At 67.1% G+C, this 53,059-nt stretch carries 40 protein-coding genes and 1 pseudogene; 32 read left to right on the top strand and 9 right to left on the bottom strand.

Annotation, left to right across the window (positions count from 1 at the left end; genetic code table 11):
• Positions 1 to 1,073: 1,073 nt before the first annotated feature.
• The 4 genes from I4J89_RS46170 to I4J89_RS46155 all read right to left on the bottom strand — a co-directional run bounded on the left by I4J89_RS46170 (position 1,074) and on the right by I4J89_RS46155 (position 4,992).
• On the bottom strand, positions 1,074 to 2,804 hold the full coding sequence (locus I4J89_RS46170; RefSeq protein ID WP_196420593.1) for an enoyl-CoA hydratase-related protein: 1,731 nt from the start codon (positions 2,802 to 2,804) through the stop codon (positions 1,074 to 1,076).
• A 146-nt stretch (positions 2,805 to 2,950) separates the two neighbouring features.
• Positions 2,951 to 3,511 (bottom strand): hypothetical protein, encoded by a 561-nt coding sequence (locus I4J89_RS46165; protein ID WP_196420592.1) that lies wholly within the window; start codon positions 3,509 to 3,511, stop codon positions 2,951 to 2,953.
• A 117-nt stretch (positions 3,512 to 3,628) separates the two neighbouring features.
• Positions 3,629 to 4,261 (bottom strand): hypothetical protein, encoded by a 633-nt coding sequence (locus I4J89_RS46160; protein ID WP_196420591.1) that lies wholly within the window; start codon positions 4,259 to 4,261, stop codon positions 3,629 to 3,631.
• 155 nt (positions 4,262 to 4,416) lie between these two features.
• Entirely contained in the window at positions 4,417 to 4,992 is a 576-nt protein-coding gene (locus tag I4J89_RS46155; RefSeq protein WP_196420590.1) for a hypothetical protein, read from the bottom strand.
• 669 nt (positions 4,993 to 5,661) lie between these two features.
• Between I4J89_RS46155 and I4J89_RS46150 the strand changes: the two genes are divergently transcribed.
• The 5 genes from I4J89_RS46150 to I4J89_RS46130 all read left to right on the top strand — a co-directional run bounded on the left by I4J89_RS46150 (position 5,662) and on the right by I4J89_RS46130 (position 10,654).
• Positions 5,662 to 6,816, top strand: a complete 1,155-nt coding sequence (locus I4J89_RS46150) for a DUF932 domain-containing protein (RefSeq protein WP_196420589.1) — start codon at positions 5,662 to 5,664, stop codon at positions 6,814 to 6,816.
• Positions 6,817 to 6,924: 108 nt separating this feature from the next.
• Positions 6,925 to 7,575, top strand: a complete 651-nt coding sequence (locus tag I4J89_RS46145; RefSeq protein ID WP_196420588.1) for a GGDEF domain-containing protein — start codon at positions 6,925 to 6,927, stop codon at positions 7,573 to 7,575.
• Between the two features lie 204 nt (positions 7,576 to 7,779).
• Entirely contained in the window at positions 7,780 to 8,265 is a 486-nt protein-coding gene (locus I4J89_RS46140) for a hypothetical protein (RefSeq protein WP_196420587.1), read from the top strand.
• Between the two features lie 212 nt (positions 8,266 to 8,477).
• Positions 8,478 to 8,744 carry a hypothetical protein gene (locus I4J89_RS46135; RefSeq protein WP_196420586.1) on the top strand — a complete coding sequence of 89 codons (267 nt, stop codon included), beginning with the start codon at positions 8,478 to 8,480 and terminating at the stop codon, positions 8,742 to 8,744.
• A 1,178-nt stretch (positions 8,745 to 9,922) separates the two neighbouring features.
• Positions 9,923 to 10,654 (top strand): hypothetical protein, encoded by a 732-nt coding sequence (locus I4J89_RS46130; RefSeq protein ID WP_196420585.1) that lies wholly within the window; start codon positions 9,923 to 9,925, stop codon positions 10,652 to 10,654.
• Positions 10,655 to 10,750: 96 nt separating this feature from the next.
• Here I4J89_RS46130 and I4J89_RS51885 read toward each other — a convergent pair whose 3' ends face one another.
• A complete protein-coding gene (locus tag I4J89_RS51885) occupies positions 10,751 to 13,192 on the bottom strand; it encodes a tyrosine-type recombinase/integrase (protein WP_309238779.1) in 2,442 nt (813 codons plus the stop codon).
• Positions 13,185 to 14,384, bottom strand: a complete 1,200-nt coding sequence (locus I4J89_RS46120) for a tyrosine-type recombinase/integrase (RefSeq protein ID WP_196420584.1) — start codon at positions 14,382 to 14,384, stop codon at positions 13,185 to 13,187. Before I4J89_RS46120 ends, I4J89_RS51885 begins: the two co-directional genes overlap by 8 nt.
• 45 nt (positions 14,385 to 14,429) lie before the next feature.
• On the opposite strand from I4J89_RS46120, the gene I4J89_RS46115 reads away from it, so the two are divergent.
• The 6 genes and pseudogenes from I4J89_RS46115 to I4J89_RS46090 all read left to right on the top strand — a co-directional run bounded on the left by I4J89_RS46115 (position 14,430) and on the right by I4J89_RS46090 (position 22,472).
• The gene (locus tag I4J89_RS46115) at positions 14,430 to 15,239 is read left to right on the top strand and encodes a hypothetical protein (RefSeq protein WP_196420583.1); all 810 of its coding nucleotides are present in this window, start codon (positions 14,430 to 14,432) and stop codon (positions 15,237 to 15,239) included.
• A gap of 127 nt (positions 15,240 to 15,366) precedes the next feature.
• Positions 15,367 to 16,323: pseudogene (locus tag I4J89_RS46110) on the top strand (DNA-processing protein DprA); the annotation flags it as partial.
• A gap of 601 nt (positions 16,324 to 16,924) precedes the next feature.
• Complete coding sequence (locus tag I4J89_RS46105; RefSeq protein ID WP_196420581.1) at positions 16,925 to 17,938, top strand: DUF4192 domain-containing protein; 1,014 nt, start codon at positions 16,925 to 16,927, stop codon at positions 17,936 to 17,938.
• Between the two features lie 365 nt (positions 17,939 to 18,303).
• The gene (locus tag I4J89_RS46100) at positions 18,304 to 19,188 is read left to right on the top strand and encodes a DUF5983 family protein (protein WP_196420580.1); all 885 of its coding nucleotides are present in this window, start codon (positions 18,304 to 18,306) and stop codon (positions 19,186 to 19,188) included.
• A complete protein-coding gene (locus I4J89_RS46095) occupies positions 19,188 to 19,826 on the top strand; it encodes a Mom family adenine methylcarbamoylation protein (RefSeq protein ID WP_196420579.1) in 639 nt (212 codons plus the stop codon). Before I4J89_RS46100 ends, I4J89_RS46095 begins: the two co-directional genes overlap by 1 nt.
• 1,002 nt (positions 19,827 to 20,828) lie before the next feature.
• Positions 20,829 to 22,472, top strand: coding sequence for an endonuclease/exonuclease/phosphatase family protein (locus I4J89_RS46090; protein ID WP_196420578.1), 1,644 nt, complete (start codon positions 20,829 to 20,831; stop codon positions 22,470 to 22,472).
• A gap of 106 nt (positions 22,473 to 22,578) precedes the next feature.
• On the opposite strand, the gene I4J89_RS46085 is transcribed toward I4J89_RS46090, so the two are convergent.
• Genes I4J89_RS46085 through I4J89_RS46075 form a run of 3 tightly spaced genes read right to left on the bottom strand, consistent with a single transcriptional unit; the run spans position 22,579 to position 27,027 of the window.
• Entirely contained in the window at positions 22,579 to 23,175 is a 597-nt protein-coding gene (locus tag I4J89_RS46085; RefSeq protein WP_196420577.1) for a hypothetical protein, read from the bottom strand.
• Positions 23,172 to 25,838, bottom strand: a complete 2,667-nt coding sequence (locus I4J89_RS46080) for a tyrosine-type recombinase/integrase (protein WP_196420576.1) — start codon at positions 25,836 to 25,838, stop codon at positions 23,172 to 23,174. Before I4J89_RS46080 ends, I4J89_RS46085 begins: the two co-directional genes overlap by 4 nt.
• Entirely contained in the window at positions 25,825 to 27,027 is a 1,203-nt protein-coding gene (locus tag I4J89_RS46075) for a tyrosine-type recombinase/integrase (protein WP_196420575.1), read from the bottom strand. The genes I4J89_RS46080 and I4J89_RS46075 overlap by 14 nt, the downstream gene beginning before the upstream one ends.
• A gap of 157 nt (positions 27,028 to 27,184) precedes the next feature.
• Here I4J89_RS46075 and I4J89_RS46070 point away from each other — a divergent pair, with 157 nt between their 5' ends.
• The 21 genes from I4J89_RS46070 to I4J89_RS45970 all read left to right on the top strand — a co-directional run bounded on the left by I4J89_RS46070 (position 27,185) and on the right by I4J89_RS45970 (position 53,032).
• On the top strand, positions 27,185 to 27,451 hold the full coding sequence (locus tag I4J89_RS46070; protein WP_196420574.1) for a hypothetical protein: 267 nt from the start codon (positions 27,185 to 27,187) through the stop codon (positions 27,449 to 27,451).
• A 272-nt stretch (positions 27,452 to 27,723) separates the two neighbouring features.
• Positions 27,724 to 28,188, top strand: a complete 465-nt coding sequence (locus tag I4J89_RS46065) for a hypothetical protein (protein WP_196420573.1) — start codon at positions 27,724 to 27,726, stop codon at positions 28,186 to 28,188.
• Positions 28,189 to 28,960: 772 nt separating this feature from the next.
• Positions 28,961 to 30,925, top strand: coding sequence for a ParB/RepB/Spo0J family partition protein (locus I4J89_RS46060; protein ID WP_196420572.1), 1,965 nt, complete (start codon positions 28,961 to 28,963; stop codon positions 30,923 to 30,925).
• A gap of 83 nt (positions 30,926 to 31,008) precedes the next feature.
• On the top strand, positions 31,009 to 32,571 hold the full coding sequence (locus tag I4J89_RS46055) for a DNA cytosine methyltransferase (RefSeq protein WP_196420571.1): 1,563 nt from the start codon (positions 31,009 to 31,011) through the stop codon (positions 32,569 to 32,571).
• Entirely contained in the window at positions 32,568 to 32,996 is a 429-nt protein-coding gene (locus I4J89_RS46050) for a hypothetical protein (RefSeq protein ID WP_196420570.1), read from the top strand. The genes I4J89_RS46055 and I4J89_RS46050 overlap by 4 nt, the downstream gene beginning before the upstream one ends.
• Positions 32,997 to 33,779: 783 nt before the next feature.
• Positions 33,780 to 34,037, top strand: a complete 258-nt coding sequence (locus tag I4J89_RS46045) for a hypothetical protein (protein WP_196420569.1) — start codon at positions 33,780 to 33,782, stop codon at positions 34,035 to 34,037.
• 17 nt (positions 34,038 to 34,054) lie between these two features.
• Positions 34,055 to 34,270 carry a hypothetical protein gene (locus I4J89_RS46040; RefSeq protein WP_196420568.1) on the top strand — a complete coding sequence of 72 codons (216 nt, stop codon included), beginning with the start codon at positions 34,055 to 34,057 and terminating at the stop codon, positions 34,268 to 34,270.
• A gap of 128 nt (positions 34,271 to 34,398) precedes the next feature.
• The gene (locus tag I4J89_RS46035) at positions 34,399 to 34,851 is read left to right on the top strand and encodes a hypothetical protein (protein ID WP_196420567.1); all 453 of its coding nucleotides are present in this window, start codon (positions 34,399 to 34,401) and stop codon (positions 34,849 to 34,851) included.
• 6 nt (positions 34,852 to 34,857) lie between these two features.
• Positions 34,858 to 35,790: a bifunctional DNA primase/polymerase gene (locus I4J89_RS46030; protein ID WP_196420566.1), complete on the top strand. Its 933-nt coding sequence runs from the start codon at positions 34,858 to 34,860 to the stop codon at positions 35,788 to 35,790.
• A 583-nt stretch (positions 35,791 to 36,373) separates the two neighbouring features.
• The gene (locus I4J89_RS46025) at positions 36,374 to 36,790 is read left to right on the top strand and encodes a single-stranded DNA-binding protein (protein WP_196420565.1); all 417 of its coding nucleotides are present in this window, start codon (positions 36,374 to 36,376) and stop codon (positions 36,788 to 36,790) included.
• 91 nt (positions 36,791 to 36,881) lie between these two features.
• Positions 36,882 to 37,328: a single-stranded DNA-binding protein gene (locus I4J89_RS46020; RefSeq protein ID WP_196420564.1), complete on the top strand. Its 447-nt coding sequence runs from the start codon at positions 36,882 to 36,884 to the stop codon at positions 37,326 to 37,328.
• Positions 37,329 to 37,706: 378 nt separating this feature from the next.
• Positions 37,707 to 37,874, top strand: coding sequence for a hypothetical protein (locus tag I4J89_RS46015; protein WP_196420563.1), 168 nt, complete (start codon positions 37,707 to 37,709; stop codon positions 37,872 to 37,874).
• Positions 37,875 to 38,077: 203 nt separating this feature from the next.
• Positions 38,078 to 38,386: a hypothetical protein gene (locus I4J89_RS46010; RefSeq protein ID WP_196420562.1), complete on the top strand. Its 309-nt coding sequence runs from the start codon at positions 38,078 to 38,080 to the stop codon at positions 38,384 to 38,386.
• A 181-nt stretch (positions 38,387 to 38,567) separates the two neighbouring features.
• Positions 38,568 to 38,987 carry a hypothetical protein gene (locus I4J89_RS46005; RefSeq protein ID WP_196420561.1) on the top strand — a complete coding sequence of 140 codons (420 nt, stop codon included), beginning with the start codon at positions 38,568 to 38,570 and terminating at the stop codon, positions 38,985 to 38,987.
• A 257-nt stretch (positions 38,988 to 39,244) separates the two neighbouring features.
• On the top strand, positions 39,245 to 40,069 hold the full coding sequence (locus I4J89_RS46000) for a hypothetical protein (protein WP_196420560.1): 825 nt from the start codon (positions 39,245 to 39,247) through the stop codon (positions 40,067 to 40,069).
• 32 nt (positions 40,070 to 40,101) lie between these two features.
• Entirely contained in the window at positions 40,102 to 47,010 is a 6,909-nt protein-coding gene (locus I4J89_RS45995) for a SpvB/TcaC N-terminal domain-containing protein (protein WP_196420559.1), read from the top strand.
• Positions 47,011 to 48,470: 1,460 nt separating this feature from the next.
• Positions 48,471 to 49,124 (top strand): hypothetical protein, encoded by a 654-nt coding sequence (locus I4J89_RS45990; protein ID WP_196420558.1) that lies wholly within the window; start codon positions 48,471 to 48,473, stop codon positions 49,122 to 49,124.
• A gap of 330 nt (positions 49,125 to 49,454) precedes the next feature.
• Positions 49,455 to 49,913 (top strand): hypothetical protein, encoded by a 459-nt coding sequence (locus tag I4J89_RS45985; RefSeq protein ID WP_196420557.1) that lies wholly within the window; start codon positions 49,455 to 49,457, stop codon positions 49,911 to 49,913.
• 246 nt (positions 49,914 to 50,159) lie between these two features.
• Entirely contained in the window at positions 50,160 to 50,639 is a 480-nt protein-coding gene (locus tag I4J89_RS45980; protein WP_196420556.1) for a hypothetical protein, read from the top strand.
• A 272-nt stretch (positions 50,640 to 50,911) separates the two neighbouring features.
• The gene (locus I4J89_RS45975; RefSeq protein ID WP_196420555.1) at positions 50,912 to 51,457 is read left to right on the top strand and encodes a P-loop nucleotide/nucleoside kinase family protein; all 546 of its coding nucleotides are present in this window, start codon (positions 50,912 to 50,914) and stop codon (positions 51,455 to 51,457) included.
• Between the two features lie 432 nt (positions 51,458 to 51,889).
• Positions 51,890 to 53,032 carry an FAD-dependent monooxygenase gene (locus I4J89_RS45970; protein WP_196420554.1) on the top strand — a complete coding sequence of 381 codons (1,143 nt, stop codon included), beginning with the start codon at positions 51,890 to 51,892 and terminating at the stop codon, positions 53,030 to 53,032.
• The last annotated feature ends 27 nt before the right edge of the window (positions 53,033 to 53,059 follow it).

Raw genomic sequence — 53,059 nt, 5'->3', positions numbered from 1 at the left:
CCGTAGACGACTCAGCGAGGCGTCACGATCGCGTTGACAACCATGACTATCCGGATGGCACCTATCGCCGTCCGTCACGGGATCCTGTAGCCGCTCCAATGCCCACACAAACCTGAGTAGTCGCACATATGTTCTAGTCTGCGAGAGCGACCGCGCATGTCGAGCACTGGTTCAACCGCCGCTTCGGCATGGCCCGACGCGATGTCTACCTGACCCGTACATCGACCGGCTGGCAGGTGATCGGACGGATCGGCGGCTCTGACGGGAAGGAAGTCACTCACGACTTCACCCGAGAGAGCGACGCCCGTCAGATGCTGGCACGCATGTTGGAGGCGGTGCCCCCGCAGATCGCCAACTGGACACAGATAAGCGATTCCCGTGACGCCCCGAGTTAACACGTCACGGCAGTCCGGCACCTCTAGGCACCCGTCGTCGCCGACGCGCAGTGCATCACTCAGCGCGAAGTTCCGCTGGCGTTGCCCGGACCCGGGAACCGTCACACAGCACGACCTCCACGCCGCCGTCGGCGCCTCTCGGCCCGGCGCCATGAACAGGCACCCCGGCCAGCGCCTGAATCTCGCTGGGCCGCCCCTGGTTCGGCCGGAACACCCAAGCCAGCTGCCTGGTCCGCTCACCCACTGAACCCCTCCATACCAACCTGCGATTCCCTGCACCCCACCCCGGAGATCTTCGTACACTAGTACGAGTGAGCGAGGCGGGCCATCGCATCCGGGCGTGTCGCCGATTAACCCGCTCGCCGATACCTCGACCAGCCCGGCAGGTACTCGTATGAGGGTGCGGCTTGCCACGCCGGGACGCAGCATCGGAAAAATGCGGCTCGGTGTTACGGGCTGTATCGGGGCACCCGCGAAGGGTTGGACCGCACGGCGGCGGCGGTCCCGGATGGCAGGACACGTGCTCGGCGGTTAGTTCGCCTCGATGCGGACCGCTGCGTTGTGATCGACCACGTCCGACGTTCAGGAAGCCTCACCCTGAACATCCCTCAGTCGTCGGTCGCGGCTCACCGAGGACGTAAAACCGCGGCCGCCAGCCCAGAACGGCAAGCAGCGTCGTCATCGGCCGCCCACCGACGGCGAACTCGTCCAGCGTGACGACCGCCGCGGGAGCCGGAGCCGATCCGGCGTCGCATGGCGGGTCTTGGACACGAAGGCACGACGGGCGGCGGCGAACCCGGACCGGTCGTCGAACAGATCACGGCTCATCTGCGCCAACTCTCGGGCCTCATACACCCCGAGTGGCAAGCTCGCGGCGAGCCGGTTCTGTTTCTCTTCGCAACGGGCCCGTACCCGGGCCGGGTCCGCCTCGGCGGCCGCCAGGTCGGTCAGCCAGTCCACATAGCCGCTGACGTTGCGGGGCCCCACCGTGTCGACCAGGCCGATCCGCAGGGCCTGCTCGGCATCCACCGGGAGACGGTCGGCCAGCAGGCGCTGCGCCCGGTCCGCGCCGACTCGGGCGGGCAGCGTGTAGGTGTGCAACTCCGAGCCGTACATACCCATGTCGTAGAAGGGGTTGAGCACGATCCCGGACCGGGCCGCCACGACGTCGGCGCCGAGCCCCAGCATCGCTCCACCCGCGCCGGCCGGCCCGGTATAGGCGGCGATCACGGTCTGTCTGGTGCAGGTGATGATCTCCCGGCACACTTCGTTGATCGCGCGGATGTTCGCCCACCCTTCTGCGGCCGGGTCCGGCGCCCCGTCGATCACGTTCAGGTGGATGCCGTTGCTGAACGCCTGCGTGCCGCTGCACAGCACGATCACGCGGGTGTCCTGCTCGATCGCGTGCCGCAGCCCGGACAGCAGGCGCCGGCAGTGCCCCGCCGCCATCGCCCCGTTGTAGAAGTCGACGTGCAGCCAGCCCACCGCGCCAGTGCGCCGGTACCGGATCTGCCCGTACCCGCAGGTCGCGTCTGGGCCGCGGCCTGACCGGGTGGCCGCGTGCGCGACACCGTGCACCCGGGAGCCGAGCGCGGTGACCGCCGGCAGTTTGATCCCCGGATGCCCGTCGACGTCGACCGGCCGCAGGTGGCCGAGCCACACGCTGCCGTCACCGGCGGCTAGCAGCACGGCACCTTCGCGGCGCAGCAGTATCTCGCCGGGCCGGCCTTGACGAATCAGGCCGGGATGAGCGTCGTAGGCGTACACCGGCACGCCGGCGACCTCGGTCAGCACCCCCGGGGCGCCGTCGGCGGCGCGGATGCGGCGCACGATCGGCTCCGTCGGCCCGGCCCAGTCGATGGCCCGGTCCGTCTGCCGCATCGCCGGCCGAGCCCGGGCCCCGGGCACCTCGACCGGCATCCGCTCCGCGGGGGTCGGCACAAACGAGGGATCTGCCGCCTTCGCCACGACCTCGAGGACGCACTCCAGGACGGCGTCCGCAACCGGCCCGGCGTACAGCGCCGACTTACGCGGCGTGGTGCCCGGCATGGTGAACGTGCGGGTCGCCCAGACCGGGCCGGCGTCCATCTCCTCGACCGCCTGCAGCGCGGTCACACCCCACCGGACGGCACCGTCGGTGATCGCCCAGTCCAGCGACGACGGACCACGGTCACCGACCGGCCCCGGATGGATGATCACCGTGCGCCAGTGCTGCCACACCTCGGCCGGGACACGCCGCGTCAGGTACGGACACAGGATCAGATCCGGGTCGACGGCCCAGACACCCGCGATCATGCCGGCTGCGTCGTCGGCGATCTGCACACCGACGTGGTGGCCGCCGGCCCGCAGGGCACACCAGACGCGCTGGCTGAGGCCGTTGAATGCGGTGACGAGCAGCAGAATGCGCATAGTTCCTCCGTGGGAGGCACAGGATTCGAGGCGGGCGCCCGGTGTTGTCCTCGGTTGCCGCCCGCGCGGCGGACACGATCTTCGATTCGCCGACGGCCATAAGGCGCCTGAACGTGCTGGACGAACTTCACGCCGAAAGGCGGGCGTCAGGCGCAATACGTGAGGTTCGAGTAAGACCCCTGGCCGCGAATCTTCAGGAACCTGTTCGGGTGCGGCGAGTAATAGGTTACGAACAACGCGCACACCTTGGCGCTGGGGGCATAGAAGATCCGGGAGCTATAGGTTCCCTTCCTGAGGTACCGATACCCGCCGGCTATCTTGTTGTATCGGTAAGCTGTCTTGATCCCGCCCCACGGGTCACGTTTGTAGGTGAGGTACCACCATTTGGTGTCCGGCTCCTTCGCGATGAATCCGACATCGCGGGCGAGGTGGAGGCGTATCCACTGATATCCCGCGCATTTGCCGGTGCGGCTGGCCCGCCACTCCACCCAGCCGTAGTCGGCACTGGTCGTGGTGGTCAAGCGCGCGGTTTTGCCAATTCGGTAGTTGGTCTCGCATCCGGCGACACGGCTCATCCATTTGCCGTGATACCGGGAGGTGCTCGCCGATGCCGGGCCGCTCAAAAGCAGGTTCCCGACGATGACGATCAGCGCGATCAGCAGTACACCGACCGCGCGGCCGCTGGGGCGCGGTTCGATCCGGCCCATGCTCATAGTGCTTCTCCTATCTGAATGTTCCGGGCGTGACGGTTTGTGAATGTGGTGGCCGAACACGTTCGCTTGACGAGGTCGGGATTGCCGGCTTACGGCATTAGCGGCCGTGGATTACGGTTTGCTGTCCGGCGGATGGGGTGGCAGTTGCTCCACCTGCGCGCGGAACAGCCGCAGTCGCCAGTCGAGGACCGTCGTCGCCGCCGCTAGCCCACCGACGATGACGGCGGTGAGCATCACCGGTCGACCGTGAAGCGTGATGACGACACCGACGGTGACCAGGCAGCCGACCGTCATGCCGACGCGACCTGCCAGCAGCGCGGAGTCGATCGCCCACCCGAATCCCCCGCTGAGCAGAACCCCGCAGCGCAGATAGGCAAACCCGAGGACGCCCGGAACGACAGCGACGACAGCGCCGATGACCAGCGCGGTGACGCGCTGTCCAGCGGTGGTCACGTCACCGGCAGGGGCGAACCAGAACGCCGCCACGATCGCTGCCGCAGCGAGCAGCTGCACCAGGCTCCACCCGATCAGGATCATGCTGTGCCGGCGGAAGCCGCGCCGGACCGCAAACTCGTCCGGCCGCAAGTGACGTGCCGTCGGGTGACGGTCTCTACTGCGCCACTGGGCCCGCAAGCGCCCAATCAGCAGCACGACTGGAGTTACGCCGAAGAACAGACCCAGCGCCAGGATCGCCGCACCGACAAGGATCGCGTCCTCTGCCATACGTTTGGCGCCGAAGACCACAGCCGCGATCCCGGAAGCGATGACCGGACGCGGATCATGCAGCTTCACAGCGTCTCCCCCAGATCACCGATTCGCGGCACCGCACGGGATAGCTCCATCACTTGGGCGTCTCACGCCGCTCGCCGACACCGCGTTACGCAGGTGCATACCTGCCCTCACGCGCAGTACGTGAGCCTGAGGAGATCCCCTTGGCCCTGGATGTTCAGGCCGAGATCCCACCGGTTGGCGTAGGTGAAAAGTTGCGCACAAGCCTTCTCGTTGGGCGCGTAAAAAATCCGCGAATTGTAGGCGCCCTTTTTGAAATACCGCAGACCACCCACCTTCAAGTTGTACTGGTGACGAGTGTCGACGCCAGGCCGTCCCCACGGATCACGTTTGTAGTAGATCTGCCAGGACTTGTAATTCGGCTCATGCGTGGTGAAGCCGAGGTTGCGGCTGAAATGCATCCTGACCCACTGGTATCCAGCGCACGCCCCGGTGCGGCTGGCGCGCCATTCCACCCAGCCGTAGTCCGCACCGTTCTCGGCGACCAGCCGCGCCGTCCTCCCGATGCGATAGTTGTGTTTGCAGCCCGATACCTTGCTCATCCACTTGCCGTGATGCTTCGACACACTCGCGGACGCCGGCCCGCCAGTGCCGAGCGCAGCCAGCCCGGCAAGAAGCACGCCGAACAGTGCCGTGAACGACACCACCCTCACGGCCGGTATGCGCCATCCTGCGGTTCGCCTCATCAATCGCTCCCTGGACGCGAAAGAGGGAACGTCGCGGGCACGCCTTTCGCGCGTCTCAGATTCCGGCTCAGTTGGTGATCGGCGCTTCCGAGCGCCGATTCACGTCACTTCGTCCCCTACACTCGACACTGCCCGACGCAAAGAAATGCAGATAGTTGACTGCGGTAGTCCCCGGTTGTCCGCAGTTGTCCCGCCGAACGGATCGGGATTGAGCAGAGAATTCCGGACGCCTGTCATACCGGCCATTCGGATACAGCCTGATGGCGTTGGTGCCGGGGTCGCTTCGGTGGCACACCTGGGCTCACAGGTCGCCGAACAGCTTCACGGGGCAGGTCGTCGGCGCTCGGCGTGGGCAGCTGCGAACGCTCGGGCTGTATGGGATCTCGCACGGCGCGCCCAGGCGTCCGGGCGTCCGGGCAGGGCGGCGGTGCTGGCCGGGCACGATGGCTCGGCCCGGGGCCGCACGCAAGGCGGGCCGAGAACATCTTGGCCTTCGGCCAGAGATCTTCTCGTCCTGCTCGCCTTGCGTCCGGCTGGCCCGGGCCGGCCACATGCGCCGGGGCCAGCACACGCTCGCCCGCCGGTCGCCACGAGGTCTCGGCGGTGGCGGGTGCGTCCCGTTAACCGCCACTTGTGGTGGCGGCTTCCCTGTCTCGGAGGACATGCATCATGGCTCAGCCGACTCTGACCGTCGCGCCGAACCGTCACATCAGCCTCGACAACTTGGTAGAGATCTTGCGGGATCAGAAGACCCGGGCGATGGACGTCATCGCCGGCGCCGGCAAGCTGCGGTGCCTCGACGGAAAGTTGGTCATCGCCGAGACCGAGCCGAGGATCAGCGCCGACGGTGTCACCCTGACGGCCGGAACGTACGAGTTGAACGACATCGCGCTCGGCGGTGTCGGCGAGAAGTTGAAGATCCCCGTGCCCTACCTGCGGCGGATGGCCGACGAGAACGTGCCGCTGCTCGACTACAACGTCAACAGCTGGTTCGAACGCGACCACCGCCGATTCCTGGTGCGCTGCCTGCGTTACGACACCGCGGGGAGTAACGGGATCGCGCGCGCGTTCCTGTCCGACCGGTTCCTGCGCATCGACAACCTCGACGTGCTGCTGGCCGCCCTGGACGGCATCCGCCAGGCCGGGGTAGCCGTCGACGTCGCCTCCTGCGACCTCACCGACCGGCGCATGTATGTCCGGTTCGTCTCCCCCGAGGTCCAGGTGCTGGCACCGCAGCTGCTGCGCAACTATCGATCGCCGTTCGACGGCCGCCGCGGCAGCGACCTACCGGTCATCTCCGGCGGGTTCATCATCACCAACTCCGAGACCGGCTTCGGCCGCTACAGCCTCGCCCCGTATCTACGAGTGGAGGTCTGCGGCAACGGCCAAACCGTCGACAAGAGAGTGCTGAGCCGCACCCACCTCGGAGCCAAGATCACCGATGATGACGGGGTCATCGACCCGTCGCCGGAGACGATGAGGCAGTTGCTCGGCCTGATCACCGAGCAGACCAAGGACGCTGTTCGCGCGTACCTGGACGTCGACTTCGTCACCCGCGGCGTACGGGAACTTGAGATCACTGCCGGCGTCGCGGTGGCCAAGCCCGACGAGACCCTCAAGGTCGTCGGGCAGAAGCTGAAGTACACCGAGGAACAGCAACAGGACATCCTCGCCCACTTCATCAGCGGCGGCGATCTGAGCGCCGGCGGGATCATGCAGGCCGTCACGTCCTACGGGCGCAGCGTCGCGGACGCGGACGTCGGCTACCGGATGGAGACCACCGCCTCCGAGGCGCTGCGCCTGGCCGCAGCGGCAGCTGTCTGACGCGACGAATCGCCGGAAGCCGCATCCGACAGTGCGGTGTCTCGCTCCCGCCCGAGGCCTGTTGTGGCTGCTACAAGCCCCGGGCGGTGTCACCAGGAGGACAGCGCCATGAACTGCTTCTCTGTTGCCGCACTCTGCGCCGCCGCAGCCGGGCTCGGCGCCGTCGCCGGCCGGCTCAGCACCGTTTCGCTAATCCGGCGGCTGCGAACGCAGATCGGTACGCTGACTCGACTGGCCCACCAAGATCGGGTCTCCGGAGTCCTGAACCGCGCCGGGATCCAGGACGCCTACACCGGCGCACAGGGACGGGACCGACACCTGATCCTGGTAGATCTCGACGCGTTCAAGTCAGCGAACGACCGACACGGCCACCCCGCCGGCGATCGGATTCTCGCTGCTCTCGGCAGCCGGCTCGCCGACCTGGCATCACAGTTCGACGGGTGGGCCGGCCGACTCGGCGGCGACGAATTCGCGCTCCTCGTTCCCGCCGCCACCCAGCGCACGGCCGAGACGGTAGCCGCGGCAGCGACTGCCCCACTGGTGATTTCCGACCTTCCGACCGGACCGCTGACCGTGTCGGGCAGCGCCGGGCTGGCGTTCGCCCCGGCCGGCTATCCCTGGACGCGAGCTCTCACCGACGCCGACATTGCCCTCTATCAGGCCAAACGGTGCGGCGTTCCGGTCAGCTACGAGCACGGAATGACCTATCCCCGCGTCCCGTGGCCGCGCCGGAACGCTCGTGACGCCGATGGCCAGTAGGTCACCACAGCCGTCCGTATGCAGCCAAGCGCAATCCGAGTTTGCTCACCTCCGCGGGCCCCCCACCGGGGGCGCGGGCGCGGGGGGGGGGGGGGGGGGGGCGAATGTACCCCCCCCCGGCCTGTTGGCCCCCACCCCCACCCGGTGTTGGCACCCCCCGGCGCCCCCCGACCGGGGGCCGCGTTCTCGTTCCTGGAGGCTCTGGTGCAATCTGTCGTGCTCAGCCTAGGGATGGGCGTCGATTCGACCGGCATCCTGGTTCGCTGGCTGACCGACCCGACGAGCCGGGACTTCTCACTGGCGGCGCTGACGGTCCTGATCAGTCAGGTCGGTGACGAGTACCCGGACACCTACGACAACATCGAGCAGACCCTGCTGCCCATGCTGGCCGCGCATCGTGTGCGCGTCGTTCAGCTCTCCCGGCCATCACTGACGATCGGCCATGGCCAGCGCCGATACGTCGTATTAGACGACCGCCCCGGTCCCACTCGGCTGGTCCGAGCGGGACCCGTGCGGTTGTCCGACGAACTGTTCGGCAACGGCACCATCGCACAGGTCGCCAACCGGCGATGCATAGTTGACTGCACCAGGGATGGGCAAGCGAACGAGTTGACTTCCGATGCCTTCGGCGAATCGCAGCGCCCGGCCATGAGTAGGCTCAGCTCTTGGACGAGTTTCTCCAATAAATGACCGGTCTGCGTTCGCACTGGTGTGCTATTTTGTGATCAGTCACAACTGCGGGCCTGATCTTTCACTACCTATCGTCCAGCAGCGATCGCCCGCTGGACGTCGACGTCTTCAATGAATCTCATGAGACGAGCGTTCCGGGCTCGGTTACGGTCGAGAGCAGCGTAAGGACGGCCACAGCCATCGGGGCTTCCAGTCAAGTCGAGACACCACAGGTGTCCTCGCTGCGCTACTCACGCCTGGTGCTCCCAGAGGAACATTCCAAGACTCCACGCGAAAAGCAGAACGAAGAGCCCAAGGAGGATCAGGCCACCCGCATCCTCGGTAAATCCGTACCACAGCAGGCAAATGCCGAGGGCAACGAGCCCACCGAGGAATCCCACGACTACCAGAAATACTCCGCAGGTCAAGACACGCTCGAAACCGCGTTCGACGTCGCCGTTACCAATCAGGCGAGTCAGGCCAATCGCGACGATCACTAGCACAACGACGCCGAAAAGGACGCTGACGGCATCTGCCGCCCCGAAATCGTCGGCCTGTGGGTCCATTCAGGCAATTCCGCTTCTGAAACCGTACATAGGGATGGCGCGACCATTCGTAAGCGCGATGTGGCCCCGATCAGGCAACCCATCGATTCGCCTGAGTTTCACGCCATTGATGCAGATAGCGATCGTCATCGTGCTATGCGGGCCCTAATCGAGCATCAACGGGGACCACGTAAACGGTACGACTGTGTGCGACCGCAATCCGGCGGCCGTCCGCAGCCCAGGCAATCGGGCCCGGATAGGGATCGCGTTTGGCGGTGAACAGCCGGCGCACTCGGGTCTCCGATAGGTCAACCAAACATAGGGCAAAATCATCCAATGTGTGGACGGTAAAGGCCAGCCATTCATCTCGCGGCGACCACGCAATCGCACCAACGGGTTTTTCGCCATAGTGGAAGACTAGTTCTTCTTGTTTCATATCTACGATCGCCAGCCGAGGGAGATCATCATCAGCCTCGTATACCTCAGCAACTAGCCGATGGCCGGCAGATAGCGCGACGCGCACTGGTCGACGTATTGGGGCCGAGATTCGCCAGAGGGGATCGCGCTCGCCAACACTAAACTCTGCCACCTCTCGGTTACTGGTTACAAGAAGATTCGACCCCGTCCAGCGAAGCTGGATTCCATCGTACAGACGGATCCGTTGCTGACTGACAAGGACGCACTCACGAAGGTCCCAGATAGCCAGGTGCGGGCTGTTCACGCCAATAACGCCGATTGCGGCTAGGTATCGGTCATCATGCGGATTCCAGGCCAGGCAGCGAACCCGAAAGTCATCCGCTCCATCGAGATGGATGCGATGCCGAAACCAGCGTCTACGCCACCGAACATCCAGACCAGTCAGTCCGCCTGTGGCAATCCGGGAGCTGTCGGGCGACAAAGCGAGCGAGAGATTTGAGTGCGGTTCGCGAGGGTAGCGCGTGACTTGTCGGCCCGTCGCGGGATTCCAGAGATGGACCGCTTCACGTGACTCCGCAGTTACCGGGTCGGCACCCAGACGGGCATAACTGGGTACAGCCGTGACGGAGGCGATCACATCCCCACCAGGCGACCACGCGACCCCGAAGACCTCGAGCGCATGCTCAAGCTTCACCAACTAAGCATATCCTGGTCCAATGGACTGGCTGGAGGCACGCTTCGCCAAACACGAGGCTGCAGACACTGAACGTCAGCGACAAACGGAGTCCGAAGATCAAGAGCGCGTCGAGGCGACCGCCCGACTGAATCAGGAGAGCACACACAAAGCCCCGGACAACCTCCTCGCGATCCTCCAACAGGAGGCGCTCCGCTGCAAGATATTCGATCTCCTGCGCGACGTTCGCGACCGCTACTGGACCGTCGGAAAAATTGAGTGCCATGAGGAAACCCGACGTGAATGGCGGGGAACCTACACCAGCATGACGCGGGTCGCGTACCTGCACTACTCACTCACATACGACCACGCCGGACACTGCCTTGTGCTCGCACCCACAGGGCGAAAGGCGGGCGATCCGCACGGCCTACCGGACGACTTAATCCCGGAGCTCTACGCCCACAAGGTGAAGAAGACCCGCCAGCAAGAAGCAGTAGTCGTAACGCTTGAGGCCACTGACACCAGAGTGTCGCCCAAGCTATATCTGTACAGCGGCACCTCCGACAGCATGGATCAATGGCGCGAGGAGGTAGAGGGGGGAACACGTCTTAGTCATGCGCCCGCGACCGACGCAGTCGCAGATTTCTTAGCGCAGGATACCTACAATAGACGAAAAAGCGGACGTCTACCCTTGGACGCCGCCCTGACCAATGAGCAGACGTTGCGTCAACTCGTCGCCGAAAAAGCTGTGATCGGCGACTACGTGTACTACTAATTAATCGGTACGTGATCCTCTCGCCGCGTCGGCTCGCAGTGCGTCCACCGACTTTGTAGGCGAGCGCGGCGTCAAAGCGATGGAGAGGCGTTCGGCTCAGCTGTCTGATGCGCGGATGCTTGGCATGCCAAGGTCTACCGCGCCGGTGATCTTTCGCAGGCGTGTCGCTTGCTGTTGTTTGTCGCCGAGGAACCGCAGCGTGAGGTCAATACCCTCAATCTCACCGAGCCAGCCTTCGGCTTGCGCTCGTTCTCGGCGCAGGACCAGGTCCTTCTCCAGTTCGGCGAGTCGGGGCAGCATCTTCGGGTTGACATTGAGCATCGGGCAGCGGATGCAGGCGTGCTCGTGCTGGCAGGGGGTGCCGTAGGGGCGGGCACAGGAGCCGAGTTCGACTTTGCGTTTGTCGAAATGCTCTTCGAACTCGGCCATCTCGTCGTCGGTCGCCGGTCGGTATTCCTCCGCTGGCCGCTGCTGGCGTCGGCGGGCAAGGAAGGCCTGGTAGTGGCGGGTGACGTCGTCGTCGAAGACGGCGACGTAACCGCGGGTGACTTGCAGGTTGAGGTGGCCGAGCAGCGCCGCGCCGATGTGGATCGGCAGGCCGTTGTTGACCAGGTCGGTGGCAAACAGCCGGCGGAAGTCGTGCGGGGTGAAGTGCAACCCGCGGAAGGCGGGGTCGGTCTCGCCGATGATCTCGCAGCGGCGGCGGATCGTGTTCAGAACCGTGCCGGTGCTGACCACCATGCGCAGCATGCCGATCCGGCGCTGGAACAGGTGCGGCAGCGGGGCTGTCCACTGCCGTTCGTGACCGTCGTAGCGCGGCAGCGCCAGGACCGGCCCGTGCACGGTCAGGCGCCGGACGAGCACGGCGATGATGTGGAACAGCTCGGCCGACATGGGGATGACTCGTTCCCGGTTGGTCTTCGACGGCGCAATGACCAGCAGCGCGATCACCTCGCCGTTGGCGCGCTGGTACTGCCGCACGCTCAGGTGGGTCAGTTCGACCAGTTCCTCGACGCGGACACCGGTGTGCCGCAGCACCTCGACGTAGGCCCATTCCCAGAAGGCGGCATCTTCCTCCTTGGTCAGGTGTCGCACCGTGCTGGTCGTGTGGTCGCGTACGCGCACAGACGGCCAGTGCGCGTCGTCGTGATGGCGTTGGTCGATCCTGTTGTTCAGACGGGTGTAGGCGGCACCCTGATGGGTGAAGTCGTCGCCCAGCGCGACATTGCGGGCTGCGTCGAACAGCGCCTTGACTCGGGTGTAGTTGTCCTCCACAGCGGCCACGAGGGTGGGCAGCAGCGGCTGGCGTTGCCGGATGCGGTCGGCGATACGTTCCGTGATACCGCGGCGCCGTTTCGCGAAGCCGCGCAGGTCTCCGGGCGGGATCGGGCACGGCGCGGCCCAGCGTGCCCAGCGTTCGGGTTCGTCCAGCGCCCAGCTACCGAGATCCATGTAGAAGGCGCGGACCGGCAGCAGGATGTTACTGATGTCGACGCGTGGCTTGCCGTCCTTGCGCAGCCGGATGGCCTCCAGCCACTGCTCGTAAAGCGGCTGCGCGATCGTCAGATCACGCTGGGCGGGGTTGAGTTTCTGGATCGTGGCCCAGAACAGGCCGCCGATCGCGCGGGCGAGGCCTTCCTGCGTCGTGTAGTCGGTGTCGGCCTTGCGCCGGTTGATGTAGTCGATGATCAGCTGACGCACGGCGGGATCGCGGACGCCATAGAAGTCGACCATCTCCTCGGTGCTGCGCTGACCCTTGTAGATGTAGGTCCGCAGGGTCGGTGCTGTATCCGGCGGGAAGCAGCCGGTCTGCACCAGGACTTCCCAGGCCAGCAGCCCGGCGAAGCGTCTGCGGGCCTTGTCGTCGGTGACCGTGACACCGAGCCGGCGGCTCTCGGTGGCGTAGAACAGCAACGCCTCCGGAGTCAGGTCGGCCAGGGCGAGGTCCTGCGTGGTGAGGGCGCAGGTCACGTCGAACAGCGCCCGGTATTGGTGCTGCTCGGAGGTGCGCAGCGCCGCGACCGCCGTGAAGTAGGCGTCCAGGGCCGGGTCCTGTTGTGCCTCACGGAACGCGTGGGCGTACTGGTTGAATTTGTTTGACCGGAACGCCGCCAGGTGCGGCCGGAGGATCCGCAGGCAGCACAGGGCTTTCAGGCCGTGCGTGAGGTGGTAGCCGTGGAACTTGTCGGCGACCAGGGCGCTGACCGGGCGGCCGGGCTCGTCCAGGCCGCTGGCTTGCCATCGGTCCTGCCAGGTGCGGCCGGGGAACTGTGCGAGGTGCTCCAGCAGCATCCGGGTTCCCGAGCGCCGCTTCTGCCTCGGCGAGACCAGTTGGGAGCCCAAGCCCGTGCCGGCGATGTCGACGATCCTGGCGATCGAGGCGCGCGACAGCTCACCAAATGGCCGTGGGGCGACCTTGGCCACGCCCGGCTTCGGATCGATCCGGTTAACGGCGAAGCGGGATCCCCGGGTGGGCCGCTCGGCTGCGGCGCGTGCGTCCGGGGGCCGCCGGTTGCGCAAGGTGTAGCGCTCAGCCACCGAACACCGCCCGGATGTCGGCGGCGTCGTAGCCAGGTGTGTAGGTGCGCTGCGGGCGAGGCCGCTGGTAATGCTCCTGCAACTTGTCGAACATCTCCTCGATCCGCACCGTCACGTAGCGGGCCGTGACGTTGATGTCGGCGTGCCGCAAGATCTGCTGCACCTCAGCCAGCGTCATCGCCGGGTCATTGGCCATCCGCGTCGCGGCGGTATGCCGCAGGTCGTGCAACGTCCAGTTCGTGCCCAAGACCGCGTTCGCCCGCTGCAGAACGCGCCGCATCGCCCAGTACGTCAACGCACGCTTCTCACCGCGGCGGGTCCGCCACAGCGGTTCGTCGGCCGCCGGCACCCCGTCAGCGTCGAGATACCGCGCGAGGTAGAGGAACGCCTCTGGGCTCGCCGGGACCGCCTGGCGCAGCCGGGTGCCCTTCGACACGACGTAGATCTTCAGCCCGCCCCAGTCCACGTCGCCAAGTTGGGCGCCGAGCAGCTCGTTAGCGCGGGCCCCGCTCGAGACGTAACACAGCAGCACCGCCCGGTCCCGATCGCAGGTCATCGCCGCGAACAGCTCATCCCACTGCGCGTCCGTCAGCGCTCGCGGAGCAACATCGGCGACCCGCTGACGCAGCCGAGCGCGGCGGAAGACAGCCCGCGCCTCGACCGGGCTGCGATGCCCCAGCGCGCGGCGCCGCTGCCGGGAACTCGGCACCGGGTTCACGACCGGGCCACGACCGAAATGCCCATGGAAGGAGTAGAAGCCGTGCACCGCGCTGAGCGCGTGATTGATCGTCCGAGGCGCGTACCCGGCGGCCAACGCCGGCTTGCCCGTCCGCAGATTCACCATTCCTGCCGGCGTGCCCCCGGCCCTTCGTCGCTCCCGCTGCGGATTCGCAGCCGTCCGCATCCAGCCGACCATGACATCGGCCTCGGACTGCGTCGCCTTCTCCCACGACACATCGAGCGCCCACAACACCCGGAACCAGCGCAGCAGGTCGAAGCCGTAGCTGCGACACGTCAACGGGCTCATGTCACTCAACGCGAGATCTCGCAGGTACCGGGTCACCGGCTCCAGCTCGGTGCCCGACTCGTCGACCACCACGTACGGCGGCAAGGTGCCTCGACCCGGCTCGACCGATCCGATCCGCGGCAGGTCGGCTCGGCCATTCATCAGCCGCTCTCGCAGCTTCTCCATGCGAAACGTTCCCCTCTCCTACCAGGGAAACGAGGCGAACTCACCTTGAGCTACCAGTTCCTGGTGCAGAGAAGCTCGCGGAAGTGGAAGGGCGATGTGCTCGACGCATGGATCGCCGACAACATCGAACCCGGCCACCTTCATGTGCTCGGATACGGCGCAGACGAGCAACGGCGCATCACCCGCGACCGCAAGATCACCCGGCACGGCCGCGTTCCCGACTATCCCCTCCTGCGCTGGGGCTGGACCCGATCCACCACTGGCCTGTTCATACATGACACCACAGGTCAACAGCTCAACCGGAGCTGTTGCTATCACTGCCCGTTCCAGTCGGCGACGATCAGCCGCCCGGCGTGGGTTCAGCGTTGGCGCGAGCACCCTCTTCTCGCCGCACGGGGATTGGAGTTGGAGTATCGGGCGCTGGCGCTCAACCCGCGGATGCCGATGTTCGGCAAACTCAGCGCCTGGTCGCTGGCGCGAGCCCACCGTCTCGATGAGGTGGTCGGCATCGCCGAGCGACAGCTGGCAGCCGGGCAGTGGGCGCTGTACGAGGTGCGGCGCGCCTACAACGGTCCAGCCCCCGCGTGGCGTTCCGTCCGCGCCCTGGCGCGCGGCACCCGCCAACAGATGACCGCGAGGCTCGCCCCGCGTGGCCGCCTAGCCGTCGACGAGCACGGCATCTCCCGAGTGTGGCTGCGGCCGAGGCCCCCTGGCCAGGTGGGCGCCGAGCACCTGCTCGTCGCCGCGCCTGCTGGGATCGCGGACAAGAAGCGAAAGACATTCGAGTCCGTCTGGTCTCTGCACAGCCCTTCACCAGCGCCGTCGGCCGACGACCCGCTTCCGTGCGGGCTCTAGCCACCTGACCGTAGCCCGCCTCTCGGGTTCGTCTCCATCCCGCCAGAGCCGACCCGGTCTTCACCGCGCGCCCTCGTCGCCCTCGCGGCGTACGAGCAGTTCCGCTACTCAAGGATGGGAGTGCCATATGAATCCCCTCAGCAGCACGCCAGAGAGTGCGCAGCCCCCAGACGAGACGGACCGCCTCGCCCGGATCGCGCTGACCTGGCTGGTCGAGCCCGGCAACCGGACAGTCTGGTCGATGGTTGAGCGCGCCGACGCTCCTGCCGCGCTCGAACGGCTGCTCGCCGGTGACATCGCCGATGCCCCACTGCGGGCCCAGGTGATCGCCCGTGCCGCCACCGGTGATGCCCGCCGTATCGCGGAGATCGCCCTACGCCGGGCGCAGCGTATCGAGGCACGGCTGGTCGTGCCGTCCGATGGTGAGTGGCCGGCATCGGTGAACACACTGGCGGCATTGGAGCTCGACGGTCCTGGGGCCATCAACCGCGACATCCGGCCACCCCTGTGCTTCTGGGTACGCGGCTCCTGGCCGCTTGCCGAGGCTGTTGATCGGTCGGCGGCCATCGTCGGCGCGCGGGCCGCGACGAGCTACGGCACGCAGGTCAGCTCAGACCTGGCATATGGCCTCGCCGACCGGGGCTGGACCGTGGTCGCAGGAGGCGGATTCGGCATCGAGGCCGCCGCTCACCGCGGGGCGCTTGCCGCCGGTGGCCGCACCGTCGCATTCCTCAGCTGTGGCGTAGATCGGCCCTACCCTGCCGGTAACAGTGCGCTTTTCGACCAGATCGCCGATCGTGGTCTGCTGATCAGTGAGTGGCCGATCGGTGCAGAGCCGCTGCGGCACCGCTTTCTTGTTCGGAATCGGATCATCGCCGCTGCCACTCGCGGCACGGTCATCATTGAGGCCGCCAAGCGCAGCGGAGCCGCCCAGACGATAGGGCGAGCGCTCGTGTTGAACCGGCCGGCGATGGTCGTTCCCGGTCCCGTGACCTCAGTGATGTCCGCCGGCTGTCACGAGATCCTCCGCTCCGAACCGGCCGCCCGCCTGGTCACGTCGGTTGACGACGTACTGAGCGAGATGGCCGGGGCAGCACACACGACATCGAACGACTAACGGCTCGGGTCGGGCGGGAACCGTTCGGTGCCGCACCTAAACGCGGTGCTGTCTACGCGGCGTGCAGCGAGATGCTGTCAGCGCGCAAGCCTTCATCTTCATCCGCGCTCAACTGGCGACGCGCCCGGCGAACGCGCGGATTCGCACCCGCCATCATCGCTGGCCGCGGCCCGCAGGGAAGCGCCAGGGGCCGCCGCTGCCCAAAGGCGTTGTACCGGCCGCGTCCCGGGCCGGCAAGGGCGCTGCGCCCGGCACCGCCACGTCATACACCTGCCGCGGCTCCACTACCCCCGATGGCGGCGCCGGCTTGGTCCCTGGCCTGCCCGAGCCGGCACGGCCGGTGCACGCCCGGGGCCAGCGCGGCCCGGCTCTCTCCCCCGAGCCGGGGGGGGGGGGGGGGGGGGGGGGGCCCCAGGCCGGAAGCCCCCCCCCGGGCGCCGCCGCCCCGCGCCCCCCGCCAACCCCCCCCGACCCGGCTACCCCCTTGGGGTGGCTTCCCCCGATCGCAGTACGCCCCTCGGTGCACGAGCCACGGCCGCACCCTTTGCAATGTCGAGGAAGTGATCACATGCTCGAACCGGACAACAGCAGCGTGCGCGGCCCGGTCGACCTGCTCGCCACCATCCCGTACCTGCTGGGCTACCACCCCGACAACAGCATCGTCGTCGTCTTCGCCGATGAAGAAGAGAAAGTCGTCTGCTGCTTCCGCACTGACCTGGATGCACCTGCTTCCTTCGTCGTCGACAAGGGCATCGCCGTTGCCGCCCGCGAAGAGATCCGTTACGCCTTTCTCCTCGGCTACGGGCCGCTCACCAGCCGCGACACGGTCGCGGAGGCCGCCCGCAAGCTCAACACGGCGATGCCGGTGCGCGATGCGCTGTTCGTCGCCGGCGGCCGTTACTACTGCACCGTGGACGGCTGTACCTGCGCCGCTGTCGACGGTGTCCCCTTCGATGTGTCCAGCAGCGTGATCCCCGCCGAGATGGCGCTTCGCGGCGCCGTAGCGTTGCCATCTCGGCACGACGTGAGCAAGATCGTCAATCCGGATGCTGCCACGCAGGCGCGCACCGCAGCTCAGCTCGCTGACAACCCGCACTTGCGCGCAGATCCGCGGGCCGTCGTGCGCTCGAGCATGGACATCGCTCAAGCGGGAGCCCGCCTCAGTGCCGAACAGACGGCGCAGCTCGCACTCGCCCTCCGGGAGACTGACGGTCGCAGGGCGGCGTGGTCGGCCACCTCCGCCGAGATGTGGCAGCACGACCTGTGGCTAGACATGACGCGCCGCGTCCCCGACGAATACGTCACCACGCCGGCGAATCTGCTGGCCTGGAACTCCTGGCGGCGCGGTAACACCGCCCTGGCGTGGGCGGCACTATCGCGGGCCTACACCGCAACACCGGACAATCCGCTGTCCATCCTCATCGCCACCGTGCTGACATCACCGGTCAACCCGGCCACGCTGCCGTGGCCGCTGCCGGCAAATGTCGACCCCAGCGTCCTTCTCACCCTGCTGACCCCCGCGGCCCCGGACCCCGGTACCCCGGGTCCGCAGCTGCCGACGCCACAGCCCGGCCAGTCCTAGCTAGGACACGGGCGCACCCGTCGCCTACACAGCGGACCCCGCCGACGAGGCGACCGCTGATGTCCGGGCCCTGGCAGGCCCGGACGTGGGGGCGAGTCCAGCAGGCGGGCGGCGGGTGCGCCGAGCCGCTGACTGGACGGGCGCCAGTACCTCCGGGCTGCTGCCGGACACCAAATTGCCCATCACCGACCATGCCCCCGACGCCGCAACCCGTTGCGGGCCAGCAACTGCCTGCTGGCTCAACCGTCGCGATGCCCGCGCACACCACACCGGCGATCGGCACCGCCGAACAACAGCCGCAGGCGGCGGCGCGAGCTCTCGTGAACGACCGAACACCCGACTACTCACATCGGTAGGGAGAAGCAATGTCCATCAGGTTGGAGAAAGTCCGCATGGAGCAGCCCACCGGAGCCGCTCGCACCACCGGGCCCTTCGAGGTCACCAGGGATGTCGGCGGACCCGAACAGACCGTGACCTACTCGATCAGCGTGCACGACGGTGGGCACAGCATCCGGCTAGTCGGAACAGAGCCGCACCTCTACGCCTGGCTCACCCGGGCACGCACAGCGCTCAGCAACAGCACCGACGGTCCGCACATCATGAACGTCGTCGCGTTGTCCACCCATCACCTGCCCGAGTGGATCAGCGACGACCTCAGCGGATTCAAGGGTGTCACCGCCTACGACACCGTGTATGGCTGGCTGCTTCGCGTTCCGAACGACCTCGTCGAGCACCGGCTCCACTACCCGGACACCGTGCCAGACGAGGTGTGGCGACTGTGGGAGTACGCCCACAAGTTCAGCGCCGAGTACATCCTGCTCGACGTTGACGCTGACCCCGCGGACGTGCTGCCTCCTGGGATTGGTGACGCGAATGGGTACTCAGACAGGACCGCTGACGCCACGCCGAGACGACTTCTACGAGCTCGATTGCGTAGCAGCAGTCCCGGCTGGGATGGCTGCACGGCGCACCCTCCCTGTGTCGCCGCGGTGGCGGGCAGCCGTGGCGGTGCGAAGGCGACGGCTCGGTGCCTGGCGGCGGACCGGGCGGAGGGCGAGCAGCGTCCGCTCCTGGATCAGGCTCAGCAGGCGATGACCGATACGCCGTTCGCTGAGGTTCGGTTCATCGCGGTGTTCGCCGGTTGCGCTATCCGAAACGAATGCTCACGGCCTGCCCGTGGGCTACGCCTCATGTCGGTCTCGTTCCTCCGGGTTGATCCGTTTCCCGACGGTGCCGCGACCGCGGCCTGATGGCCGTCTTCGAGCAGCCGTCACTGTTCGACGACCAAGCGTGTCAACGGTGGAGGCGCCGCCAGCAGTCGTGGCGGCACCCCGACGAGGGCGGCTTCGACGCGCTGCGGTACGAGACGGTGGAGCTTGACTACAAGTCGGCGCAGGCTTTCGTGACCGAGCATCACTACAGCGGCCGGTTCTCCTCGGCGGTGCTGCGTTACGGCGTGGTCGAGAAGGACGCCTGCCGTCTGGTCGGTGTGTTGGTGCTCGGGAACGGCATGACTCCGGCCGTGCTTCGCAATCCGTTTCCGCACCTCATCCCGCACCGGCAGTCGTTGGAGTTGTCGCGTCTGGTGCTGTTGGACGAGGTGCCGGCCAACGCCGAGAGCTGGTTCGTCGCGCGGTCGTTGTCGCATGCCGCCCGCGAGTACGGGCTGCGCGGTGTGGTCATGTATTCCGATCCCAACTCGCGCTGCACACCGTCCGGGCTGATTCTTCCGGGGCATCTGGGCATCGTCTACCAGGCTATGGGGTGTTGGTATGTCGGTACCAGCAAGCCCCGGTTCGAGGATCACCTGCCCGACGGCACCGTGCTGCCGGAACGGGCCGCGTCGATTAGTTGCGGTACAGGCGCTGTGGTGACGGTCCGGCAATAGGACAGACGTTCACCGGTGCGAGCGGCATGGTTGTCCAGGTCACTGGACAGCGTCGTTGAGCCGATCCGGCTGGACGAGCCCGCTCTCCGGGGCCGCGAGTAGGGAGTTCGCTGCCGCAGCGTGCCCACTCGTCGATGTCGTCGGGCCAGGAAGCGGGCCGGCCTTGGTCGTCCCAGAAACCGGTCTCAATGTTGTCGGTGAGGAGGGCGGCGTTCCGTGCAGCGCGCTCTTCAGGATGATTCGGCACCTTGATCGAGCATCGGAGGGCAGGGTCTCCCTGCGCCACGGTCCGAGCATAGGCATAGCCAGTCACCGTCCGGCATCTTCTTCCGGCGGACTCCAAGACCGGCATCTTCTTCCGGCGCCACCAGCTCCAGGAGTAACCGCTGGCGTGGTGTAGCGCCACCATGTCGCCGCCGTCAGGCGCACCGAAGCCCCTGCCGTCGGTTTGCGACATTCGGTGCCCGAGCTAGTATGCCCGTGCGCACCCCGGGGTCGAGAGTCTAGCGCTCCAGCTCGCTGACTACCGCGTCGGTGACCTCACTTACCCCCAGTTGTCGCCCTAGCGGGTCGGCAAGCGGTTCGCGCAAGAGTTCACCTGATCTTGCTTGTCACGCCCCGCGGTCGGGGGGATGACGTCCGGCTGGGCTCTGCCGCTTGCAAGGTGATCCACGTTCCGGCGACGGGTGGCTATTTCCCGCGACTTGTAGTTTTTGCGACGAGCAGCGTCTGGACAACATTTTGGAGCTGCGATGTCAGGTCGATCATGGATGCGTCCGGTCATACTGCGTACGTGGACGTACAACGAACCAGACGCCATGCGAGGGCGACTGGGCGACAGTTGTCGGCCGCCGCTGGGCCATCCTCTCTCCATCCCGGCGCAAGCCCTCATCGGCCGTACCAGCGTTCATTCCTTCCTGCCGCCGTCACGCATAGTGACGGCACATCCGTGCGGTCACCAATCCAGCCGGCACCGTGTCCGACCTCTGCTGAAGACCGACCATGACCCGCCGAATCGCCCTGCGCATGCCACTCCGAAGGATTCTCGCAGCCTCTGTACTCGCGCTTATTGCCGGCGCGCTCGCCATTCAGGTTCAGGCCCCACCGGTCACCAGCCCAAGTAATGCCGTATCGTCTTCGCCGACGGCGCCCTCCATACCTCCCCAGGCTCGCATTCCCGCATCCGATGCGCCCGGCGGCGAACTTGGAGTCCTCACCCTCAACGTCGGCGGGATTGAGGCCAAGCGGGGTGTTCCTTGGGAAACCCGCGCGCAACGCATCGCGGCATGGTCCAACCGGAACGGCATTGCCCCTGACATCATCGCCCTTCAGGAAGTCCACGGGTGGCTTTGGCCGTTTGGGTTTGCGAACTGTGGCCGAGGGTTTGGGGTCCAGGCGGGCGATTATGACCAAATCGACATCCTGCTCAAGGCACTCCGTGACGGCACCGGCGTTACCTACCGCGTCGCTTACCTCACCGGCAACGAGGCATCGTTTAGCTTCGCCGGCACTTGTATTACATATCGCTCTCAAGCAGTCCTGTACCACCCGGGGCGGCTCGCCAATCTTACCGCCCGGGCCGGCGACGGGCGGCCGCACAACGACATCGATGGCTTAGACGGCGTACCGCATTTGCGTCGTAGTCTGCCGCTTTGCAGCCGACGCACGAACCTAATGCCGCTTGAAACGCTCCTTGATGGGGCCAGCCAGACCGACAAATGCGGCCGTCCCACACCTTCCGGGCCTGCCTGGGCGGTACTTCGCGCCGGCACCGTCAAAGCCACCTTCGTTCGCCTCGCGCTCACCACCGACCCATCTAGATCGATCGATGTCTTCAATGCACATCCCGGCTTGGAACACGAGGATCTCGATGGACTTGCTATCAAGCGCCTAATCGATAAGGTTGAGCGTCCATACTCCAGCTCGTCGCTCTATTATCCCCCATTGCTAGTTGGCGACCTCAATGATCTCAACATAGGGAGGGATTTCCCCGCTTTCGTCACGGCCCACGCGCCACCACAGAACGATGTTGAGGTCATAGGAATCGGAAACGAAGAAAGCTTCCCAGCGCAGTACCGAGCACGCGTGGCAAAGCGTGCTGTCCTTCCGGATCTACCGCCGGGTGTCCTTTGTCGCCGCGAGTCAGTCGACTTGCTTGTAAGTGATCACTGCGGCGTATTTGCACGATTCGAGTGGGACGGCCCCGATGCCGGAGTCCTTCGCGGCGTCTTCGTCGATGGACCAACCAGGGTCCCGGCAAATAGCAAATACCGACTCGTCGCCGTGCCCTCCGGCGGCAATCCGCTCATGTCGGTCCGATGGCAGCCAGGTGACGCCACGTCGCCACAATTGAACGCTCGAGCAGGAGATTCAAACACCATCCAGACTTGGACCGTGAGCGTTACCGATCCGTTCATCGCCCGAACTGTGTCCAAGTCCATATCCGTCATCGCCGAAAGTACCTGCCAGCCGAGCTGCAAAGCCTCGCAAGCTTCCTGCCTTTCCTGCAGGGGATCCAGCTGCCCCCTCCCTCGCGAATGTGCAGCCGAGTACCTCCGTTGTGTAGCGGGATGCCGGTCGTCCGCTCGTAATATAAGATCCGCGAACGCCACCTGTTCAATCGGTGGACGTCTTTATCCTGCGTAGCTGTCGGCTTCGACGTGGTGCTTGAGGTCACTGATCTTGCGCTCCGCAGCTGGGAAAGGCAGCTCGGCGGGTCGGGGCGGTGCGCAGTTCGTTTGAAGCAACCATCTCAGCTTGTCGGCACGCTTCGTCGCTCGGCGGACGCCAGCGCGGCTTCTGTAGCCGAAAGATCACGCTTCAGCCGCCGGGCCTCGATGACTGCCGTGTTGCGCTCCAGGGTCAGCTTCCGGTTGGCGGACTCGAGGTCCGAGATGCGATCTTGCATCGCGCCGACGCGGTCAAGCTCGGCGGAGGTGACCGTTGCGTCCATCTGGTCCAGCCGAGCCTGCGCGAGCGCCTGCTGGACGACGCGCAGCTGATTGACCAGGTTCTTGTTCCGCGCCAGCAATTGTGCGTTCTCGGTCTTCAGCTGCTCGGCCACCTCAGTCTGGCCGGTTGCTGCGGCTGTGATCCTGTCCCGCCGGATCTGGGCGCGGACTCTGTCGGCGTAGGCCTTCACGTCTTTGTGCTCGTAGAGCCAGTTTTCGTGCACGTCCGCCAAGGCGTGAATTGCCGTGTTCGTTAGCGGCCGGCCAGAGCGTTCCATCTCGACGATCGCGGCTTCGACCCGTCGCTGTGCCTGGCCGCTGCGGACGCGGTTGCGGTCGATGGCCTTCATCCGGCCGCCGACCAAGATTTCCGTGCGGGTCGGCTTCGTCGCGGTCACAACAGGACCTCTTCGCGTCCAGCCGTGGCCGACATCTCGGCTGCGGCGAGGGGATGGAAGGTCCGCTCGTCGACGAGGGCTCGGACGAGGCCTCGTTTCGATCCGAGCGGTTCGAGCAGTTCCCGATCGATGCGGTCCATGCGGTCGAGCGTGTCCCAGATCAGCTGCCGGTCGTCGTCGGTGACCATGTCGCTGGAGCGGATCTCTTCCTCCAGGGTGGCGATGAGGTCGTCGAGGCGTTCCACCTCGAGTTGCACCTTGGTTGCCAGCGCGTTCGCCAACTGGCCTTGCGGCATCAGCCGCGCCCTTTGCTGGGCGAGCAACCGGGCTTTGCGGTGCCGGGTCCGATGCAGATCCGGCAAGTCGCTCACGGTGGCGCGGAAGAAGAAGCAGTTCAGGCATTCGCTTCCGAACTGGCAGGCCGCTCCGTGCCGGGCCACGTTGCCCTTCTCGGCGCAGCTGCCGCATTCCATCGTGGCGCGGGTGATGTCCTCATGATCGGCCAGCGTCGTGGGGATGGGCAGGAGCACCACGTTTCCGTCACCAGTGATCCGCGCCGACCGGGCCTGTTCAAGCTGCTTGAGGCCGGTCCATTGATCGGCCATGGTCGGCCGTGCGTAGACCTGCGTGCTCAGCAGCTTGTCGTGACCCATCAACCTCTGGATCGTGTCCAGGGGCACGCCGGCGTCGTGCAGGTCCTGGCCGAACGTATGCCTCAGCGAGTATGCGGTGAGGCGGAAGAGCGGAAACCCAATTCCGTCGGGTCCCACGATCTTCGGCGTTTGCTGGATACCGGCGTGGCCCTTGCTGCCCTTGCCGACCCATTGCCGGATCCAGGAGTTGATCACCGAACCGCTCAGCGGCACCGTGCCGTCCCGGTTGTTGATCGTCTTCGGGAACAGCCGCAGGTTCGGGTTGAGCGGCTCTCCAGAGTCGTTGAACCACCTCGGGTAGGTACGGCGCAGCCAGTCCTGCTGCCGGCGGATCACGGCGGCGGCCCGCTCAAACACTGGGATGTCCACAACGTGGCCACCCTTGCCGTCCTTGAGCCGATCGGTGTAGCGCAGACGCGGGTAGGTGCGTTCCTCCCCATCGATGACATCGGTGACCACCGACATGCAGTCAAACGGGAAGTTCATCTGGTCCTCTGGCCGGCGTCCCAGGTGCATCAGCAACTCGACGCCGTTGCGGGCCAGCCCGTCAGCGCCGAGAAGGGCCAGGTGAGCGCGCAGCTGATCGAACACTACCGCTGGGAGCGCCTTGTCCTCCTCGGCCAACCCCTTGGCCTGCCGGTTCAGTCTCCCTTCCTCGTCCTGACTGCTGATCTGCGCCCTACTCACGCGCCAGCCAGGTGCGTGACCGCCGAGCTTCCGCAGATAGTCGATGTGCGTCAACAGGATCACGTTCAGCAGCCGCAGAAGGTTGCCACGGTTACTCGTGGTCATGAGCAGCACCGGCCGGTTTCTGTCGCGGCTGTTCGGGTTCGGCGTCAGGAGCCGGGCTGCGATTCTGTCTCGCTCGGCTTGCGGCGGCGCGCCTGCTCCGTCGTCGAAGCTCTGCAGCATCAGGTACTGCGTGCTGTCCACCACGCGCCGTTGGAGCCAGCGGGCGAATCCGTCGCACGCGTCCTCGCTGAGGATCTGCGCTGGCGTTCTGTCGCCGAGGGTCAGCAGGTAGGCGCTCCACCAACGGAACAGCCGACCGCTTTCGGTAATCTTCGTGGCGCCACTGCCGAGCGCTGCGACATGCCGGATGTGGAGCGTCGCGAGCTGCACCAGCCAGGGCTGGGTCACATCGCTGATGTCGACGGTCCGGTTGCGGTACTTCGGGTTCAGGACCCCGAGCCGGATCACTGGGCGCTGCAGCTCATCGTCACCCGTCGCCAACGCCCAACGGGCACGACCGATCCAGCGGACCAGACGGCTCCAGTAGACCTCTTCGAGCTCGCTGGGATCGATCTCGCTGACGGCGCGCCCGCCGCCGTGGTCGCGCAGCCAGTTGACTGCGTGTTTGGTGTTGCCGATCGAGAGGACGACGTGCTCGCGGTAGTCCGTCTGGATCGCCCAGCACACCTGATGGAATTGCACTTGGTTGAGCGCGCTGAGGTCGATCAGGTTACCGGGTGTCGTCTCTTTGATCGGCTGTGGCACCCGAACCCAATCGTCAACGTCCGGCTTCCCGAGCTTGCGCCAGCGCTTGCCATGGACAGAGCACAGTCGGTGCGTCGATGCACTCGCCCAGCGCGGGCATGGTTCGGTCTCGTTTTGCCGCGCCCGGCACCGCCCGAAGGTCGGGAGCGGAGCCGGGTCGCGCGCCAGGTACTGCTCCAGCGTCAGATTCAGTCGATTCAGCTCGGAGCCGTGCTGGTTGCACAGTCCGAGGCCGCGGTCACCGGTTCGCTCGAAGCCCGGCATCCGACAGATCCGGCAGAGTTCGCGTTCGAGCCGCCCCAGGTCGCCGCGCGGAGGACGGTAGGACGCCGGCACCGTGTGCCACGCCTGCCCGGGCCGAAAGATCCACACGCGAGTCCGCATGTTCAGCCCCAGCGTCTGGCACAGCTCCCAGTCGGGTTGCAGGTCGACGGCCTTGAGCTCGTACTTGTCGGCGGGCGGCCCGGCGAACGCCAATCCAGCGTTCGAAGCTGCGATCTCAGCGGTTCTCAATGCGCACCTGCCGGGCGTTCTCCAGGCGCAGCACTGCCGCTGCTACGGCTTCGTCCGAGGTCTGTCGGTACACGGTCTGCGACTCGATGCTGGCGTGCCCAAGCAGCCGTTGCAGCAGGTCCGGTGGCATGTCCACGTCGGCGGCCTCCTGCCCAAACCCGTGGCGCAATAGATGAGGAGTGATATGCCGAAGTCCAGCCCGTTTAGCCACCACCTTCACCATCTCCCGGACCGCCGAGCTGCCCAGAGCTTGTCCCTCGCGACCCAACGGGCCGGCGAACGCGAGCAACAGCCACGGCTGTTCAGTGGCACCGCGGATCCCAGCGCGTTCCTCGAGCCAGGCCCACCACAGCTGCACGACGGCGGCGCCCATCGGAACCGCAAACGGATCCCGACGCTTCACCCCGTCGTGGTGCGGATGATCGACCGCTGGCTCCACATGCAGATGCGGGCCCATCCGACGCGACGGGCACGGCACGGCGTCCGGCATCGCGTGGATGCGATCTCTCTTGAGCGTCACGACCTGGCCGACGCGCAGGGCGCAGTAGCGCATCAAGGCCAGGCAGAACGCGTCTCTGGCAGAGGTCACCTGACCGATCAACAGGGCGAACTCCTCGGCCGTCACCGGCCGCCGCTGCTCGCGATGCTGCCGCACCTGCCGGTCAGCGGTCGTTGTACCCGATCTGATGACGTAGCGCGACCGAAGACGCAGCTCTGGGCCGCCGCTCCAACCGGCTCGCAGGTGCACGGGCGACCCCAGCTCGTCCGTGACCTCGAACAGCAGGGACATCACGTCCCTGCTGACCAACTCGTGCAGGACGCCGAAGCGGTAGAGCCCGCTGATCGCCGTCATCATGCTCTGCAAGGTCTGCCGAGACGGCCCCGCCATGCCCCGACCGGAGTTCGCGCGTCGCAGGGCTCTGCGCCAAAGCAGGAACTCGTCCATGTCCGCCGCGAACGACTCCCAGCTCTGCTCTTTGATGCGCCGGTACTGGATCGCCGGAACCAGCCAGCCGGCGTAACTCTTCGTCGTCCGCTCGCTCCGACCCCGGCCTACCACGAGGTTGCGCAGATACTGCTCAACTACTGGTTCGCGTTCCAGGGTCGAACCGACCAGCGGTGCCCAGAACGCGAGGTCGCCGGCAATGCCCCTCCGAACAAGTTGGACCGCCGGCAGACCTTCGTACATGGTCGGAAAGTAGCACTTTCCACCGAAATGTTCCCCGCCCCGGTCTCCTGTGTCCTGGAAACCGAACGAAACTCCCTGTGCTTGGCGCTGTTCGACCGCCTTTCCCCGGAAGACGGGGAGGCTCGCCCCACCTCAACTAACGTCGAAGCTGCGCCGGATGGAACAGGGCGCGTACGGAGCAGTACGCCGGCTCGTCGCCTTGGGCGCCGACGATCCCGGCGATCTGCGCCGACTCGGCGAACAGCAACGGGCGGCGTGGCTGAAGACCTCACTGGTCAAGATCGGTGCCCGCCGCGAGAAGCGTCGAGGCAAACATCGCTATCTGCTGTGCGTCGGAGGACGAGCCGCGCGGCGCGCAACGGCTCGCGGGATAGCGCTGCCGCGCATGCCGTACCCGAAACACGACCTGTTTACGGCGGATTGACCGCGGCGCTCGGCCGGGCGCTCACGCTACCTGCGCGTTTGCGCGGGTCCGCCCTGATCAGCCCGCGCTGCGCCTCGGCACGCCTGCGCCCTCGCGCTGCCGAACCGCGAATCACAACGGCCACGACTGCGGCGGCGCTCCGATCGTGCCGCTGACCGCCACTGCCCAGGCCGTCGAACCGCTAGCCCGGCTCGCCGACTGCCAGCAACAGGCCCGCTGCTGACCCGATTGAACCGTCTCGTCGCCAGATATCAGCGCCTGAGAGGAGACTCGTGGATCTCGAACAGTTGGTCCCCGACATTAACGTCTTCCAGCGCCACTTCCAGGCCATGGAGCTGGCCGAGGAAGAAATCACCAAGGCCGTCCGCACGTACCCACACGCCGAAGCCCACATCCAGAAAAGCTTCACGCTGCTGCGCCCTGCAGACCTCGACCTGCTACGCAGCACCGACGTATATCGAGCGCACTGCCGCGAACTGCTACACCGTGTCGCCACCGGCGCAGACACCCGGCCCGGCACCGCCGCCGAATGCTGCCTCGCCCTCGCCGAGATAAGCCGACGCGTTCCGCTCAACACCAGCGCCGCCGGCCTCTACGCCCGCATGTGGAAACAAGCCGGCCTTCCGCAGGCGCCCCTGGCCGACGCCGCCGAGCACTACGAAGCCATTACCGCGACCACCATCGACGAGTTCGAGGCCCAGCTGCGCAGCAAGCTCGCCCAGCCGTGGCGGCAGTAGTCGCCAGACCCTCACGGGTTCGGCCAGTTAACGGCCAAGGCTGCCACGACGGTCACACGAGCCAGGTGGCCGAAAACCACCTACTGCCCGGATTGGTCCGTGCCTTCGCCCGTCGGCCGGCACGATCACTGCGTCGCTGACCCATCCGCGCCAGCAGGTGCTGCTCGTCACCGCTGCGACATCCAGGTTGCCGGCCGTTGCACCTGAGCCGTCCCCAGCCACCAAGGCAAGGCCACCCATGCCCGTGGCCGAGCGCCGTGAGGTCGGCAGCCGGCACCGAACCGAACCCGCGAACTGCGTGAATCATGCTGACGGACAACCGGCACTCGTGAATGGCGCCGGTCGGCCCGTCAGATCCGCTGTCAGCTCTTCTCTGTTCTCGAAGCCGTCTGCGGCTCCTCCTGCCCGGGTTCTCCCAGGGCGTGGTGAGGGGCTGCGGGCGGCTTTCTGTCGTTCTGGAGTGCGATTTGCCGTCTCAGTTCTGGCAGCCCAGCACGCTCGCAGCCGCGACCGCTTGACCATCATCTTCTCTGGTCGCCCTTGGTAGCGCGGCACGCCGGGTTGCTGGCGGCGAATCCTGGCCGCCCGCGGCTGGCCCCGCAAGACCCACCGGCGCACCCGCGGCGTGACGTCGCACCGGCCTCGGGTGGGTCTTGACGGGTCGGCGCCGATCGGGCGGCCCACTCGGATCGCGCCAGCACCGCCGTCCGTGCGCATCGCCGGGCGGGCGGCGGCTTCCTTTTCACCCCTTCTGCTTGGAAGGACACCAACTGTGAGCTCAGCAACCCTGTCCCCGGACACCACAGCCATCGACGGCAGCGACGGACTGCCTACCGATGACACCTCCGCCGCGACCGGCGCCGAGCTGGAAGTCGCGCAGCCGGTACTCATCGGTGACATCGTCACCGGGCCGGTGCACCTCAACGTTGGCGAGGATCAGAACTTGCCGCCCATCCGGGCCGGCTGGGTCGACGCCCGCACGCTGTACGACAACCCGCGCAACCCGCGCAGAAACCCCCGAGACATCGACGATCTCAGGGCCTCCGTCGCGGAGGTCGGTGTGCTGGTGCCGCTCGTGCTCATCGACAGGCAGCCGCCGGCGCTGATGCTGTCCGACGACCCGGTTGAGGCGGCAGAGCAGATACGCGCCGTCAACGCGGAGAGCGCAGCGCAGGCCGCCGCCGACCCGGGCTTCACCATTTTCATGGGGCATCGTCGTAAGTACGCCGCCATCGAGACCGGCCGGTACATGGTGCCGTGCTGGCTCGTGCCGGACGAAGGTGCGGCGCACCAGATCATGGGGATGCTGCTGGAGAACGGGCACCGCGCCGGTCTCACCCCGATGGAGGAGGCCGAGGCCTACCACCAGCTCACCTTGGAAGGCCTGACAGCCGAGGAGATCGCGAAGGTCCGAGCGATCTCGACCGATGAGGTTCGCACCGCTCTGCGTGCCCGCGAGCTGCCCAAGCTCGCCCAGCACGCCCTGAACGAGGGCACTTTCACCATCGAGCAGGCGATGGCTCTGGAGGAGTTCAAGGACAACCCGCGCGCCACCGAACGCCTGCTGGGTGAGCTGGACAACGAGTGGCGGTTCAAGCAGGCGCTTGCCGCCGAGCGGGAGAAACGCAACTTCGCCCTGGCGCGGGAGCGGGCGAAGGCGGAACTGGTCCTGGCCGGGGTGAAGAGCACCAGCCGGCCGAAGGGTTTCGGCACCACCGAGAGCACTGCCGTCGACGTCGGGCAGCTGGTCGACGCCGACGGCCGTGACCTGGACGTGGAGCAGGTCAAGAAGCTGCCCGGCTTCGCCGCGTTCGTCGAGAAGGACGGTGCCACCGCCCGCACGGTCGTGTACTGCGAGGACCCCGCCGCACTCGGCTACACCCGGCGCCCGCAGCCGGCACGCCCGGGTATGTCCGCCGAACAGCTGGCCGCCGAGCAGGAACAGCAGCAACGCGAGGATGAGTTCCGCGACGCGTTGGTCGTGGCGGCCACGGTGCGCCACGAGTTCCTGTGCCGCACCTACGGCACGGCGAAGGGCGCCCGCAAGCTGGCCGTCGAGGCGATGCGGGCGGCGGCACTGCGTCAGAACATGGGCCGCTCGGCTGACTTCGAGGACCTGTACACGGCGCTCGGCGGCTCCGACGCGGAGGTGCTGAGGACGGCCGGGGAGGACCGGCTGCGCCGGTCGCTGGTCGCGGCATGGGTATGCCGGCAGGAATACAACCTCTCCCAGACCCTGCAGCGCTACCAGTACTCCCTCGACAAGCCCGCCGCAGCCGCCTGGCTCGAACGGCTCGTCGACGCGAGATACCCGCTGTCCGACGCCGAGGCCACCCTCTACGACTCTCTCAAGCCGCCGCCTGCGGCAAATGACCAGGACACCGACGAGCAGGCGGACACCGAGCCCACCGGCACCCTGCAAGAGCCGGCCGGCGAAGACGACGAGCCGGCCGACAACAGCCAGACGAGTGAGACGCAGCCCGGTGAGGACCACGAACCCGAGGAGACCGACCATCAGGCGCAGACCCAGCCTGACGGCGTCAACTCCGAACCGCCGGCCGCTGAAGGCGACGAGCCGGGCGGCCATGCCGAGTTGAGCGAGCAGGAGCCCGGCGAGGATGTCGACCTCTCCGGTCACGACGTCGGCACGCCCCCTGCCGACGGTATCGATCCCGACGACGACGCCACCACATCGGTAACCGAACTCCACGAATGTGAGCCGGCCCTGGCCGCCTGACCGCTCCCGCCCCTCTACGGCGCGCGTCCCATGCAGCTGATGCACGGGACGCGCGCCGTTCGTCGTTTCGGAGGACGTTTCCGGTGTTCACTCTCACCGATTTGTTCTGCGGCGCCGGTGGCAGCGCCAGCGGAGCCGAGCTCGTCGACGGCGTCACCGTCGTCATCGCCGCCAACCACTGGGACAAGGCCATCCACACCCACCAGCACAACCTGCCGCACGCCGGGCACGACTGTGCCGACATCTCCCAGGTCGATCCGCGCCGCTACCCGTCCACCACCTTCCTGTGGGCGTCGCCGGAGTGCACCAACCACTCCCAGGCCAAAGCCATCCGCGAAGCCGACAAGGTCCCCGACCTGTTCCAGCAGACCTTGCCCGACGAGGCCGCCGAACGCTCCCGCGCGACGATGTGGGACGTCGCCCGCTTCCTCGAGGCGAAACTGCTCGCCGGCCAGCCCTACCTCGGGTTCGTCGTCGAGAACGTGGTCGAGGTCGTCAAATGGTTGCCCTACCGGGCGTGGCGCCTCGCTCTGACCGACCTCGGCTACTGCCTGCATACCGTCTACCTCAACTCGATGTTCGCTCAGGCCGGCGGCGCCGGGGCACCGCAGTCCCGCGACCGCTGGTACACCCTTGGCCATCTCAAGAGCTTCGGCCGCTGTCCCGACCTGCGCCGCTGGACCCGCCCCGACGCCACCTGCGACCGGTGCGGCATCACCCAGAAGCCGGTGCAGGCGTGGAAGAACCCCGACCGGCAGTGGGGCCGCTATGGCACCCACGGGCAGTACGTGTGGGCGTGCCCGAACGCCGGCTGTCGCGGTAACCGGGTCTACCCGGCCGTGCTACCCGCCGCCGCCGCGATCGACTGGGCGCTGACCGGCACTCGTATCGGTGACCGCAGCGAACCCTTGGCGGACAAGACGATGGCGCGGATCACCGCCGGGCTGGACCGCTACGCCCGGCCCATGATGGTGCCCGTCGGCGGCACGTGGCGCACCGACGCCCTGCCCTTGGATGTTCCCATGCCGGCGCGTACCACCCGGGAGAACGACGCCCTCGCCGTGCCGCCACTGCCCGACAGCGCAGCCCTACAGTTGGCCGGGACTCCGCTGATCCTGCCGTTGGAAGGCCGCGCGACCCTCGCGCATGTACGGCCGGTCGACCGGCCGCTGCGGGCGCAGACCGGCCGCCACCAGGACGCGCTGGTCGTGCCGATGCGCAACCACGGGGTGGCTCGGCCCGCTGGCGCGGACCCGCTGCCCACCGTCACCGCTGCCGGTAACCACCACGGACTGCTCACGTGGCCCCGTCTGTTGATCCCTTACTACAGCAGTGGGCGGGCCCGCAGCGTCGAGCAGCCAATGGGTGCGCTGTCGACCGTCGACCGATACGGGCTGGTGGACACCGAACCAGCCGACGTCATCGATGTCCTGGACTGCTACTTCCGCATGTTGGAACCGCAGGAGATTCAGGCCGGCATGGCGTTCGACCACGCCTACCAGATACTCGGCACCCGCCGAGAACGCGTCCGGCAAGCCGGTAACGCGGTTACTCCGCCCGCGGCGCGGGATCTGATCGCGGCCCTGGTGGAGCTGGTGTCCGGGCAGACGCCGACTTTCCGCGCGGACTCCGGGCTGGCGGCATGAGCACCCATCCGATCGACGAGCATCGCGACACCGTACTGGTTGACAGGCTCACTGCCTGGCTCAACACCGAGCCCGAGCCCTCCGGCGCTGATCTGCTCGACTACGTGTTCCAGCTGATCAAGCACAGCGGGCGGCCACTGCTGAGCGAGACGTGGGACTTCACCGCCGACGTAGACGAGGACCGGCACGGGCTGATCACCGCGACGATCACCGCTGGTCCGTTCACCATCCGCGTCAGTCAGGCCGTCGACGACCGCGCCGACCTCAACGTGGTGATCACGAGCGCGGACGCCCCGGCCGAACGCGACGACTACGGGCTGTCCATCACCGTTGACGACCGGCTGGTGCTGGAGCCCATGACCTTCACCCACACCAGCACGGTGCCCCCGGAACTGCAATGGAGCGAGCAGACCAGGCGCCAATGATCTGAAACCGCCGCGATGCTGTCGACCCCGAGCTACACGAAGTAGGGCTCGCCGGCACCCGGCGCGTGTGTCCGCTTTACAGCCCTGGCCGATGGCCGCCATCCGGCTCCCTCCAAGGCGCCACCGTTGTCGCCTTGTTGAGCCCCTTCGTTGCCGCAGCCCCGGGCCCGCTCAGGGCCCGGGGCTTGCTGCTGTGAGAGGAGTTTGCCCCGTGACGACCGATGAGACCGTCGTCTTGCCCGCATCCCTGTACCGCGTTCGACGCCCGCTGACCGGTCCGGAGTTGCAGCATCTTCGCGTCTGCATCAACGGCGACGCCCCGCACGCGCAAGCCCTGGTTGAGGCGACCGTTGCTGCCGTCTTCGCTGCGCTGCTCAGCGACGTCGGGGAACAGGACAGCGACGGCGGGCCACACCGGCATTTCGATCCGCGCCGGTACGCCATCCCCGCCGTCCAGTGGGCCGCGATCGCGGACGCGGTCACCAGCCGAGCCTACGGCTGGAACGCCTCCATCGAGGCGGGGATGGAACTGTCCAAGCGCCTGCCGAGCCCGTACGTCGACCCCTCCGTCGAGGTGCCGTTTCTAGGCCCCGAGGACGGCCGCTCCCACACCGTCCGCATCGAGGTCACAGCGCCGGCGGCGAACGTCATCGCGGCCTGCGAGGCGCACGTCCTCGCGCTCGCGCAGGCCTACGGCAGCGAGTCCCAGCAGTACCAGGCCGCTGCCGCGAGTTGGCGGCGACAGCTCGTACCCCTTTTACGGACTGGCTTGGTCCGCGCATCGTGGTGCACGCCGCCGACTCTGCCCTCTCGCTGCGTGTCAGCTCCGACCGCGGCCCCGGCTTCCGCATCATCTTCCACGGCGAACGGCGCCGCTGCACGCGAGGCGATTGCCGCGCCGTCACCGACTCCGGCTACCTCTGCGCGGCAGATGCCCGCTGGCAGCCCGAAACCCCAGGCGACGTCATCGGCGACCACGAGCATCAGCCCAGCTTTCCGTACGACACACCGCAGCCCGGCACGTGGTCAACCAGCCCCTGAACCGACGAAAGGATGCCATGGCACAGATCGAGTACCAGAGCTACAACATCAGTTCCGACACCGTCGGCGAGGGCGCGTTCTCCGTCGACGGTGACGTCACCCTGTCGCAAGCTCAGCGACTTGCCGAGCAGGACGCCGGCGCCGAGCTCTCCGTCGACCTCGTTGCCGTCGTCAACCCCGATGGCACTGATCTGGTCGCCCGGTGGGAGACCGACCACGCCGAGGAGTTGTAGAGAACCGGCCGCGCGGAGGCACTCTCCCGCAATGAGCCACCTCTGACACATCACCACGTCTGAAGGCCCGCACCCCGACCCCGGGGGTGCGGGCCTTCACCGTTTCAGACAAACAGGAGTCCGTTCTCATGTCCGCACACCGGTTCCCGGTCAACGACAAGGTCATCTGCGATCCCACGCAGACCCCGGCGCGATACCACGGCATCGTCTACATCGTCAAAGGTCACGGTCCGAAGAACGCCATCCTCACGCCGGTCAATGGCGGCAAGGGACTGCGCATCCCGGAGGCGCTGCTGCTGCCCGCCCCCGAAGACGGCGCGATCGTGGCGACCGTGGCAGCGCCACTGCCGCCGCTCGATTTCGGCGCAGTGGTCACGGTGCACTCGCCGGCCTGGACCGGCGGTAACGGCCTGCACGTCGTGCTGGCCGACCGTGGAGACAAGGTCAAGCTAGTCCCGCTGGGCGGAAACCAGGGCAAGTACTGGCCCGGCGTTCCGCGGGCGTGGGTCCGCGAGGTGGACCGGACGGCACTGCTCGCCGCAGTCGCCGGGCTCACCGCAGCCGGGGACAGGCCACGGTGAACCCTCATGTCCTCCGCCATCACCGCGGCAGCCGCCGCATCGGCACGGCGGCCGTCCACCCCGACCTGCGATCTCGTCAGCGCCGCGGTGCAGTACGCCAGCTGCGGGATCGCGGTTATGCCGCTGCACACACCGCTTCCGGACGGCACGTGCAGCTGCCGCGACAGGAACCGGTGCGACTCCCCGGGCAAACACCCCCGGCTGCGGCATGGACTGCTCGACGCCCGGACCGACCCGGCGTTGATCCACCAGTGGTGGCAGCGGTGGCCCGACGCCAATATCGGCCTGGCGACAGGCACTGTGCTCGACGTGTGCGACGTGGATACCGGCGACGCCCTGGCCACCGTGCTCGACGTGCTCGGCGTCGTGCGCCCCGACGCGCCGCTGGTGCGCACCGGCTACGGCTGGCACCTCTGGTACGCGGCCTCAGACCTGCCCAGCCGTGTCGGCCTACTACCCGGGGTGGACTGGCGCGGCCACGGCGGTCTGATCGTCGCACCACCGTCGCTGCACACCACCGGCCGCCGGTACACCTTCCAACAGCCCTGGACCACGGCACCGGATCTACCGGCGTGCCCGCCGCCGCTACGCCGGCTCGTGCTACCCCCGCCACCCCTGACGACGCCCGGCGACACGCCCAGCATCACCCACCTGGACCGGTACGCCCAAGCCGCGCTCACCGGGGAGATCCAGCGCATCCGGCAGGCACCGCGACCGCACATCCGCAACGGCCGGCGCCTCACCGGCGGCGGCCGCAACAACGCGCTGAACCTGGCCGCGTTCCGGCTCGGCCAGCTCGCCGCGAACGGCGCGATCGACGAGGCCACGGTCTGGCACCAACTGACCGACGCGGCACTCCGCGTCGGCCTCGACGCAGCAGAAGCCCACCGCACGATCAGGTCCGGATGGAAGGCCGGACTGCAGCGGCCCCGCCGCTGACAACCGTCCGCGCTGGTGTCCTCGTCCACTCCAGGCCAGGACACCGGCGCGTCGGTCAGACCGGCTATCGCCGCCGTGCATTCCGGCCGCGTGCACCGCTTCCGTGGCACGGCCACACCGCCACCGACCCCCACGTTTCGCTCCGTCCCCCACGCTGACCGCTTCCCACCGTCGGCGCAGCGCTCAGCCGTGGCCGGCTGACGCCCGCGAACGAGCTCGTGACCTCGGCGCCAATACCGCGCTCTGCGGCATTCGACTCCATGACAGCGCCCCAGTCCGGACGTCGCATATTCCTGTCCGCCGCTTCCTGGGGATCGTGCGACCCCACGGCGTCCGGAGATGCCACCGCTGAGGGACCCGAAGGTCAGCCCACCCGACCCGAGGGCGCCAAGCCCTCTGCAGAACATCTTGGCCCCAGGTCATCGCTGCGCTCGACCGCCAAGATCTTCTACAAACCGAGGGCTTGCACCCCCGGCCCATGGGTGGGCTCTGACCGGCCCCGTCAGCGCGGCACCCCAGCGCCAGGATCACTCGATCCCGGGGCTGGACGTGCCGCAACAGCACGCCTGATGGGAGGCACGTCGTGGACTTCAATTTCGACTTCGAGGGCAACCTGGCCGAGGACGCCGATCTGCGCTTCACGCAGAGCGGCCGCAGCGTCTGCCGGCTCCGCGTCGCTCACAACCGCCGCCGCCGCGACAACAACGGCGAGTGGCAGAACCAGCCGGCGATGTGGGTCGACGTCACCGTCTGGGGCGAGCTGGCCGAGCGCTGCGCCGGCCTCAAGAAGGGCGACACCGTGTACGTCTTCGGCCGCGACGACCTCGACGCGTGGCCCTTCGTCCGGCAGGAGGACGAAACCCCGGACGCCCGGCTGCAGTGCACCGCGGCCAACATCGCGCTCAGCATGCGGTTCAAGGCCGCGCAGTTCGTCCAGCCCGACACCAACAGCTGGGCCGCCGCTGAGGCGCACACGCCCGAGATGGCGCCGACCTTCTAGCCGACTCCGGGGCCGGCCGGTTATCCCAGCCGGCCCCGACCGGCACCAGCTCACCAGCCCGTCCGGCTCGGCAACCTCCGGGAGTTCGATCATGCAGCTCAACATCACCGTCGAAGGCACCCTCACCCGCAGTGCAGTCACCGGCGAGACCCGCGACGGCCGCGAGTTCGTCCAGTTCCAGATCGTGCACCGCCCCGGCAGCTACCGCGACAACACCGGCAGGGAAGTCACCGGCAAGCCCATGTATTTCGACATTCTCTGCTGGGGTGATCTCGCCGGCCGCGCCCGCGATCTGACCCGGGGCACCACCATCGTCGCCGAAATCTCGCGTCTCATTCCCTTCGAGGACGACGGTGAGCTCGGCATCAAGGCGTTCGCTCGCAACCTGTCGATCAGCATGCGCTACGCCGAAGCGCACGCCGGCCCGCAGGTCCGCCAGCGTCGCGGTGACCTCGTCACCACCCCGCACGGCGAGACGATCACCGCGCAGGCGTACCCCGACGTCGTGGGCGACCGTGAACTCGTCCACAACCGCTGATCCGAGCGGTGCCGGTCGTGAACAGCCTCACTGCCGGCCCCGCCGTCAACGGCACACACCGGGCTGCGGCAGGAAGCCCGACAGCGCCGAAGCCCATCAACGTCCCGCTTCCCTCGGGCGTGCTGCACCGGCTGGTACTTCGGGCACACCCCGGACTGCATCGCCGGGCGTTCTGCGGCCGTGCAGCGACTGCGGCGCCGGCGCCGACCACCTATACCCGTCCTGCACCTGGTACGAGCCCGAGCCGCAACCGCACGACGACCTGAGCGACGACGCAGCCCGCCGGCCGAACCATCCCGGCGACGAACAGACCCCGTAGCCACTCCTCCCCTATCACTTTCACCGCTGGCGCCCGAGCACACACGGAAGGCAGGTTCCATGCCCAAGCACGAGTCCGCCGAGTCGCAGCCCACCCGTCTACGCCGCGCCGCCCGGCACGCCTTGCACCCGGTCAGCCACGTGACCTCGCTGGTCACCCTTCACGCCGCCGCGTTGCTCGTCATCGAGAAGACGCCCGTGCACTCCCTGCTGGCGATGTTGCACTGACCGTTCGGGTGGGTGGAACCGCATCGGCGTTCCACCCACCCCCTTCCACCTCGCGCCACGCCGCGCCGGGTGAGCAGCGTTCGCTATCCGGATCTCACGGAAGCGAATGGAAGGCCCTCCTGCCACGGACACGCTCCGCTTTCCAGCGCCGCCGGCGCCAGAACCTCACCGCCAACCCATCTCGCTCCGACGGAAGGGAGCCCATGAAGGCCAACCACAGCACCGACACGAACCGCATCGACGTCGTCAACCAGGCCGTGCAACGGGCGCGGCGCGCGGCCGCCGCCGCGGGCCGTGCATGCGCCGAACAGTGCCGGTCCGGCGTTTTCGAACTGCTGCGCACGACACTCCCCGACGCCGCACAGTTGCTCGTCGACCACGCCAGCGGTGACCACATCACGGTGCTCGCGGTACGCGACGTAGCCGGAAAACTGCTGGTTTCGCGACATCTACAGCAAACACCCCGACGCCCTAGCGATCACCAACCACATCAGGACCACCATCGACGATGACGTACTCGGCGAGATCGAGGAGCTGCTCAGCATCGCCGCCGGCCAAGCCGGCCCCACCATATTCGAACTCGCGTCCGCCGCTACCTACCGCGGCCTTCCCGACTGGCCGACAAACTGGTGCCTGCTCGAAGTACAGCTGCCTCCAATCGACGATGCCCACAACGCACGGCGGCAGGCCATCGTGAATGGCCCCAATGGCGACAGGCATCAATTTTCGCTCGCGGGCGAAGACGCGATCACCGTGGAAGTCGACGGAATCCCGCTGTTCGCAGTGATCGGCGACAGCGGGCCCGGATGGTGGCCCGACGGCAACGGCGAACAATGGCAGCCCTTGACGGCTGGAGCCACCGTCACCGAACGCACCCTGCACGTGCACGGCATCAGCGAACAGCAGTACTACGGCATCAGTACACGGCTCAATCTGCCCCGCGCACAGTTCGGCCGGTTCAAGGGCACTCCGGGCCAGCACCCTGGCCGACGACATCGATCAATGGAGGCCCGCCGCCAGCGAACCGGTCACTTCGCTGCAGGACATCGAAGCGGGGGCGCTCGACGTCGGCCTTCGACCGCCGATCTAGGGAAGGTTGTGCCGATCAAGTAACGACGGAAACCGATCGACTCCCCGTACCTGCGGGCCGTGAACACCCGTGGCGGCAGTGCCGATCTCCCGTCGGACGCGGATGCTCTTGGCCGACGGGCCAGCCGTCACCTGCCGCTTGAAAAAAGGACGAAGCGCCACTCCCCACCACTGGCGACTGCTGCTCTACTAGGGGAAGCACGGACCCAGGATCGTGAATGGTCTTCGGGCGCTAGCGCCCACCGGCAAGGCGACGCATCCGACACGAGGAAGCGATCAGCATGAGCGGAGACGATCGGGACAGGAAGATCACAGGACAACTAGAGTCCGCTGAGCAGGTAACCGTAACACCGTTCTACCGCGACAAGTACCAGGTTTGGCATTGCCAACTCACGCCACGCTCGGAGGCGAGCGAAGATTCAGGGGTCGCCCAGCGATCGGATTCAGCTGGCACATCGCGGTCGGTCAAAGTGCATGTCGGCGAGTGGTTCATTGGCGGCCTTCGTACCAGTATGAAGATCACCGTGACTGGGCGATGGCATCGCCGGTCCGGGGATGCTGAGGGTAGAGGCTTCTTCCAGGCGGACACCGTCACCGACGATCAATCCAAGGCATGGTTTGCCAAGGGGCCGGTGCCGGCGAACGGCACAGTGGAGATCACTGGAATGGTCATCCACCTGGTGGCCCTTCAAGGACAGGAAGGGCGAATCGGCTACGCATTCGATGTTCTGGAAGACGACACCAACGACGTGTACACCGTCCTCCTCCGCGGCCGCGAATGCCGGGACGTCATGAGGGAGAAGAACAAGGTCCGCGTCACTGCCGAACGCGATGCCCGGGGTGTCGTGCACGCCAAGCGTGTCACGGACCTGACCGTCAACGACGAGGTGACCGTCATCGGTTCGCCGCCGAAACTAAGACGATGGCCCTCGCTCCTAAAGGCCATGATCATGGTTGTCTTCGCGGCGCTGCCCTGGGCTGCTCTGACGGCCACAGAAACCACGGAACAGCTGTTCATCCTGTTCGCCGCGGTGTGGTCGCTACTCTGCCTGGCTTTGGCCGGCTTCCTCGTGTGGATCTCTTTCCGGATCGGCCACCGAATCTGATCGTTCACGGCACAGCGAAGGACGCGAGAGCGATGTCACTGGCTACCGAACGTTCCGGGGTGTCCTGCACGGCCGTCGTCTTGCCGAAGGGCGGCGGTGCACTCCATGGCATCGGCGAGACGTTCAAGGCTGACCCACAGTCGGGCACTTATCAGGTGTCCGTACCCATCGCCCTACCCGAAGGACGCCGTGGAGCAACACCAGGCATCGACCTCAGGTACAGCAGTGGGACTGGGAACGGACCCTTCGGTCTCGGCTGGACCCTGGGGATTTTGGCCGTCATGAGATCTACGCGTAGGAGAATCCCACGCTACGACGACAATGACGAGTTCCAACTGAACCGGCACGACCTCACCCCTGTCGGGACCTGGACCGAAGCCGATGGCCGTAGGGAACGTACGTACCGGCTGTCCGGCGACCGCGCCTACGAGCGGGTTGTCCGCGTACGCGCCGACCAGCAGGAATGGTGGGAGGTCACCACCACATCGGGTATCACGACTCTCCTCGGCCGGACCGGCGAGAGCCAGCTGCGCGACACCTCGAAAGATCACATCCGTGTCTTCGGCTGGTTCGCCACGCGCACCACCGATACGGTCGGCAACAGCATCGAGTACCGGTACAGGACCGACGGGTCACATCGGCAGCTATACCTCTGCCGCATCGACTACGCCGACCTGCCGTCAGGCGAGGCTGGCGCCGGCGGGTGGCTCTACAGTGTCGTGCTGGACTACGGCCAGTGCGACGAGGAGGGCAATGAGATCTCGTCCTGGGACGACCAGCGTACGGATGCGTTCTCCACCTTCCGCAGCGGGTTCGAGATACGAACCGCCCGGCGCTGTGGGCGAATCTTCGTCGTCCTAAACGGGGCCACTAGCGACGCCCGGGCTGATGTCATCAGCCGCTACGACCTGACCTACGAGACCGCTGAGGGCAACGCCGTTTCGCTAATGCACTCCATTACCAAGATCGGTGTGCGGCGTACCAACAGCGTCGTGGAGGAACAGAGCGAGCCACCGATCGAATTCGGCTACTCGGCCTGGAAACCTGCCTCTGGGCAGGTCACCGAGTACAGCGGGTCCGACGTACCACGAATCGCCCGGGACCGCGACGTGGAATTGCTCGATGGACAAGGCTACGGATGTCCCGGCATGGTCATCTACACCGGCAAGCGGCACCAGTATCTCGACATCGACCCCGCCGGCGCACTGCGTTTGCGCGGCGAACAGTCAGGCCCTGCCAACCATCCGATCGGGCAAGACTTCGTGCACCTGGGCGACATGACGGGTGACGGCTACGTCGATCTAACACGGCTGGAGTCGCCATGGGGGTACTACCGAGCCATTCCCGGCGTAGGCTGGTCGGCCAGACTGACCGAGCTCGGCGATGCCGTCCCGTTCGCGCATCTGCTCGACAACGGGCGGCTGGCCGACCTCGACGGTGACGGCGCCACCGACTTCATCGGCATCTCCGCAGGTCGGTTCCACGTCTACTACAACTTGGGCACACGCGGCTGGTCGGCCCCTGCCGAGACCCGCTTCCCCGCAGACTGTGATCCGGACTTCAACGATCCCGACACTCGGCTTGCGGACATGTCCGGCGACGGGCCGGTCGACTACGTTCGCGTCGGCGACCCGTGCGTGGCGGAAGGCTACTGCCACATCATGGTGAAGTACTGGCCGCACCACGGACACGGCGATTTCGGCGATCAGGCGCGGGAGATGCCGCTGCCCCTGCTGGTTACGGACAGTGGTACAGAGGACCCCTTCGCGGTCGCTTGGCTGTCGGAGCGCCTGCTGCTCACCGACGTCGACGGCGATGGGTACTCCGACGCCGTCCTCGTCCGGGAAAATGATGTGGTCGTTTGGCTCAACCAAGCCGGCAACCGATTCGGCACGCCAGCGCGCATACCTCTGCGGACCTTGGACAATCCGGAAGGCGACGATCTAGGCCCCCGCAACGACGAGGTCGAGCTCTCGTCTCTGCGGGTAGCCGACCTCGGCGGTCGGGGCACGGTCGGCGTGCTGTGGAGCCCGGTAGGCAGCGCCACACGGCTACGTTGGGCGCCTCTCACCCGGGACACGAAACCGTATCTGCTGACTAGCGTGCGTGACCACCGAGGGGCCGCAGCTGCGATCGGCTACCGTTCCTCCGCCGCGTACGCCTACGATGACGCCGCGCGCGGGCCGAACCTCGCCTGGCGCACCCACTTGCCGTTCCCCGTCCAGCTCGTGGAATACGTGTGTGTAAGCGACGAATTCTCCGAGAGGAGCGTGACCAGTCGGTACCGCTACCACGAGGGCGTTTGGGACGGAACGGAACGCGAGTTCCGAGGCTTCGCGCAGGTAGACCGGTACGACGCCGCCGCCGGTGGGCAGGCTGGGCATTCGACCCCCGTTCTGACGCGGATGTGGTTCCACACCGGCGTCGCCGGGCCTGCCGCTGACGTGGCCGAGCCGCAGCTGCGCGGATACTGGACGCTGGACCCACCATTGTTGAGCCCATCGGCGCACAGCAATTGGCTAACCGGGCTGAACGGACCGGCCGGTCGGCGCGCGCTGCGCGCGTTGTCCGGCAAGCCGCGCCGCACCGAGACTTACGCGGCCGGTCCTGAACCCGAGTGGGTACCCGGCGCCGACGATCGGCCCTACTCCGTAACGGAGTACGCCTACGACCTCGATCGAGTGGCCGACGGTCCCGGCGGCCTACCTGTCACCGCCGCATTGCGCCGGGGGGAACGTGTCACGCAGTGGGAACGCGGGCTGGAGCCGATGACCCGCGTTCAGTACGAGCTGCTACCCGACAGGTACGGTCGGCCGGGTCTGCTCGTCGACATCGCCGTCCCGCGCGGGCGGGATGCGCACGCCGTCACCGGCGAGGACTATCTCGTCACGGTCACCAACCGCCGGTACGCCTCCGCAGCGGAAAACTATCCCTACATTCTGGACCGGGTCGCGGCCGACGTGCGCTACGAACTGACGGGTGAGAGGGCTGGCCCGCCGGACGACCTCGCCCAGCGCATCGAGACGACGTGGCCAACTTCGCCAGGAGCATTCACCCGCAGGGTCATCGGAGCTACCGCCTCCTACTACGACGGAGCCGCGTTCACGGGGGAAGAACTGGGCAAACTCGGCGTGTTCGGGTTAATGAGTCGCAGAAGGCGGCTGGTGCACACTCCGGAAACACTGGCGGCCGTATTCACCGAGGAAGCCCTACCGCCCTGGGTGGAGGCCGCGCTCACCCCGGCGGCGTCTACTCAGTCGTGGCCTGCCTACTATCCGGACCGGTTCCGGCGGCTTATGGACGCCCAGACGAAGGCCGGGGGCGGCTACACCGGCGACGGGGCGCCCGACGACGACCTGCCTAGCGGGCTCTACCGCATTGAGGTGGCGCGCCGCCACGACACCCAGCCAGAACACCTGTCCGGCTCGGGGCCTAACTCCGCACCCGCGTCTGTGCGGTTCCGGCGCGGGCTGGTTCTAGCGTCTCGCGACGCTGCTGGCGTTGAGACCGTCGTCGAAGCCGACGAACACTGGCTCTATCCCCGGAAGGTGACCACCGCCGGCGTGATTGAAGAGTCCATGATCTACGACTACCGCGCGCAGCAACCGGCCATGGTGACCGACTCCAATGGCTACCGCACCCGATTCACCTACACACCACTCGGCCTGCTGCACACCGTCGTTCGGACCGGACCGGCCGACGACGATCACCTGGGCGACACTCCAGACCAGCCCGGCATCGTCTACGCCTACGGGCTAAACGAGTACGACGACAGCCCACCCGATCGGCGAAGGCCGGTGTGGGTGCATTCCCGTACTCAACTCCTTGGCTACTGGACCGCGATCGCCCACCAACGGACGTACCCCGCTGCCGGGCTGGACCTGCGGCTGCACGGCACCGCCGAGCGGCGCGACTACAGCGACGGACTCGATCGGCTGCTGCAGTCACGCACCCTGCGGACCAGTGGGTCCGTGGGTGACCCAGGTCTGCTTGCAGACATCGCCGAGCCACCTACGACCGCCAGAGTTGATCCTCCCGGGGCGACGGGAGAGCGGCGCCATGTCGGCGGCTGGACCATCCGCGGCACCGACGGCGTGGCCCGGCACAACGCCGCAGGAACGGGGCTGGACGTAGCGGCTGGTCCGGCCGACCCCCTGGTGCGCGTCGATGGGTGGGTCGCCTACGACGACAAGGGCCGAGTCGTCGAGGAGTACGAGCCCTTCCTGGACGAAGGCTGGGCCTACAACATTGCCCCGTCCCCCCGACGACATGGAACCGTGCACAGGCAACTCATTCGCCGCGACCCCCGCGGCATCCCGCAGACGATCACCAATGCGGACGGCACCCAACGCCACTTCGTCCACGGGCAACCGGCGGACCTGGCGCAGCCCGACCGGTTCGAACCCAGCCCCTGGGTCGCGTACGAATACGACGTTGACGACAACGCGCGACGCACCCACCCGAACGCGCACCCGCCATGGCACGCCCACAGCGACACGCCGGCTTCGGTCGAGGTCGACCCTCTAGGCCGAATCGTCACCGTAACCGAACGACTCCGCGACGACCCTGAGCAAACCCCAGAGGCGCAGGCACCACGCACTCTGATCACCTCGGTGCGACGCGACATCGACGGCAACGTCACCCGGGTCACCGATGCCCGCGACCATGAGGTATACCGGGCCGTGTACGACCTACTCGGCCGGGCCTGGTCCGAAACCACCCCGGACACAGGCACGACCCTGATCGCTTACGATGCGCTGGGTGCACCCGTCGAGGTATGCGATGCCCGCAGCGTACGCACCCTGAACGCCTATGACACACTGCATCGATTCGCCCGGCGCTGGACCGTTACACCGGACGCCCCGATAGGACACTTACAGTACGCCGTGCTCTATGGCGACGACCCGGCAGCGCCGGCCGACGCCGCGCAGCGCAATCTCCGAGGCCGCCGCTGGCGCAGCTACGATCCCGCCGGAGTAACGGTCCACGAACGATACGACGTGCACAACCATCCTCAGGAACTCGTACGGCGCTGGCGAATGACCGACGACCTCATCGGCTCGGCCGCACACTGGCCGCCCGAAGACCCGATCCGGGCGGACTCGGACGGGGACCGGACGCTGGACCCAAGGCGGCTGCACGTGCGCCAGACCTGCGACCGCACCGGCGCCGTCCACAGCCTCGTCCTCGAAGGCTCCGGCCGGCCAGTGCTGGCTGTCCGCTATATCCGTGACTCGTCCGGCGCCGTCACCGCCGTGGACCTACACCGCCACGGCGACGAATCCGCGGAACGACTAGTCCACCAACTTCTCGTTGACGCGCACGGCAAACCAGTGCTGATCGAGCGGCTGGGAGACCTGACCACCCAGTTCCGGTACGATCCGTTGACCACGATGCTGTTGCGCCAGCACACCGGATTGACGGACGCCGCCGACAGGCGCCATGTCCTACACGACGCCGCCATGCAGCACGACCCGCTCGGCGCGGTCACCCGCCTCGACGAGCGAAGCCCGGCCCACAATGGGCTGCAAACGCAGACGTTCAGCTACGACGACCTGCACCGTCTAACGAGCGTCACCGGATCCGCACGGGCCCGGCCAACCGCCGCCCCGTGGGATCCGCCGTCCGACGACCCGCCACAGCCGTGCCGGCGCACCTACTGCTACGACGACGTCGGCAATTTGATTGGCCAACTGTTGCAGGTCGGCGACCGCACCGAACGGCGTCTCACCGTGCTGCAGCCGGGTTCGAGCCGAGTCGAAACTCTGACCATCCAGGCCGGTGACGCCGAGAAACGCCGCTTCGCCTACCGCAGCGACAAGGCTGGCCACATCGTCAGGGAGGGACCGGATCGCGAGTTCACATGGAACGCCGCCGGTCTGCTGGACACCGCGCGAGCAGGCGCTTCCAAGGCCACACACCGGTACACCGATGCCGGTCAGCACACCGCCGTCGTCCTGGCGACCGACGGCACGGCCGAGTCGGCGACGCACTACCTACAGGATTGGGTGACATGCACCTGTGAGGCCAGCGGTGGCAGCACCATCACAATTACTGCTACCGCGGACGGCTCCCCGAGCGGGGCCCCGCTGGCATGGGTTAGCCACCACCACAACAGCACGGAGATCCAAAACCTGGTCACCGATCACCTGGGTAGCATCCGTGCCGTCCTACACCCCGACGGCACGCTCCTGCAGGCGACCGACTACAGCCCGCACGGTGAAACCCTAGTTCGCGTGTCCTCCGGTCCGGATTCGATGCCCCGGCCTCTCGGCTATGCGGCTGCGGAGGAGGATAAGGCCGCCAACCTGCTGCTGTTGGGCCAACGGCCGTACGCCCCGTGGCTAGGCAGGTTTATCGCCCCCGAACCACGGGAGAGCGCCCGCGCTATCAGCACGAAGGCACTGTCCGGTCTCTCCGAACCAGGCGATCCTCCCGACCACCGCGTACCAGCCTGGGCTGCAAGTCCGTACACATATGCAGCCAACAGCCCGCTCATGGCCAGCGACGCCGACGGGGCTGCAGCCGTAATCGTCGACGCCGCCCGGAGAGCCGAGCCGGCGCGGACCGGCACCGCTCGGATGCCGACCGGTCACGGAGCATCGAAACCATCGGCCACCGGCCAAGGCAAGGCCGACAAACCTCAGAAACAACCATCACGAGAACCGAAGGGAGGAGGCCCGGACAGCAAGCCGAAGGAACCCAGCGTCGTGGACAAAGTCCGCGACGTTGGAGGCAAGATCCTCGACGCGGCCAAGCATGAGGCCCAGCGTCATGTGGACCGTGAATTCACCATCAAATTCCATCCTAAAGAGGGCTTTAGTGCGACTTTCAAGGAGCCGTCCAAGCCCCGAGAACCGGAAAAGCCTCCCCCTCAGAAAGGCGACCCGCCTCGGCGGCAACCCCCCCGGGAAAATCCGCATCAGAACCGCAAGCCGTGACGCTCGCAAGCCTGCCGGTCCCTGTGGACGATTCGGCAGTGTTCCCGGGCTTGTCGGACCTCGTGTATCAAGTGATCGTGGCTCACGGAGTACGAATAGGTCCTTCGAAGTAGATCTTGAACGCTCGAAGCGCGCGACGCCTAACTGATCGCCAGGCCGACATATAGCAAGTAGTGCTCGGCGGTCTTGACCGTCCGTCGATCAGAGATCCGACCCGCTCGCCCGTTCCGGGCGGCGCGGATTCATGCCGCGAGGTCGCAGGCGCCTGGCAAGACCGGTCCGGCTAGCCCGGCGGCGGACAGGTCATCCGTGCCCGGCGCAAGCAGGTCGGTCGGGCCAAGAGGTCGACGGCAGCCCATCACGCTGTTCGCCTCCGCAGAACGCATGCTCCTGTACGAAAGATCAACGCCTTGTGCCGGCGCGACCCAAACCAGCTCCAACGACGGAGAGCCCGAACGTCTCCTGAGACGCTCGGATTCTGGAGAACACAACAACTGCTTCGGAGTGTGCGTCCGGGCTGGTCAGCGCCAGTGGCTGCACCTGCTACAAGTCGCACCCGAACGGTACCTGGCTGCCGAAGCCGAGGAAGAGAAGCTCCGCGCCCAGCTGGGCACCGTCGCGATCCTCAAGGAACGTCGCCAGGGCGTGAGCTACCCACTACCGCTCCGCGAACTACGCCGCAGAGCAGCTCTTCCGAGCCAAACTGCCTGACGCCGGCTCACACGCAATGTTTCGAGACAGACAAGCCGCAGCCCCAACGGCAAACGCCGATGGCGACCGAGCGCGTCGAACGGCGGTGCCGTCGAGCCGGTCAGGCGGCCTTCGGAGCCGGCGCCCACAACCTGGGGCCGCAGGGGATGGGGCAGAGCCAGCAGGATCCCCTGCCAGGTCGCCGGTTGCGCGGCCTCTCGCGGCCAATCGCATCTAACCGATCCTCGATCTCGATGGGCGGTGCCATCGGTGTCGACAGCGAGCCCGGCCGGGCCTGGCCGCGACGCCGGAATGTCCGAACGCCTTCGCGTACGTAGCCGAAGACCCGGCACCGCCCGCCGTCGTGCGGTGCTGTCCGTCAGGAATAGCGCAGAGGCGGGCGTCGCCGACACCCGTGACGCTTGGCTCCGCCAGCTGCGGTGCTCGTTGTGCCCGTCGCGGGCGTGCTTCCCGTTTGCCCAGGGGGCCGCCGCCATCCCGCGTGCTCATTCACGACGCCGCCCACGCTCCAGCGATCAATCACTACGGCGTCTGGAGCCGCTCGCTGAGGGACCCGAGGTCAGCCCACCCGCGCCGAGGGCGCTAAGCCCCAGCAGAACATCTTGGCAACCAGGTCAGCGCTGCGCTCGACGGCCAAGATCTTCCGCTGAACGGGTGCTTGCGCCCCCAGGCACATGGGCGGGCTCTGACCGGCCCCGTCAGCGCGGCACCCCAGCGCCGGGATCACTCGATCTCGCAAGCGGTGCCGCATGAAATACACCCTGATGGAGGCATGCACCATGACGGAGAACGTCACCGACCAGATCACCTGCGCCACTCCGGACGATCAGGACTCCGCCGGCGCCGAGCGACCGGCCGCTCCGGCGGGCTCGGTCTACCTCTCCGACGTCCTCGCCCGCGTACGCCAGCACGCCAACGACAACAACTGGTGCGGTACCGCCGAGTCCGTTACCACACAGGCCCTGAATGAAGGGCTGTCGTTCAAGCTACTGCGCCGCGAGAGCCAGGGATGCGGCGACCTGTCCTGCCGGCTGTGCTACCCCGGCGGTGTCGCAGAGGCAAACGTCGACGCGGCCGACGATCGGTTCACCGCTGTCGACGGCACCGACCCGTTCGTCACGAAGGCCCGCCTGAAGATGGCCATCCGCAAGGCCGTCGACCTCGGTTACAACTGGGACGAGCCGCTGCGCCTGTATCGCGAGCTCGTCGACACCTACCAGCTGGACGCGGTCCCGCTTCCGGTCCTCACGTACACGGTCACCTTCACCGTCACTGACGCGCAGCTGCACGGACGCCCGGCCGACCAGTCAGGCGTCGCGTCCGCCCTGGAGTCCGGAACCGTCGCGGGCTTCACCGTCTCGGCCGAGTCCGCCGAGGAGGCCACTGCCACCCTGATGCCGTAGTCATAACACGCTGCCCGGCCGGTTCACATCGGCCGGGCAACGTGCAGCCTGAACGATCCCGCCTCCCACCGTCGGCTCCGCCGCATCTGGGCGGCGATCAGCGCCAAGCGCACCACGCACAGCGGCTCAGGATCCGTCACCTAGACCGCAGCATTCCGCATGCACACCGGTAGCTTCCGCTGCGCGGAAGTCGGCCCGCCCTCGGTGATGCCTTTCTGCCGAACAGGCGCCGCTCTGCGTCGCGCCCGCCCACTGCCCGACCTCGACGGCTACCGCGTGACGCCATGGCCGCGGTCTGCATGCCGCCGTCCCTCTCTCGCCGATCCCGGCATGAACGCTGCTCACCCCTCGTCGAAGGGCATCGTCGTGACGCTGTACTACATCGCGATCTACCACAACGCAGACAGCCGGCTCCTCCCATACGAGCCCAACCACACACTGACCAAGGTCATCACCCACCGTCGTCACCTGCCTGCCGGAACAAGGCCGGAGCAGATCGCCGACTGGGCGATCCACGTCTTCAACGCCGACCTCGACGATTTACCGGCCAGCCGGGGCAAGACCAACGCAGGCGAGCTGGACGTCCTGCTCGCCTGTATCTACCGGCTGCTTCGACGACGCTCGCTGTCCGTCGGTGACGTCATCGCCGTCACCACCGATGAGAACACCACATGGCTGGCCTGCGATCCCACCGACTGGCGGCACATCGCCATCCCGGAGCACCGCACCGGCACGGCGCTGACCGCCGCGACCATCTACGAGCACCTGCGACACGGCGACGATGAGTAACCATCCCTGCCACCAGCACCCGCCCGGCCGCCACACCGACATCTGCCTGAGCGGCGACTGTGGTTTCTGCGGCACCCCGCTCGACAGCGTCGCCTCCGGCGAATGCCGGGCCTGCCTGAGCATCGTGTGCGAGGCATGCGACGCCGGATATCAGGCCGAACTCGGCCCGATCTGTCAGCCGTGCACACCGCCGGCCGCCACCGGCTCCGCCCGACCACCCGCTGAACCAGCAAGGACGTGACTGCCATGTCGAACGACTCCGTGAACTGGGATCGCATCGCCGAACGATTCCAAGCCGAGATGGCGAACCTCATCCACCACGAGCCGAAGAAGCGGTACGGCGACGACTTCTATGCCGAGGCGCTGCGCCGGACGCTGGGATTCCGGCCGGCCGACGAGAACTTCCAGGAACGCCTACTGCGTGGCGAAGGCCTGACCACCGAGAGCTATGCCCGCCGCCTCTACGACACCAGCGCGCTGGACCGCATGCAGCGGGAGACCGCCGAACAGGTGGCCAAGGATGCGCGAGCCGAGACCCGACGGGTCTATCGGGAGGCGGGCAAGGACTTCGCGGACCTTCTCCGGACCCGCTGCAACGAGGTCTCGGTGCCGTCGCGGTACCGGCGCGAAGGCGTGGCCTGGGCCGCCGACCTCATTGATCCGACCGTGCCGAAAGACCAGTACGGCAACGTCGTGAAGCAGGACGGAGCGGGCGAGGCACGGTGACGCCCCTCAGACTGTACGAGACCGAGCCCCGGAGCATGGACCGGTGTCGCTTCTCGTTCGAGGTGGCGAGGCCGAGCGGTCCTGACCTGCGGTTCGCCATTCGGATGTGCTGTGGTCACTGGTCATCGTCTCTCACTTGAAGTGGCGGATTCCGGAAAGGGCGCGCTTGTGGCGTGGCTGGCGAAGTGCTGTTGCCAGAATTCGGTGCGGAGCTTCAGATGCTTGTGAGAGTCAGGGGACGCAGTTGTGGCCGAACGTGGAATCATGCCCGCATGGCGGACTACCTCGTCTTGGTCAACGGCCTGCCCGGATCAGGCAAGACCACATTGACCGGCCACCTGGCCTCCACCATGGACGTCCCGGTGATCTGCAAAGACGTCCTCAAGGAGGCGATGGCCGCCGCCCTGCCAGGCATTCCCACGACGGCATTCGGTGCCGTGGCAAGCGAAGCCATGTGGGATCTGGCCGCAGCCACACCAGGTCTCGTCATCCTCGAATCCTGGTGGTTCAAACCGCGAGACCTCGGCTACGTCCAAGACGGTCTTCGCCGGTGCGCAAGCCCTGCGACCATCGAGATCTGGTGCGACGTCCCGGCCTCGCTGGCACGGGAACGCTACCTGAACCGCCGCCGAGCCGCCCTTCATGACGACGATCGCCAACTCGTGGTGTCCTGGCCTCGATGGGCTGCCGAAGCCGAGCCCCTCGGCGTCGCCGCCAACTTCATGGTTAAAACGGACCGACAAGCTGACATCGCGGGCCTGGTCAACGGGATCAGTACCGCGCTCCGCCTCCCCAACGCAGGCACTCTCAGCCACTGAGTCCAGGACGCCCCGGGTCGACGAGGTTGGGTCTCGATCCCGCTCAGCAAACCTTTTGCTTCAGCAAGCCTGGCGCATCCCACGTCGCCGGCACATGCAGCGTGATGCTCAGCAGATGATGCGCGTACGCCGCATCTCTTGAATGCACAGCCGGACGGCGAACGCGGCGGCCATCACTGCGGGCCGCCGCGTTCGCCGGTCCGCAGTGATGACCGACCCGGCCGCAGCCGGCAAGCCCGGCAAAACATCTTGGACGCGCAGCACCAGTGATCAACGAACGGCAGCAGAGCTGCGCGTCCAAGATCTTTTGACCTCCAGAGACTGGCTTGCCCGCCACCACCCACGCCGATCCCCCCGTGGCCTCGTCAACGCGGCAGCGCCGGTGCAACCGGCGCGAGCCGCCCAGGGCTCACACCCACGGAGGCCACGCCTATGAGCGCGCACACCACCGCCCACGACCGCTCCCACACCGGGCTGCGCGTCGCAGTCGTCGGAGGATCGCTGACCGGCCCGACCGCCGCACTGCTGCTGCACGCCGGATTCGACGATGTCATCCTCTACGAGGCCGCCCCGGCCAGCGCCCCGCTGGGCGGCGGGCTGATCGGCCTGGAGCACTCGTCGCTGGACATCCTCGACCAGCTCGGCGTACCGCAGCACGAGTTCGTCCGCTACGACTCCGAGGCCGTCCTCGAGTTCGCCGTCCGCCAGCGCCGGCCCGGATCCAAACGCCGCCACCTGTACGCCGGCCGCAACACCACCTGGACGCTGCTGCACGCGGCATTGACCCGCCGTCTCCCCTCGCACGTCCTGCACTCCGGTAAGCGGGTCACCGGCCTAACCGGTGAGTACGGCCAGCCGCTGCTGCACTTCGCCGACGGCGACACCGCGACAGCCGACCTGGTGGTCTTCGCTGACGGCCGCGCCTCGACCGGACGGCGACTGCTCGACCCGCACCGGCAACTGCGCTACGCCGGCTACGTCGCGCACCGCGGCCAGACCAGCACCACCCCACCCGGCCTGCGCGACTTCCTGCGCTTCGCACCCACGCACAGCGGGATGCAGTTCAACGTGGCGCCCATTCCCGGTGGCACCGACTGGACCTTCTACCTCGGTGCCACCGCCGCCCAATACTCAGACTTCTTCGGCGCCTCCCCCACCCGCCGCGTCTTCGCCCTCCCCCAGCACGTCACCGACACAGCCCGCGCCGCCGTCGACGCCAACGCCCAGCAGTACCTGCCCGACGAGCAAGCCGCCCTCGTCCACGCCACCAACACCCGGATGGCCGCAGCAGTCCTGGACATCGACCCTCCGACCCGCATGGTCTGGCCCATCGGCACCGGGCACGCCGTGCTGCTCGGCGACGCCCTCGCCCCGGTGCGCCCGCACACCGCCCGCGGCGCCAACAACGGCATCGAACAAGCCGCCGGATTGACGGCCGCGCTCACCCAGCACCGCAAGTACAGCGCCGACCTGGCCGCCGCACTCGGCGGCTGGCAACACCGCCACCTGCCCACCGCCGTCGCCGCCGTGCAACTCGGCCCGACGCTCGGTCACCAGTACGGCCTCGGCGAGTAGACCGACCCGGAATTGGGGGGGCCCAGG

It is taken from the genome of Actinoplanes aureus, from assembly GCF_015704865.1.
GTDB classification, from domain to species: domain Bacteria; phylum Actinomycetota; class Actinomycetes; order Mycobacteriales; family Micromonosporaceae; genus Actinoplanes; species Actinoplanes aureus.
This window is presented reverse-complemented; position numbering and strand designations above follow the sequence as displayed.

Excerpts from the sequence above, each read along its gene's own strand:
- I4J89_RS46155 (WP_196420590.1), bottom strand. The coding sequence starts at position 4,992 with ATGAGGCGAACCGCAGGATGGCGCATACCGGCCGTGAGGGTGGTGTCG.
- I4J89_RS45975 (WP_196420555.1), top strand. The coding sequence starts at position 50,912 with ATGGCGGACTACCTCGTCTTGGTCAACGGCCTGCCCGGATCAGGCAAG.
- I4J89_RS46000 (WP_196420560.1), top strand. The coding sequence starts at position 39,245 with ATGAGCGGAGACGATCGGGACAGGAAGATCACAGGACAACTAGAGTCC.
- I4J89_RS45995 (WP_196420559.1), top strand. The coding sequence starts at position 40,102 with ATGTCACTGGCTACCGAACGTTCCGGGGTGTCCTGCACGGCCGTCGTC.
- I4J89_RS46010 (WP_196420562.1), top strand. The coding sequence starts at position 38,078 with ATGAAGGCCAACCACAGCACCGACACGAACCGCATCGACGTCGTCAAC.
- I4J89_RS46100 (WP_196420580.1), top strand. The coding sequence starts at position 18,304 with ATGTCCATCAGGTTGGAGAAAGTCCGCATGGAGCAGCCCACCGGAGCC.
- I4J89_RS46020 (WP_196420564.1), top strand. The coding sequence starts at position 36,882 with ATGCAGCTCAACATCACCGTCGAAGGCACCCTCACCCGCAGTGCAGTC.
- I4J89_RS46170 (WP_196420593.1), bottom strand. The coding sequence starts at position 2,804 with ATGCGCATTCTGCTGCTCGTCACCGCATTCAACGGCCTCAGCCAGCGC.
- I4J89_RS45970 (WP_196420554.1), top strand. The coding sequence starts at position 51,890 with ATGAGCGCGCACACCACCGCCCACGACCGCTCCCACACCGGGCTGCGC.
- I4J89_RS46050 (WP_196420570.1), top strand. The coding sequence starts at position 32,568 with ATGAGCACCCATCCGATCGACGAGCATCGCGACACCGTACTGGTTGAC.
- I4J89_RS46145 (WP_196420588.1), top strand. The coding sequence starts at position 6,925 with ATGAACTGCTTCTCTGTTGCCGCACTCTGCGCCGCCGCAGCCGGGCTC.
- I4J89_RS46095 (WP_196420579.1), top strand. The coding sequence starts at position 19,188 with ATGGCCGTCTTCGAGCAGCCGTCACTGTTCGACGACCAAGCGTGTCAA.
- I4J89_RS46040 (WP_196420568.1), top strand. The coding sequence starts at position 34,055 with ATGGCACAGATCGAGTACCAGAGCTACAACATCAGTTCCGACACCGTC.
- I4J89_RS46120 (WP_196420584.1), bottom strand. The coding sequence starts at position 14,384 with ATGGAGAAGCTGCGAGAGCGGCTGATGAATGGCCGAGCCGACCTGCCG.
- I4J89_RS46130 (WP_196420585.1), top strand. The coding sequence starts at position 9,923 with ATGGACTGGCTGGAGGCACGCTTCGCCAAACACGAGGCTGCAGACACT.
- I4J89_RS45985 (WP_196420557.1), top strand. The coding sequence starts at position 49,455 with ATGAACGCTGCTCACCCCTCGTCGAAGGGCATCGTCGTGACGCTGTAC.
- I4J89_RS46075 (WP_196420575.1), bottom strand. The coding sequence starts at position 27,027 with ATGTACGAAGGTCTGCCGGCGGTCCAACTTGTTCGGAGGGGCATTGCC.
- I4J89_RS46165 (WP_196420592.1), bottom strand. The coding sequence starts at position 3,511 with ATGGGCCGGATCGAACCGCGCCCCAGCGGCCGCGCGGTCGGTGTACTG.
- I4J89_RS46090 (WP_196420578.1), top strand. The coding sequence starts at position 20,829 with ATGACCCGCCGAATCGCCCTGCGCATGCCACTCCGAAGGATTCTCGCA.
- I4J89_RS45980 (WP_196420556.1), top strand. The coding sequence starts at position 50,160 with ATGTCGAACGACTCCGTGAACTGGGATCGCATCGCCGAACGATTCCAA.
- I4J89_RS46015 (WP_196420563.1), top strand. The coding sequence starts at position 37,707 with ATGCCCAAGCACGAGTCCGCCGAGTCGCAGCCCACCCGTCTACGCCGC.
- I4J89_RS46070 (WP_196420574.1), top strand. The coding sequence starts at position 27,185 with ATGGAACAGGGCGCGTACGGAGCAGTACGCCGGCTCGTCGCCTTGGGC.
- I4J89_RS46105 (WP_196420581.1), top strand. The coding sequence starts at position 16,925 with ATGCTCGAACCGGACAACAGCAGCGTGCGCGGCCCGGTCGACCTGCTC.
- I4J89_RS45990 (WP_196420558.1), top strand. The coding sequence starts at position 48,471 with ATGAAATACACCCTGATGGAGGCATGCACCATGACGGAGAACGTCACC.
- I4J89_RS46035 (WP_196420567.1), top strand. The coding sequence starts at position 34,399 with ATGTCCGCACACCGGTTCCCGGTCAACGACAAGGTCATCTGCGATCCC.
- I4J89_RS46150 (WP_196420589.1), top strand. The coding sequence starts at position 5,662 with ATGGCTCAGCCGACTCTGACCGTCGCGCCGAACCGTCACATCAGCCTC.
- I4J89_RS46030 (WP_196420566.1), top strand. The coding sequence starts at position 34,858 with ATGTCCTCCGCCATCACCGCGGCAGCCGCCGCATCGGCACGGCGGCCG.